Source organism: Paucisalibacillus globulus DSM 18846, from assembly GCF_000482485.1.
GTDB lineage: Bacteria > Bacillota > Bacilli > Bacillales > Amphibacillaceae > Ornithinibacillus > Ornithinibacillus globulus.
This window is the reverse complement of sequence record NZ_KI519435.1, coordinates 35,031-78,940: the sequence shown is the minus strand read 5'-3', so window position 1 is coordinate 78,940 and position 43,910 is coordinate 35,031. Positions and strand designations below refer to the sequence as shown.

The 43,910-nt window shown below is 38.4% G+C and carries 39 protein-coding genes; 34 read left to right on the top strand and 5 right to left on the bottom strand.

All coding sequences use genetic code 11. The features are described 5' to 3' along the window. Nucleotides 1-231: 231 nt before the first annotated feature. A complete protein-coding gene (hemQ, locus tag K332_RS0112530; protein ID WP_026907761.1) occupies nt 232-981 on the bottom strand; it encodes a hydrogen peroxide-dependent heme synthase in 750 nt (249 codons plus the stop codon). 277 nt (nt 982-1,258) lie between these two features. Between hemQ and pta the strand changes: the two genes are divergently transcribed. The 5 genes from pta (at nt 1,259) to K332_RS22495 (ending at nt 4,228) form a co-directional block, all read left to right on the top strand. Next, on the top strand, nt 1,259-2,233 hold the full coding sequence (gene pta, locus K332_RS0112525) for a phosphate acetyltransferase (protein ID WP_026907760.1): 975 nt from the start codon (nt 1,259-1,261) through the stop codon (nt 2,231-2,233). Nucleotides 2,234-2,403: 170 nt separating this feature from the next. Further along, nucleotides 2,404-2,730 (top strand): Rpn family recombination-promoting nuclease/putative transposase, encoded by a 327-nt coding sequence (locus K332_RS24795; RefSeq protein WP_342665459.1) that lies wholly within the window; start codon nt 2,404-2,406, stop codon nt 2,728-2,730. Between the two features lie 9 nt (nt 2,731-2,739). Next, on the top strand, nt 2,740-3,282 hold the full coding sequence (locus K332_RS22505; protein WP_342665458.1) for an RpnC/YadD family protein: 543 nt from the start codon (nt 2,740-2,742) through the stop codon (nt 3,280-3,282). Nucleotides 3,283-3,300: 18 nt separating this feature from the next. Then, a complete protein-coding gene (locus tag K332_RS22500) occupies nt 3,301-3,846 on the top strand; it encodes a redoxin domain-containing protein (protein WP_051359452.1) in 546 nt (181 codons plus the stop codon). 73 nt (nt 3,847-3,919) lie between these two features. Next, nucleotides 3,920-4,228, top strand: a complete 309-nt coding sequence (locus tag K332_RS22495) for a Type 1 glutamine amidotransferase-like domain-containing protein (protein WP_051359451.1) — start codon at nt 3,920-3,922, stop codon at nt 4,226-4,228. Here K332_RS22495 and K332_RS0112505 read toward each other — a convergent pair. Beyond that, nucleotides 4,225-5,082, bottom strand: a complete 858-nt coding sequence (locus K332_RS0112505) for a lipoate--protein ligase family protein (RefSeq protein WP_026907759.1) — start codon at nt 5,080-5,082, stop codon at nt 4,225-4,227. The genes K332_RS22495 and K332_RS0112505 overlap by 4 nt on opposite strands. A gap of 102 nt (nt 5,083-5,184) precedes the next feature. Here K332_RS0112505 and K332_RS0112500 point away from each other — a divergent pair, with 102 nt between their 5' ends. The 4 genes from K332_RS0112500 (at nt 5,185) to K332_RS22490 (ending at nt 8,115) form a co-directional block, all read left to right on the top strand. Next, nucleotides 5,185-6,492: an HD domain-containing protein gene (locus tag K332_RS0112500; RefSeq protein WP_026907758.1), complete on the top strand. Its 1,308-nt coding sequence runs from the start codon at nt 5,185-5,187 to the stop codon at nt 6,490-6,492. Then, a complete protein-coding gene (locus K332_RS0112495) occupies nt 6,493-6,996 on the top strand; it encodes a YwgA family protein (RefSeq protein ID WP_026907757.1) in 504 nt (167 codons plus the stop codon). A 76-nt stretch (nt 6,997-7,072) separates the two neighbouring features. After that, entirely contained in the window at nt 7,073-7,573 is a 501-nt protein-coding gene (locus tag K332_RS0112490; protein WP_026907756.1) for a YwhD family protein, read from the top strand. 224 nt (nt 7,574-7,797) lie between these two features. After that, nucleotides 7,798-8,115: a hypothetical protein gene (locus K332_RS22490; protein WP_036688878.1), complete on the top strand. Its 318-nt coding sequence runs from the start codon at nt 7,798-7,800 to the stop codon at nt 8,113-8,115. Nucleotides 8,116-8,813: 698 nt separating this feature from the next. Here K332_RS22490 and K332_RS0112480 read toward each other — a convergent pair. Beyond that, nucleotides 8,814-10,865: a transglycosylase domain-containing protein gene (locus K332_RS0112480; protein WP_026907755.1), complete on the bottom strand. Its 2,052-nt coding sequence runs from the start codon at nt 10,863-10,865 to the stop codon at nt 8,814-8,816. A 154-nt stretch (nt 10,866-11,019) separates the two neighbouring features. On the opposite strand from K332_RS0112480, the gene K332_RS0112475 reads away from it, so the two are divergent. The 22 genes from K332_RS0112475 (at nt 11,020) to prmC (ending at nt 39,937) form a co-directional block, all read left to right on the top strand. Further along, nucleotides 11,020-11,451, top strand: a complete 432-nt coding sequence (locus K332_RS0112475) for a YwiB family protein (RefSeq protein WP_026907754.1) — start codon at nt 11,020-11,022, stop codon at nt 11,449-11,451. Further along, entirely contained in the window at nt 11,448-13,118 is a 1,671-nt protein-coding gene (gene argS / locus K332_RS0112470) for an arginine--tRNA ligase (RefSeq protein ID WP_026907753.1), read from the top strand. The genes K332_RS0112475 and argS overlap by 4 nt, the downstream gene beginning before the upstream one ends. 820 nt (nt 13,119-13,938) lie before the next feature. Then, complete coding sequence (locus K332_RS0112465; RefSeq protein ID WP_026907752.1) at nt 13,939-16,035, top strand: (Fe-S)-binding protein; 2,097 nt, start codon at nt 13,939-13,941, stop codon at nt 16,033-16,035. 131 nt (nt 16,036-16,166) lie between these two features. Next, nucleotides 16,167-17,354 carry an acetyl-CoA C-acetyltransferase gene (locus K332_RS0112460; protein ID WP_026907751.1) on the top strand — a complete coding sequence of 396 codons (1,188 nt, stop codon included), beginning with the start codon at nt 16,167-16,169 and terminating at the stop codon, nt 17,352-17,354. Nucleotides 17,355-17,626: 272 nt separating this feature from the next. After that, nucleotides 17,627-18,472 (top strand): 3-hydroxybutyryl-CoA dehydrogenase, encoded by an 846-nt coding sequence (locus K332_RS0112455; RefSeq protein WP_026907750.1) that lies wholly within the window; start codon nt 17,627-17,629, stop codon nt 18,470-18,472. A 39-nt stretch (nt 18,473-18,511) separates the two neighbouring features. Further along, nucleotides 18,512-19,648 carry an acyl-CoA dehydrogenase gene (locus K332_RS0112450; protein ID WP_026907749.1) on the top strand — a complete coding sequence of 379 codons (1,137 nt, stop codon included), beginning with the start codon at nt 18,512-18,514 and terminating at the stop codon, nt 19,646-19,648. A 12-nt stretch (nt 19,649-19,660) separates the two neighbouring features. Then, the gene (locus tag K332_RS0112445) at nt 19,661-20,800 is read left to right on the top strand and encodes an acyl-CoA dehydrogenase (protein WP_026907748.1); all 1,140 of its coding nucleotides are present in this window, start codon (nt 19,661-19,663) and stop codon (nt 20,798-20,800) included. A gap of 421 nt (nt 20,801-21,221) precedes the next feature. Beyond that, nucleotides 21,222-22,172 (top strand): methylmalonyl Co-A mutase-associated GTPase MeaB, encoded by a 951-nt coding sequence (meaB, locus tag K332_RS0112440; protein WP_026907747.1) that lies wholly within the window; start codon nt 21,222-21,224, stop codon nt 22,170-22,172. Beyond that, complete coding sequence (locus K332_RS0112435) at nt 22,159-22,782, top strand: TetR/AcrR family transcriptional regulator (protein ID WP_026907746.1); 624 nt, start codon at nt 22,159-22,161, stop codon at nt 22,780-22,782. The genes meaB and K332_RS0112435 overlap by 14 nt, the downstream gene beginning before the upstream one ends. A gap of 299 nt (nt 22,783-23,081) precedes the next feature. Next, nucleotides 23,082-26,327 carry a fused isobutyryl-CoA mutase/GTPase IcmF gene (gene icmF, locus K332_RS0112430; RefSeq protein WP_026907745.1) on the top strand — a complete coding sequence of 1,082 codons (3,246 nt, stop codon included), beginning with the start codon at nt 23,082-23,084 and terminating at the stop codon, nt 26,325-26,327. A 350-nt stretch (nt 26,328-26,677) separates the two neighbouring features. Continuing rightward, nucleotides 26,678-27,229 carry a DNA-directed RNA polymerase subunit delta gene (rpoE, locus tag K332_RS0112425; RefSeq protein WP_026907744.1) on the top strand — a complete coding sequence of 184 codons (552 nt, stop codon included), beginning with the start codon at nt 26,678-26,680 and terminating at the stop codon, nt 27,227-27,229. 597 nt (nt 27,230-27,826) lie between these two features. Then, a complete protein-coding gene (locus tag K332_RS0112420) occupies nt 27,827-29,437 on the top strand; it encodes a CTP synthase (protein WP_026907743.1) in 1,611 nt (536 codons plus the stop codon). 257 nt (nt 29,438-29,694) lie between these two features. Next, complete coding sequence (locus K332_RS0112415) at nt 29,695-30,057, top strand: response regulator (protein WP_026907742.1); 363 nt, start codon at nt 29,695-29,697, stop codon at nt 30,055-30,057. Nucleotides 30,058-30,180: 123 nt separating this feature from the next. Further along, nucleotides 30,181-31,035 (top strand): class II fructose-bisphosphate aldolase, encoded by an 855-nt coding sequence (locus K332_RS0112410; RefSeq protein ID WP_026907741.1) that lies wholly within the window; start codon nt 30,181-30,183, stop codon nt 31,033-31,035. 106 nt (nt 31,036-31,141) lie between these two features. After that, complete coding sequence (gene fsa, locus K332_RS0112405; protein ID WP_026907740.1) at nt 31,142-31,789, top strand: fructose-6-phosphate aldolase; 648 nt, start codon at nt 31,142-31,144, stop codon at nt 31,787-31,789. A 179-nt stretch (nt 31,790-31,968) separates the two neighbouring features. Beyond that, nucleotides 31,969-33,255 carry a UDP-N-acetylglucosamine 1-carboxyvinyltransferase gene (locus K332_RS0112400; protein ID WP_026907739.1) on the top strand — a complete coding sequence of 429 codons (1,287 nt, stop codon included), beginning with the start codon at nt 31,969-31,971 and terminating at the stop codon, nt 33,253-33,255. A 161-nt stretch (nt 33,256-33,416) separates the two neighbouring features. Further along, nucleotides 33,417-34,388, top strand: coding sequence for a class II fructose-bisphosphatase (glpX, locus tag K332_RS0112395; protein ID WP_026907738.1), 972 nt, complete (start codon nt 33,417-33,419; stop codon nt 34,386-34,388). 514 nt (nt 34,389-34,902) lie between these two features. Next, nucleotides 34,903-36,183: a transcription termination factor Rho gene (gene rho / locus K332_RS0112390; protein WP_026907737.1), complete on the top strand. Its 1,281-nt coding sequence runs from the start codon at nt 34,903-34,905 to the stop codon at nt 36,181-36,183. Nucleotides 36,184-36,511: 328 nt separating this feature from the next. After that, nucleotides 36,512-36,757 carry a type B 50S ribosomal protein L31 gene (locus K332_RS0112385; RefSeq protein WP_026907736.1) on the top strand — a complete coding sequence of 82 codons (246 nt, stop codon included), beginning with the start codon at nt 36,512-36,514 and terminating at the stop codon, nt 36,755-36,757. A gap of 200 nt (nt 36,758-36,957) precedes the next feature. Further along, the gene (locus tag K332_RS0112380) at nt 36,958-37,578 is read left to right on the top strand and encodes a thymidine kinase (RefSeq protein WP_026907735.1); all 621 of its coding nucleotides are present in this window, start codon (nt 36,958-36,960) and stop codon (nt 37,576-37,578) included. 435 nt (nt 37,579-38,013) lie between these two features. Further along, nucleotides 38,014-39,084: a peptide chain release factor 1 gene (gene prfA / locus K332_RS0112375; RefSeq protein WP_026907734.1), complete on the top strand. Its 1,071-nt coding sequence runs from the start codon at nt 38,014-38,016 to the stop codon at nt 39,082-39,084. Nucleotide 39,085: 1 nt separating this feature from the next. Continuing rightward, on the top strand, nt 39,086-39,937 hold the full coding sequence (gene prmC / locus K332_RS0112370; RefSeq protein WP_026907733.1) for a peptide chain release factor N(5)-glutamine methyltransferase: 852 nt from the start codon (nt 39,086-39,088) through the stop codon (nt 39,935-39,937). A 69-nt stretch (nt 39,938-40,006) separates the two neighbouring features. Here the strand turns inward: prmC and K332_RS0112365 are convergent, their stop codons facing one another. Together K332_RS0112365 and K332_RS0112360 are read right to left on the bottom strand one after the other, a co-directional pair. Beyond that, nucleotides 40,007-40,813 (bottom strand): pentapeptide repeat-containing protein, encoded by an 807-nt coding sequence (locus K332_RS0112365; protein ID WP_026907732.1) that lies wholly within the window; start codon nt 40,811-40,813, stop codon nt 40,007-40,009. 104 nt (nt 40,814-40,917) lie between these two features. After that, nucleotides 40,918-41,310, bottom strand: a complete 393-nt coding sequence (locus tag K332_RS0112360; protein ID WP_026907731.1) for a hypothetical protein — start codon at nt 41,308-41,310, stop codon at nt 40,918-40,920. A 99-nt stretch (nt 41,311-41,409) separates the two neighbouring features. On the opposite strand from K332_RS0112360, the gene spoIIR reads away from it, so the two are divergent. From spoIIR to K332_RS0112345, 3 genes are all read left to right on the top strand, one after another. Next, complete coding sequence (gene spoIIR, locus K332_RS0112355; RefSeq protein ID WP_026907730.1) at nt 41,410-42,009, top strand: stage II sporulation protein R; 600 nt, start codon at nt 41,410-41,412, stop codon at nt 42,007-42,009. Between the two features lie 78 nt (nt 42,010-42,087). Further along, the gene (locus tag K332_RS0112350; protein ID WP_026907729.1) at nt 42,088-42,489 is read left to right on the top strand and encodes a GNAT family N-acetyltransferase; all 402 of its coding nucleotides are present in this window, start codon (nt 42,088-42,090) and stop codon (nt 42,487-42,489) included. 224 nt (nt 42,490-42,713) lie between these two features. Beyond that, complete coding sequence (locus tag K332_RS0112345; RefSeq protein ID WP_026907728.1) at nt 42,714-43,748, top strand: L-threonylcarbamoyladenylate synthase; 1,035 nt, start codon at nt 42,714-42,716, stop codon at nt 43,746-43,748. Nucleotides 43,749-43,910 lie beyond the last annotated feature (162 nt).

Below are 43,910 nucleotides of genomic sequence, written 5' to 3'. Positions count from 1 at the left end.
AAATTTAGAAAGTATCCGCCGAAATCCAGGAATATCCGCCGAAATCCAGGAACATCCGCCGAATTCCGAAAGGATCAGCCAAAATCCAGGAACATCCGCCAAATTCCAGAAGTATCCGCCGTAACCCAGGAACATCCGCCATACCCCAGTATGAAATACCATTGTATCGGATTCCTTTCTACCCAATAAAAAAAGACTTCCTGTCGAAACAGAAAGTCTTCTAATTATAAGTTATACGGACATCAATGTAGCAATTTCTTCTTTTTTCAAAAGGTTACCTACAAAGAATTCACCGAACTCGCCATAGCGTGAGCTTACTTCATCAAAACGCATTTCGTATACGATTTTTTTGAATTGTAATGGCTCGTGAGCGAATAATGTTACGCCCCATTCCCAGTCGTCAAGACCGATGGAACCAGTGATGATTTGTTTTACTTTTCCTGCATATTTACGGCCAGTTTTACTGTGCTCATAAAGCATTTTTCCACGTATACCTTTTTCTAATGTGTACCAGTTTTCATCTCCAACACGACGGCGGTCCATAGGATAGAAGCATGCATGCTCCCATTTCGGTAGGATTGGTTTTAAGCGAGCTTGTGTTTCTGGTAATGTTTCAGGATCGATACCATCCTTTGCAGGGCGATACTTAGAAAGTTCTACAACAGAAACATAAGAATGTGCAGGTGTTAAGTATTCTGCAAACTTGGATTTATTTAATTCCGTTTCTAATTCAGTTAATTCTTCCATAGTAGGGCGTAGGAACATGAACATTAAATCTGCTTTCTGTCCCACTATTTTATACATGGCATGAGAGCCATTTTTTGCTTCTTCAACGGCTTCCCATTTCTCAACAAGTGCTTCAAAACTTGCAACGGCTTCTTTTTGTTCTTCTGGAGTTGCGTTTTTAAAGAAACTCCAATCTATTGTACGGAAATCATGTAGGCTATACCAACCATCCATTGTTTCGACAGCTTCTACCATATGTATCTCTCCTTAACAAGTTAAATTTTATTAAATCATATGTTTACTATATCACAATTGGAAATCAGAATCATGGAAGAGGTACCTAGTTAATGCCTGGAAAGTATGTAATATATCAATGTTTAACTAGGTTTGTCACGATATTGTCATAACTACGGAAGACCTATTCTTTAACATCGTTCCAAAATTGTACTATTATAAACTCTGGACGAAGTTACATGCAACTTTTATCTTAATTGTTACATATTAAGAATATATGAACCGTGGAGGTAGGAAAATGAGCAATTTATTTGATGAAGTAAAAGCACAAGTTAGCGGAAAAGATATATCGATTGTATTTCCTGAAGGATTAGATGAGCGTGTTTTAACATCAGCTAGTAGACTTGGAAAAGAAGGTATCTTAAAACCAATCATAGTTGGAAATAAAGAAGAAGTTCAGAAAAAAGCAGATGAATTAAATATCGACCTGGGTGGAATTACGGTACTTGAGCCAAGTAGTTATGAGAAATTTGATGAGATGGTACAGCAATTTGTTGAACGTCGAAAAGGAAAAGCAACTGAAGAAGATGCACGAAAAATACTGTTAGATGAAAATTATTTCGGCACCATGCTTGTTTATATGAATGAAGCAGATGGTTTAGTTAGTGGGGCAGCACATTCTACTGCTGATACCGTTCGACCTGCACTACAGATTATTAAAACAAAAGCAGGTGTAAAGAAAACGTCTGGTGTATTTATCATGGTACGAGATTATGAGAAATATGTATTCGCGGACTGTGCAATCAATATTGCTCCAGATAGCGAGACACTTGCAGAAATCGCTGTGGAATCAGGGGTGACAGCAAAACTATTTGGTGTTGATCCAAAGGTTGCCATGCTAAGTTTTTCAACAAAAGGTTCGGCAAAGTCTCCAGAAACAGAAAAAGTTGTTGAAGCATTGCAATTAGCAAAAGAAAAAGATCCTTCTCTTGTAATTGATGGAGAATTCCAATTCGATGCAGCATTTGTCCCAAGTGTCGCAGAGAAAAAAGCTCCAGACGCTGTAATCAAAGGGGATGCGAATGTATTTGTTTTCCCAAGTCTTGAAGCAGGTAACATCGGCTATAAGATTGCACAACGTTTAGGAGGATTTGAAGCGGTTGGACCAATCTTACAAGGATTAAATAAACCAGTGAATGATTTATCACGTGGATGTAGTGCAGAGGATGTTTATAATCTTGCATTGATTACGGCTGCTCAGGCAGTAAAATAATAAAAAATGAAAAGCTTGTGATGGGTGAAAACCTGTTGCAGGCTTTTTGATATAAAAAATTCATTATAAAAATAGATGGAACGCTTGTTCTGTATTTAGGAATCTGCTATAGTTAAAATAGATAATCTACTTAGTTATTTCCTCTGTAAAACTACAAAGGATGTGTTAAAGTGTCAGTACTATCTTTAGTACGCGAAAAAACAAAGCATTACACACACCACGACCAACTCTTCAAAGAATTAATCCACAACTTTTCTGAAGATTTCCTAGAAGTATTTTTCCCCGAAGTATATGAACTTGTGGACTTTCAATCTGTTAAACCCCGGTCAGAAGAAGTATTTACAGATTTGCATAATGGTGAAGTTGGGAGATTGGATATTGTTTTAGAAATGAAGATAAAGAAACAGGACACTTTTGTCATCATTCATATTGAGCCTCAAAGTTCGAAACAGAATAACTTTCATGAAAGAATGTATTTGTATTATAGTCTTCTATAAAATAAATAAATGAAGCCTATAATTCCTATCGCAGTATACACATACGATGAAACTTTAGAACAAAGAGAATATAAAATGGGTTTTCCATTCCTAAATGTATTGACATTTAGTTTTTTAACGTTACATTTGAGAAAAATGAATTGGCGTGAATATATTAAGTCTGATAATCCTGTTGCCGCAGCCTTATTAAGTAAAATGGGCTATAGTGAAAATGAACGTATTGAAGTAAAAAAAGAATTTCTTAGATTGTTAGTCAAAATGGAAATATCACCAGCTAAACAAAGATTAATTTATGGATTTTTTGAGCGGTACTTAAAATTAGATGAAGAGGAGGAAAAACTTCTTATGGAAGAGATTAAACAACTGGAGGATGCCGATAAGATTTTAGAAATTCCAATATCATATGAAGAGAGAGGAATAGAAAAAGGAATAGAAAAGGGAATACGAAAAGTCGCTCTTGAAATGTTAAAAGACGGTATGACTAAAGAAAGAGTTGCTAAACTTACTGGACTGGAGAAACATGAGCTTGAAAAAATGCACAATGATAACTAGCATAGGGGAATTTTAAGAATGGGGAAAAAAACTTTAAAAAAAATACCTACGTTAATTGGAGCGTTGCTACTGATTGTTCTAGTGATTGTATTCATACAAAATATTGGCGAGAGTATCGCTGATACACCAAAACAGAATATAAGTAGCGACTTGGATGAGGCACCAAACTTCACTTCTACAACATTAGCTGGTGGGAAAGTTAATTTACAAGATTATAAGGGAAAAGCAGTCTTAGTAAACTTTTGGGCAAGTTGGTGTTTTCCATGTCGAAATGAAATGCCACTTATTCAAGATGCATACGATACTTATAAGGACCAAGGATTGGAGGTTTTAGCGATAAACTTTCGAGAAAAGGAGGAGGCAATTCAAAAGTATTTAGATGAAAACCCGTCATTTAATTTTCCTATTCTTTTAGACGATGGGGCAATCAATGACTTGTATAAGATACAGTATTTACCAACAACATTTTTCATAAATCCGGATGGAACGATAGAAAATTCCTATATGGGAGAAATGAATGAAGAAACCCTTCATGTATTTATACAGGAAATACTGGAAAAATAACATCTTCAATCTAAAATAATTAATATCATCAGAAGGGGATGGATGTAGGTGGATAAACACTTATTTCTTTTCGGTGGCTGGTTTTTCTGCTGGTGCGTTAATTAGTCCTGACATATGTGTTATTTCAGCACGTGATGCGGGGGCGGAGAGATACAATAAACGAAAAGGTTTAGGACTTCTTCCAGACACGTTACTTGCAGTTCATTTTACCCAATGGAACGAGCAGGAACATTTAGAACGAATAACTAACGATATTCCAACAGCCTATAATTATGGAATTGATGAAAACACGGGTCTCTACTTCATTCATGGTGATCTTGTGGAAATAGAAGGCGAGGGCGTCTACTCCATGAAAAAAGGAAGCTTAATGCAAATCCATTAAGCTTCCTTCTGCCATTCCGCTACTTTTTCATTCCTCTTTACCATCTGTTCATACCGCTTCTCAAATATATCAAGCTCCTTATCGGAAAAAGGTATTTCGACAACATCACTTAATTCCTGCAAAGCAGACAAAACACGTTGTTTCATGTCGTTTACTGTTATCTGCTTTCCGGTCAGATTCGACAGGGAACCCATTACATCGGGATTAACATTAGGATAGTCGAATTTTGTTTCTTCTCCTTTTTTGCTTGTATCGTAAAAGTTTCGAATGAGGGAAGCGCGCTGAAGGCTATCTCCTTCAATATCTAAATAGATTTGTATAGCCGCGCCATCCCGTACTCTGCGCTGGGAAATCCCAGCAAATTTTTTCCCATTAATACTCAGATCATAATCTCCAGGACAGTAGGATTCGACAATTTCATATGCCTCAATTTCCTGTGTCACATCTTGTAGCATGTATTGAACGAAACTTACCATAGCCTCGTAGCATTCATGAATCGACAAATGTTTTACCCCTGGTAGGACAAGGGAAAGATTAAGAACTCCTTCATCAAGAGCAACAGCTAGTCCGCCAGAATTTCGAACAACGACATGGTATCCTTGGTTTGCTAATAGTTTAACTCCCTCATCAATATAAGGAAGACGCGCATCAGGAATCCCAAGCACTATTGTTTTTGGATGCACCCATAATCTTAAAGCTGGTGGTGAATTTTCTGAGCTTACAGAAGTAGCCAAAGCATCATCAATAGCAAATGAAGCTAAAGCTGTATTCGACATATTATGAAAAGTTTTTTCTTCTGTATGATCAATGTACCTAAATGTCGTATGGTGTATGATTTCTTGCCAATTTTTCATGTTGATCTCCTTCATTAGTTCCGAAATATGTCTTTTTTCGTCTGACTTTCTATTATATAATTATAATAACAAAATAGCCTGGTAGAAACGAGTTGAAATAGGATGGCCTATAAAGATGAACAACTGAATGAGGAAAAGGTATTCAAGGACCCTGTTCACCGGTATGTCCATGTACGTGACCGTGTGATATGGGATTTGATCGCAACACCGGAATTCCAACGCCTCCGTAGAATTAAACAACTTGGAACGACAAATATTACATTCCATGGGGCTGAACATAGCAGGTTTAATCACTCCTTAGGGGTTTATGAAATCGTTCGTCGAATTATCAATAATTTTCAAGGTAGACCCCATTGGAATAACGAAGATCGCCTACTCTGCATGTGTGCTGCATTACTCCACGATTTAGGTCATGGTCCATTTTCTCATTCCTTTGAAAAAGTATTTAAGCTTGATCATGAATTTTATACGCAAGCCATTATTATGGGAGATACGGTAGTAAATAAGGTATTAGAACGCGTCAGCCCAGGATTTGCTCAAGAAGTAGCAGATGTTATTGCAAAAACACATTCCAATAAGCTTGTTATCAGTCTAATCTCCAGTCAAATTGATGCGGATCGTATGGATTACTTACAACGAGATGCTTATTTTACAGGGGTAAGCTATGGACATTTTGACATGGAACGGATTTTGCGTGTGATGCGTCCGATTGAGGACCAGGTAGTTATAAAATCCTCTGGTATGCATGCTGTTGAGGATTATATTATGAGCCGTTATCAAATGTACTGGCAAGTATATTTCCACCCTGTAACAAGAAGTGCGGAGGTTATTTTAACGAAAATACTTCACCGTGCAAAGCACTTATATGAATCAGACTATAATTTCAAATTACAACCGACACATTTTCTGTCCTTTTTCTTAGGAAAGGTGTCCTTAAAGGAATACTTAAAATTAGATGAATCCATTGTTCATTATTACTTCCAGCTATGGCAGGAGGAAGAGGATAAGATTTTACGTGACCTATGTGAGCGATTCATGAATCGACGGTTATTTAAGTATGTGGAGTTTAATCCTAATAAACAGATAAGTGACTTGTTAAGACTAATGGAGCTATTTAGAGAAGCTGGGATAGATCCAGAATACTATCTTGTAGTGGATTCCTCATCTGATTTGCCATATGACTTTTACCGTCCGGGTGAGGAAGAAGAGAGACTTCCAATTCACTTATTAATGCCGAATGGGTCATTAAAAGAACTCTCAAGACAATCGGATATTGTAGAATCCATTTCTGGTAAGAAACGAACAGATCATAAATTATATTTCCCTAAAGACTTTTTATATACAATCAAAGACGAAAAAATCATAGAAGAAATCGAGAGAATACTTTATGGCAAGGAGATGCAATCGTAAATGCTTGATAATCATGCAAAGTTAATGCAGTTTTTTTCTGAAGCCAAGCAGGTTACTGGAAGAAAGAAACTGCAAAAGATGGTATACATTTTACAATCATTTGGTATCCCGTTTGAGGAGAAATTTCAATTTCATTTTTATGGACCATACTCCGAGGAATTAACATTACGTATTGAAGAATTGTGTAACCTAGGTTTTATAGCTGAAGAAAAGGAAGTTAAAAGCAATTATTTTCAATATCATTATTCATTAACCAATGATGGAACACAATTTTTAAATCAGTTTTCGGTAAATATGCCAAGCTGCTCAGAATGTATAGAAATCCTACAAGGAAAAAGCTCGCGTTTCTTAGAGCTTGTTTCTACTATGTTATACTTCAAAGAATTACCAAAAGATGAGGTAAAAGCGAAAGTGCATACTGTAAAACCAAAGCAGAAGTATAGTGATGAAGAAATGGTTGAAGCATGGAACTTAATTGATGAATTAGCAGGGATGATACATTAAGGGTTCAAAACGTGAAATTGGAAGGTCTGCTATGCTACAATGATTAGTAATCTGAGTTTGTATAGGAGGTTTACCAATGAGCGAAGGAAAAAAGAATCAATTTACGATTATAAAGGATGACTCCAATGATGGACATGGTGGGTACGGTGTAGGAGCAATCAGCTTAGAAAATATGTCCTCAGTCATTGTCGATCCTAATGAAAATAAAGCCTATGTCGATATGGGTGCCATGCATGCCCGAAGTGATGTAGAACGACGAGTGAAATGGCAAGGCGATAAATCAAAGGTTCCAAATGGCTTACTATATTGGATCGTTTGGGTTAACGTGGCTCGTAATGAAAATGGCCCATACTATTCAGGTGTCACTGGATGTGAAATTCGAGTTGACCGTCCAAATAAAATTGCCTACAAGTCCATGGCCGAGCATGTGAAGCATATGGAAAAATCTCTAAAAGGACATGTTATCGTAGAACAAATGGATGAAAAATCAAGACATTTATTACGTGACTTCTTGAAGGAATTTAAACCAGAATTCTGGGAAAACTCTACTGATGAATTGAAGAGTGGATTAGAATAACTACTAAGGCTAGCAACTAGAAATGGTTTGCTGGTCTTTTTTTCTGGCTAGGAGCATGAACACTAGATTGTAGTCTTTTCTTAAATATAGTAATTTAAAAGGGTTTAATTGTTGCATATGGAAATATATAGTATATTTCACTGGAAGATTAAAATGAAAAACTAATTGAAGTGGGCTCAATTTTAATCCTTTTTAAAGCATTGGAGTGTGAAGGGGGTATATGGTTGAAGAATTTATCAATTGAAATTGAGATAACCGAGGATGTCGTTTATTTTAATGAGAAAACTGTCTGGGGTTGGGTATTATCCAACAACTTTAAAAATCCATTTGAGTTCAGAAAACAAGATGGAATAGTGAGATATAAAGAGAAGGAAGGTATCATCAAAAAAGGAATCAGGGGGAAGATTATCAAAAGATTCGGGTTGAAATGGTTTGCTCCATATCCAGAACAAGAAAACATCGAATTATTTACACCATCGGAAAACCCTTTAATACTTGTTCCTTACAAAGTCATTAAAGACAATTATAATATTGTTTCTTAAACTAAAACCTCACAAGTTGAGGTCTTTTTATGATATTCTTATCCTCTCAATAATATTAGACTACATATTCCTACAAAACACAGCAGATTAAAGGATGGAATGGAATTAAATTCATTCATGAGCAATAAAACAAGTGAAATGATATAAAAGTGAATGAAATGTGTCTGAAAAATGAAACTTTGGCTAAAATGTTGTACTTTACTCAAGAAATTTGTAAACTAATTAGTACATGGGCTTACTCATGTATTACTAGGACAAAAAAGAAGCCGACGACTGCAAGCTGGACACTTGCAGTACGTCGGCTTCTTTTTTTTGTTCAAAACCATCGGATGGAAATCTGGAACATCATCCGAAACGCGAAAACATCAGCCGTAAATCTGGAATATCGGCCGTAAATCTGGAATATCAGCCGTAAATTGGAAATATCGGCCGTAAATCTGGAATATCAGCCGTAAACTGGAAACATCGGCCGTAAATCTGGAACATCGGCCGTAAACTGGAAATATCGGCTGTAAATCTGGAATATCAGCCGAAAATCCGGAATATCGGCCGTAAATCCGAAACATCGCCCCGAAACGCGAAAACATCGCCCCGAAACACGAAAACATCGCCCGGAAACTCGAAACATCAGCCGGAAATCGAAAACATCGCCCCGAGACGCGAAAACATCGCCCACCCCACCAGACCCAGCACAATTATCACTCAAAAAACACCTCAAACCACCGCTGAAATAACCCTTTCTTCTCCTTGTTACCTTCATCTTTGCTATCCAATTCGCCATAAAAGTGCTCCGAACAATGATAATCTGGCTCTGTGCCTTTTTTAAAAAACATGACGGTACTTACAGGACAGTGTGGAGTTGCTCGTAATCCGGTTTCTGGGTCAATTGGAACAGCTACGAGGTCATCTGGTGCATCAAAGTGTTTATTAGGTTGGCCCTTATGTGCACTTTCCATAAAATCTGCCCAAATGTCCTTGGAATAAGAACGTTCTGGCATTTTTGTAATGGTTCGATTGTCGTCATATCCGGTCCAAACCCCTGCGACAAGGGAAGGGCTATAGCCAATCATCCAATTATCGGAATCAGTTGAACCGGTTTTTCCGGCATAGGTTCGGGATAATTGATCAGTTAATGAGATTCCTGTAACCGACATATAGCCATTCAATGATTCATCAAACGTCCCAGTCATGAGCTGGGTTAAGATAAATGTGTTTTGTGCATTTAAATATTGCTTCCTATTATTATCATCCAACTCATAGACAGTTCTACCTTCCCGATCTACAATCTTTTCAATCGTGTGTCCATCAATTTTATAACCACCATTAGCAAGCATCCCGTAACCTGAGACCATCTCCTCCACGGTTACAGTAGCAGTTCCAAGGGCAAGCGAAGGGACTGCAGGTAAGTCGCTTGAAATCCCGAATCGTTTGGCAGAATCAATCAAAGCATCCACACCTAAATACAAATTTGTTTTAACTGCATAAATATTATCCGATAAAGCTAAAGCTTGTGCTAAGGTAATTGGCTCATTAGCATAATACCCATTGTAATTACTTGGTTGATAGACATTTCCATCTTCTATTTCGAATATTGTAGGTTTGCTCATTAACATAGTTGTCGCAGTAAAGCCGTTTTGTAGGGCAGCATAGTATAAAAATGGTTTAAAGGTTGAACCTGGCATTCGTTTTGCTTGGATGGCTCTATTAAATGGACTGGACTGGTAATCACGTCCACCGACTAGTGCACGAATGGCACCATTTTTTGGGTCAATTGCAATAGCTCCAACTTCCATCTCACTTGTGTCTGCAATTGTATTTGCGACACTTGCCTCTAACTCCTTCTGCATTTCAATATCCAATGTCGTATAAATCTGATAGCCACCTGACCGAACTAGTTCTTGATCAATTTCTAATTTTTTTGCAGCCTCCCGTAAAACAGTATCTTGGAAATGTGGACCGATAGTAAGCTGTTTTCTTTCTTTTGGATCTGTAAATACCAGGTTTTCTCGACTAGCTAAAAAATAATCGTCATCAGTAATAAATTTCTCTTCTACCATTAGTGCAAGGATTTGTTTTTGGCGATTTGTTGCTCGTTCCATATCATTTAAAGGTGAATAGTAGGTCGGCCCTTTCGGAACTCCAGCGAGCATCGCAGCTTCTGCGATAGTAAGTTCATTAGATGATTTATTGAAAAAGTGATTGCTCGCAGCTTCGATTCCATAAGCACCGTGGCCATAATACACGGTATTTAAGTAGCCTTCTAAAATTTCTTCTTTTGAGTAATACATCTCAAGTCGAATGGCATAAAAAGCTTCCTTTAATTTTCTAGTCCAAGTTTTTTCGTGAGAAAGATAGAGGTTTCTGGCATACTGCTGTGTAAGCGTACTGGCTCCTTCTTTTAAGGACATCGTTTTTATATCCTTCAGAATAGCACCCATGATTCTTTTCATATCAAAGCCATTATGTTGGAAAAAACGTTGGTCCTCAATCATCAATGTTGCATTAATAATATTGGGGGACATTTGCTCTAAATCAACCCAATATCGATTCTCTACTCCTTGTTCTTCACCAATTACCTTATTGTCTATGCTATAATAAATCGTATTTTGATCATTCATTAAGCTAGGTGGTCCAAGTAATAGGGCAACAAGATATATAAGTAGAATGGCAGAAACCGCTGTTAATGCTACACCGAATAGAGTTTTTAGCATAACGCGGTTTATCTTTTTTCTTAGGAAAGTTTTCTTCATATGTCAGGACTCCATTTGATTTTGTCGTAAACTGTCACTTATTATCATTATGGGTGAATATTTGCGGAAATAAACTTCGAATTATATATATTGAAAAGGGTATTCAGTTGTCGCTATAATAGGTAAATACGAGTAAGTAGTAGGGGCGAGTTATTTGGATAAACAAGTAAGAATACATTTACATACGGTTATAGAGGATAATGGCTTAACAGAAACAAATACAAGTAAGCAGCTAGGAAAATATTATCGAAAAGATAAGATGGATGTTATTACCTTTGAGGAAAAGACAGAGGAAGGGTATACGATAAAAAGCTTGATTACCATCCAGCCTGAAAAGGTAAATATAAAGCGGTTAGGCGTTGTCTCCATGAACCAGCAATTTCTAAAAGCGAAGATAACGGAAAATGTGTACACACATCCACATGGCAACATACATATGGAAACTTTTACTAAATCAATAGATTATCAAGCATTTGAGGATCAAAATGAAGGGTTTCTTAAAATTGACTATACCGTGAAATTGAACGGGCAAGATAAACGTAACCATATGATTATGCTTAAAATAATGAAGGAGGATAAAAAATGAACGTCTTAGCACAAACAGAAACTAATTTAAAAGAACAAATCGGTGCTGCAGTTTTAAAAGCTGGACTAGCTACAGATGCAGAATTACCAGATATAATTTTAGAAAAACCAAAGGATAAGTCACATGGTGATTTCGCAACAAATATCGCAATGCAATTAGCACGTATTGCAAAGAAAGCACCAAGACAAATTGCCGAGGATATCGTAGCTAACCTAGACACATCAAAAGCATCCGTGGAAAAAGTCGATATTGCAGGTCCAGGGTTCATTAACTTTTTCATGAAAAATGACTTTTTAACAGATTTAATCCCGACTATTTTAGAAGCAGGGGATGCATACGGTAGAACAGAATATGGTAAGGGCAGTAAAGTCCAAGTGGAGTTTGTTTCCGTAAATCCAACTGGAAATCTACATCTTGGACATGCACGTGGTGCAGCATTTGGTGATGTATTATGCAGTGTGTTAGATGCAGCTGGATATAAAGTAGAGCGTGAATACTACATTAATGATGCTGGGAATCAAATAGATAATCTTGCATTGTCAGTGAATGCTCGCTATTTACAAGCATTAGGGATTGTTGCAGAAATGCCGGAAGATGGTTACCGTGGCCAAGATATTATGGAAATTGGGAAAGAGTTGGCAGCTGAACATGGTGATGAATGGGCAAATAAGTCTGAAGAAGAACGTTTGGCTTTCTTTAAAGAATATGGCTTAAAACACACACTAGGAAAAATTCAGAAAGACCTAGATGACTTTGGCGTTCATTTTGATAATTGGTTCTCGGAAAGAAGTCTTTATAAGAATGATGAAATAAAAGATGTTCTTAACAAATTAGAAGCAGCAGGCTATGTCTATGAAAAAGATGGGGCAACTTGGTTCCGTTCAACGGACTTCGGTGATGATAAAGATCGTGTGCTAGTTAAAAATGACGGTGCATTTACTTATTTAACACCTGATATTGCATACCATCAAAACAAGCTGAACCGTGGCTTTGATAAATTGATTAATGTTTGGGGTGCTGACCACCATGGTTACATTCCTAGAATGAAAGCTGCCATTCAGGCGCTAGGCTATGAAGCGAAAAAACTAGATGTGGAAATCATTCAGATGGTAAACCTATTTGATGGTGGAGAAAAGCTTCGTATGAGTAAGCGTACTGGTAATGCAGTTTCACTTCGAGAGTTAATGGATGAGGTTGGAATTGATGCAGTTCGATATTTCTTTGTAGCACGTTCGAACGACTCCCAGCTTGATTTTGATGTAGAACTTGCTCGTTCACAGTCAAATGACAACCCAGTTTATTATGTGCAATATGCTCATGCACGTATTTGCACCATGCTAAACCAAGCAGAGGCAAAGGGTATAGAGTTTAAACAAACGTTTGATTCATCTTTATTAACCTCTGAAAAAGAGCTTGATTTACTGAAGAAAATGGGTGAGTTCCCACAAGTAATTGTGGATGCAGCTGACAAACATGCTCCACAAAAGATTACACAGTATGTTTTTGATTTAGCATCGTTATTACACAGTTTCTATAATGCGGAGAAAGTATTGGATACAGATAATCTGGAATTAACAAATGCAAGAATGGCGTTGATGAAGGCTGTACGTACTACGATTGCAAATTCGTTGAAGTTGATTGGTGTGAATGCTCCGGAGAAGATGTAAGCATCTTTTTATAAAATTGTACTAAAGTAGAAAACCTGGGGATTTTCCTGGGTTTTTTTGTGGGAATAACTGGATAATTATGGTGGTCTAAAAAAGAATGGTAATGTTGTGAGGGTGGGGACCCAAGATCCCTTTGGACACTTATTTTGCTTTTTGAAATTGGTGAAAGGAGAGGATTTGTCATGAGCGATGCTGCAGTAATATTCTTGGTACTATTCGCAGGTGGCACTTTTCTCGCAGGTTAACTGGCTGTAAGACCCTCAACAAGAAGAATTTGATAGAAAACAAGACTAGTTAGTGAGGGATCAAACAGCAAGTCAAACCCCCACTGAATGAAGTTTCACTTTATAGTAACTCTTCTAGAGTACATTAGGAAGCTCATCAAAGAAAATGACAAAAGGTAAACCCCACCCTTTGATCGGCTACAATCAACTAGGGTGAGGTTCCTTTTGTCCACATAAGTTTTGTTTGTGTTCAGAGGGATAGCCCGCCTGAACATCAATGCCATGCATGGCCGGGAATACGAAGCAGGTATTCACGGCTATCTTATGCTGTTTCTACCATAATTATACAATGTATTCCCCATTATGTTCAATCCACTTTTAACTTAAAATAAAACAACATTCATATAATAAAATAAAAAAGCATATTCATAAAAAACAGGTTGACTGAATAGTCATTCATAATTTATAGTAGTAGAAGATACATTGTTTTTTATTTTCGGAAAAATGGAATCGCTATCATTTTATTCCATAGAGTAATTCTTTGCAAGAAAAATAATACACTAGGAAAAAGGACTTCGAGGTAGGAGGGGCAGCCAATGGATGTGTTCTTATTAATAAATACAATTTTGTTTTTCACTGTCACACTCTATGCGCTTTACTTGTTTGGTAGAGTAATAGCAACAAGAGTAGCGTATATTAGACTTGGTAAAAAATCTGAGTTTGATGGGGAAATCAAAGAGCGAGTTAACCGGATTATCAAAATTGTCTTTGGGCAATCGAAGTTATTAAAGGATAAAAAATCCGGTATAATCCATGTCATGATGTTCTATGGATTTATTCTGGTTCAATTTGGTGCAATTGATTTTGTCGTCAAAGGGATTTCACCTGGTAATCATTTGCCATTTGGGTTCCTATATCCTGGATTTACATTCTTCCAGGAAATTGTTACGTTAACTATTTTAGTAGCCGTTATTTGGGCGTTCTACCGCCGTTATATTGAAAAGCTAGTCCGCTTAAAGCGTGGCTTAAAAGCAGGATTAGTGTTGATATTTATTGGGACGTTAATGCTTTCTGTTTTACTTGGAAACGGTATGGCACAAATCTGGCATGGGCATTCTGCCACATGGACTGAACCGGTTGCAAGTCTTGTCGCTACGGTCTTTGGATTCTTGTCTCCAACTACAGCAATGGTTATTTTCTTTGTGAGCTGGTGGATCCATAACCTAACGTTATTTACATTTTTAGTATATGTTCCACAGTCAAAACACGCACACTTAATCGCAGCACCAATTAATGTGTTTTTAAGTAAACGTGTTCCTGGTAAATTAGAAAAACTAGATTTCGATATCGATGAAGAAAGTGAAGAAGAAGTATCCTTTGGTGTAGGAAAAGTAGAGGACTTTGAACAAGTACAAATGATAGACTTCTATGCTTGTGTGGAATGTGGTCGTTGTACAGATGTTTGTCCAGCTGCAGGTACAGGAAAGATGCTTTCACCAATGGACTTAATGGTAAAGATTCGAGATCACTTAACTGAAAAGGGTGCAGCAGTCACTGGGAAATCACCTTGGGTTCCTTCTTATGCATTTTCAAATACGCAAGGAAACCAACTAGCAAAAGGTGAAGCAGCAGCAACAATGGAAACAATTAGTTTAATTGGAGATGTTATTACAGAAGAAGAAATCAATGCATGCACAACTTGCCGTAACTGTGAAGATGCATGTCCGGTTATGAACGAACATGTGGATAAAATTATTGATTTAAGACGTTACTTAGTGATGACAGAAGGAAAGATGGATGGGGATGTTCAACGTGCGGTAATGAATATCGAGCGTCAAGGTAACCCTTGGGGATTATCAAAGAAAGACCGTATTAAATGGCGTGAGACAGATGAAACAGCATACATTCCAACTGTGAAAGAATTGAAAAAAGAAGGTAAGGACTTCGAGTACTTATTCTGGGTAAGCTCCATGGGTTCATTTGATGCACGTAGTCAAAAGATTGCCATTGCCTTTGCTAAATTAATGAACCAGGCAGGAATTAGCTTTGCCATCTTAGGAAACAAAGAAATGAACTCTGGTGATACAGCGAGACGTATTGGAAATGAATTTCTATTCCAGGAAATTGCTGAGAAAAACATAAAAGAATTTGAGAAAAATGAAGTGAAGAAGATTGTAACCATTGACCCACACGCATACAATATCTTTAAGAATGAATATCCTGACTTTGGTTACGAGGCTGAGGTTTACCATCATACCCAAATGCTTTATGATTTAGTTATGGGGGGTAAATTAAAACCAGCAAAAGCAATTAATGAACGATTAACCTACCATGATTCCTGTTACTTAGGAAGATATAATGGCGTATATGATCCACCACGTGAAATTTTACGTTCCATTCCTGGACTTGAACTTGTGGAAATGGATCGTAGTCGTGAAAATGCGATGTGCTGTGGTGCTGGCGGTGGCTTAATGTGGACTGAAGAAACAACAGGAAGCCGCATTAACGTAGCGAGAACAGAACAAGCACTAGCAGTTCAGCCGACCATGATTTCAAGTGCATGTCCATACTGCCTAACGATGTTAAGCGATGGTACGAAAGCAAAAGAGGTTGAAGAAGACATTAGCACAATGGATGTTGCAGAAATTCTAGCATTATCTGTTTTAGTGGAAGAAGAAGTGAAAACAGCGTAAAGTATTAAAAGAGGGGTAATTTATATTTGATTACCTCTCTTATTTTCAGAATAGAAACTGAGCGAGCGTTCAATCGTTGAGACATAATGAATGACAACATAGAAAAAATAAGATTAGGAGGAATTTTTAAGATGAAAAAATCTGTCATTGTAGCTGGAGCTAGAACTCCATTTGGAAAATTTGGCGGTGCCTTAATGTCATTGACTGCGTCCCAATTAGGTGGGAAAGCAATTAAAGCTGCTTTAGAAAGAGCAGGGGTAGATGGTGCAGAGGTTGGCGAAGTAATTATGGGAAATGTTTTACAAGGTGGTCAAGGACAGCTCCCTTCTCGTCAAGCATCACGTGAAGCAGGCCTTCCATGGGAAGTGAAAACAGAAACAATCAATAAAGTTTGTGCTTCTGGATTACGAAGCGTCACATTAGCAGATATGTTAATTCGCCTTGGTGAAGAAGAGGTTGTTGTTGCTGGTGGAATGGAAAGTATGAGTAACGCACCATATATCCTACCTGATGCACGCTGGGGTAACCGTATGGGCGATAAGCGTGTTGTTGATATGATGGTACACGATGGATTGACCTGTTCGTTTACCAATGTACACATGGGAACATATGGTAATTCAACAGCAGAGGAGTTCAATTTAACACGTGAAGCTCAAGACGAGTGGGCATACCGTAGTCATATGCGTGCCGTGAAAGCAATAGATGATGGTTTATTTGATGACGAAATTGTTGCTGTAGAGATTCCTCAGCGTAAAGGGGATCCTATTTTAGTAGAAAAAGATGAAGCACCAAGAAAAGATACTAGTTTAGATGTATTAGGAAAACTACGACCAGCATTTGATAAAGATGGAACAATTACAGCTGGTAACGCACCTGGGATTAATGATGGTGCAGCTGCATTTGTGTTAATGTCTGAAGAAAAAGCAGAAAGCCTTGGCAAAAAGCCATTAGCAACTATTTTAGGTCATGCAGAAGTTGCAGTCGAAGCGAAAAACTTCCCTCAAACACCAGGAATCGTTATTAATGCATTACTTGAAAAAACAGGTTATACCAAAGATGATATAGATTTATACGAAATCAACGAAGCATTTGCAGCAGTATCACTAGCAAGTGGAGTCATTGCTAGTCTAGATCCTGAAAAGGTCAATGTAAATGGTGGAGCAGTAGCACTTGGACATCCAATCGGAGCAAGTGGATCTCGTATTATCTTAACACTAATCCACGAATTAAAACGTCGAGGCGGAGGATTAGGTATCGCTGCAATCTGTAGTGGCGGTGGGCAAGGTGATGCAATTTTGATCGAGGTTGCTGGAGAGTAATAGAACGAATTGAATATAGGATGAGGTACAGTTTGAGAGTTTGCTAGATGTAGGGGAATGGAGAGCTGCTTTGTGTGATTGGGCGCATAATTAGTGGTGGTGGCCGCAAGTTTCGCGGGTAAGGTCGCAAGTTCGGCAGGTAAGGCCGCAAGTTTCAAGTTAACTGTCGCAGGCCCCGCACGAGAGATCTCATGCCAGCACTCGGTCCATTTGCAATCCTACCCACTCTCAATACACACCTCATCCCACTAATCCTAATGGAGGTGCACCATATGAAAACAATAATGGTAATTGGCGCAGGACAAATGGGAGCGGGTATTGCTCAAGTCTTTGCGCAATCCGGATTCCATGTTTATTTAAATGATATGAACGAAGCAGCTTTAGAAAAAGGTATGAAAAATATTGAAAAATTATTAACCCGTGCAGTGGACAAAGGACGTATCACGGATACAGAAAAAACAGATACATTAAATAGATTAACTCCTTCAACTAGCCTACAAGATGCAAAGAACTGTGATTTAGTTGTTGAGGCAGTAATTGAAAATATGGATGTTAAAACTAGTGTATTTAAGCAGTTGGATGAAATTGCACCGGCACATACGATTCTTGCATCCAATACATCGTCACTTCCTATTACGGAAATTGCAAGCGCTACCAATAGGCCGGATCAAGTAATCGGAATGCATTTTATGAATCCAGTGCCAGTTATGAAATTAGTAGAAATCATCCGCGGGTTACAAACAAGTGATGAGACATATCAAGCTATTGAGGATATGACACATAAACTAAGTAAAACTCCAGTTGAAGTGAATGATTTTCCAGGCTTTGTATCGAATCGTATACTAATGCCGATGATCAATGAAGCTATCTACACGTTATATGAGGGAGTGGCATCGGTAGAAGATATTGATACGGTTATGAAGCTTGGGATGAATCACCCAATGGGGCCGTTACAATTAGCCGATTTTATTGGTCTAGATACATGTCTTTATATTATGGAAGTGTTACATGAAGGATTTGGAGACAGTAAATACCGTCCATGCCCACTTTTAAGAAAATATGTGAAGGCTGGCTGGTTAGGTAAGAAATCAGGTCGCGGATTTTATCAGTACGATTAGTACTACATATTTTTCACCTTTAGAAAGGGGGGCGAAACCATGCATTTTCATTTCACAGATGAACAACAAATGATGCGAAAAATGGTTCAAGACTTTGCACAAAAAGAAGTTTTCCCAGAGATAGACAGGATGGAAAGGGAAGAAAGATTTCCAATCGAACTTATTCGTAAAATGGGCGAACTTGGGGTAATGGGAATTCCTATCCCTGAAGAATACCAAGGTGCAGGGATGGACTATACATCTTATATTATCGCTATTCATGAGCTGTCTAAAGTCAGCGCAACACTTGGGGTTATTTTATCTGTTCATACATCTGTAGGTACGAACCCGATACTCTTTTTTGGAACAGAAGCGCAAAAACAAAAATACGTATCGAAGCTTGCTACAGGGGAATATCTTGGTGCATTTGCATTAACCGAACCACAGGCAGGCTCTGATGCAAAAAACCTTAAAACAACTGCCAAGCAAGATGGTGACTACTATGTATTGAATGGTTCAAAAGTGTTTATTACCAATGGAGGGGCATCCGATTTATACATCGTATTTGCCAAAACCTCTCCAGAACCGAATGGAATCTCTGCCTTTATCATAGAAAAGGGTACAGAAGGATTTAGTATTGGAAAGCAAGAAAAGAAAATGGGCTTACATGGCTCAAGTACAGTCCAATTAACGTTTGAAGGATGTCGTATTTCGAAAGAACAACTTCTAGGGAATGAAGGGGATGGCTTTAGGATTGCGATGGCAAACTTAAACAAAGGCAGGGTTGGAATTGCAGCTCAAGCACTTGGCATTGCAGAAGCGGCGCTGGAGCATGCGACCAATTATGCGCGTGAGCGGGAGCAGTTTGGTAAGCCAATTACTCACAACCAGGGGATATCTTTCAAACTAGCAGATATGGCAACAGAGGTCGAAGCTGCCAAACTATTAGTCTATCAAGCTGCATCGCTAATTGAGCAGAATATTCCTTGTGCTAAAGAAGCATCCATGGCAAAAATGTATGCTTCGAACACGGCAATGAAAGTGGCGATTGAAGCGGTACAAATTTATGGTGGATATGGCTATACCGAGGAATATCCAGTGGAACGACTATTCCGTGATGCGAAAATAACGCAAATTTACGAAGGAACAAATGAAATACAACACATGGTAATTGCTAATCATTTACTGAGGAATTAGGAGGCTAATGGGATGAACTTTCAACTAACTGAAGAACAAGAAATGCTACGGAAAATGGTACAGGATTTTGCTAGAAAAGAAGTAGAGCCAACAGCTGCGGAACGTGATGAGGAAGAACGTTTTGACCGCGAAATTTTCGATAAAATGGCTGAATTAGGATTAACAGGGATCCCTTGGCCAGAAGAGTATGGTGGTATCGGTGCTGATTACGTAAGCTATGTGATTGCTGTAGAAGAGTTGTCTCGTGTTTGTGCTTCTACAGGGGTAACACTTTCAGCTCACCTATCATTAGCAAGCTGGCCGATTTATAAATACGGTAATGAAGAACAAAAGAAAAACTTCCTAACACGTCTAGCGACTGGAGAAGCTTTAGGTGCTTATGCGTTGTCTGAGCCGGGCGCTGGAAGTGACGTTGCTTCGATGAGAACAACGGCAAAATTAGATGGTGACCATTATGTGCTTAATGGAAGTAAAGTATGGATAACCAATGGTGGCGTAGGAGATATTTACGTCGTATTTGCTAAAACCGATGTAGATGCACGTCATAAAGGAATCAGTGCATTTATTGTAGAAAAAGGAACGGAAGGATTTACATTTGGTAAAAAAGAGAAGAAGTTAGGAATTCGTTCCTCACCTACAACTGAGCTAATCTTTGAAAATTGCCGTGTACCAAAAGAAAATCTACTAGGTGCGGAAGGGCAAGGCTTTACGATTGCTATGACGACTTTAGATGGCGGACGTAATGGGATTGCTGCTCAAGCAGTTGGTATTGCACAAGGAGCATTAGATGCAGCAACTGGCTACGCAAAAGAGCGCGAGCAGTTTGGAAAGCCAATCGCCCATAATCAAGGGATTTCTTTCAAACTAGCAGATATAGCGACAGAAGTAGAAGCAGCTCGTCTATTAACCTATCAAGCAGCTTGGTTAGAATCAGAAGGGCTACCATATGGAAAAGCATCTGCCATGTCGAAACTATTCGCAGGCGATGTTGCCATGAGGTCTACTGTTGAAGCGGTTCAAGTTTTCGGTGGATATGGTTATACAAAAGATTACCCAGTAGAGCGCTATATGCGTGATGCAAAAATTACACAAATTTATGAGGGCACACAAGAAGTTCAACGTCTTGTGATCGGTAGAATGGTTACGAAATGAATACTCCCGCCACTTAATTTGCTAACGAAAATTTGAAGTGGGGGTTTCTAACGTATCAAACATTGCTGAATGCTTAACGTTAGTGGAGTTGACACAGTGGAGTGCTAAAAACACCCAACCCCGCTATCCCATTGGTCTTGCCTTTGGGAATACTTTTTTCAGCTTATTGGGTTTCACATGATTGTGTGCCTCTGCTGACGGGTGGCTTGAACATTTTACGTGACATAGCAACGATTCTTGCCACAACCTCTGATGTTCAGTTGTCAAGGGACACCTTGTAAGTATATTTCACAACACAAACAAATGTTCGTAAATACAAAAGGGCGATTCACCTCCGACCTACTCATTGGGCAAAAGCCCTTCGTATTCCTTGAGGATGGGAGTCCTCTTGCCTAAAACTGATAGAAGGGGAGTCATTAGGATGCACCAGTTAGTGGAGCGGATTGCTAATAAGGATATTCGTGCCTTAGCAAGAGCAATTACGCTTGTAGAAAATGACCATGAAGATAAATTACAAATCATGCAAGATGCTTATTCTATCAAAAAGAATGGCATGATTATCGGGCTAACTGGTTCTCCTGGTGCCGGGAAAAGCTCGCTTGTAAACCGGCTGATTTCTCATATTCGGGCAGAGGGGAAGACGGTTGCAGTCATTGCTGTTGACCCTACCAGTCCATTTAGTGGAGGGGCACTCCTTGGTGACCGTGTTCGAATGAATGAGCATTTTACCGATGACGGTGTTTATATACGCAGTATGGCAACTAGAGGCAGTCTTGGCGGTCTTGCACGAGCAACTAAAGATGCCGTTCGAATTTGTGATGCATTTGGTTTTGACGTCATTATTGTGGAAACGGTCGGGGTTGGTCAATCGGAACTCGATATTATGAAAATCGTTGACACAACAGCGGTTGTACTAACACCTAACAGTGGAGATGTGCTCCAAATTTTTAAAGCTGGAATCATGGAAATTGCTGATTTGTATGTCATTAATAAAGCGGACCTACATGGTGTAGGGAAGCTTAGAGCTATGCTTAGGGAACTTGTTCACATTACCAAAACCGATCAACATGAAACAGCAATCGTTCGGACCATCACAACGGAAAACAAAGGAATCGATGAGCTGTGGGAAAAAATCAAAGTGCATCACCATTACTTATATAGCACATCCGAAGGGAAAAAGCGTCGAGACCAGCAAAGTGAGTTAGAAGTACTTGAATTAATCCGTGAAGAAATCTGGCGTGATGTCCATCAGTTTATTCAAGCGCATCCGAATTCTAATGATGAACAAAGAAACGGTGACCCGTATAAACAAGCCAGTGACTGGTATGAGAAATGGAAAAAAGAAGGGAGATGGACGAGTGTCGGGGAATAAGGTTCTATCTTCTGTTAAAGATGAGGAGTTAATTAAAAAAAGGCGCGACCAAATGATTAAAGGTGCCTTAACGTTATTTAAAGAAAAAGGATTTCATCGCACCACCACAAGAGAAATTGCTAAGGAATCTGGATTTAGTATTGGGACCCTTTATGAATATATCCGTACGAAGGAAGATGTGTTATATCTTGTCTGTGATTCCATCCATGGAGAAGTGAAAAAACGTCTAGAGGCCGTAGTTGAACTAAACCAACCCTCTACAGAGAACTTAGGAAATGTCATTACGTCCTTTTTCCGCTTAATGGATGAAATGCAGGAAGAGATTTTAATTTTATACCAAGAAGTCAAATCACTAAGTAAAGAAACAAGAAGCGCCATTCTCCAAAAAGAAAAGGAAATGGCAACCATGCTCGAAAAAGCAATCACAGCATCCCTACCAAATGCATTACCAAAACAAGACATCACCCTAATCGCCAACAACATCATGATCCAAGGTCACATGTGGGGCTTCCGCAGATGGATGCTACAAAAAGACATCACCCTAGAACAATACATCGAAAAACAACTACAATTCGCCTTCTCAGCAATGGGAATTAACGATTTAAATTAAATGGCAGTTTTTAAAAGTTGTTGATTTGTAAAAGGAAAGTAGATTTAGTTTTATCCTCGGAGCAGCCCGTATACACGGAGACTCCTTGAAAAAGAAGACCGCTTTTTCTGAGTGCGAGGTATCGCTTTCGAAGCCTTCCTTGTCCTATGGGAGGATAGGCATAGGTGAGACCCCGCAGCTCGGAACGAGCGAGGAGGCTCAACAGCCGCCTTAGGATGCGCGGAGTGTATACGAGCTGCGGACTACAGTATGACAACAAAGATTAAGAAACAGCTTAATTAAATTGGAGGTTTTGACAAATGGTACAACAAACAACACCATATAAAACAAAGCATCCAGTACGCTTTGTTACTGCATCAAGCCTTTTCGACGGCCATGATGCATCTATTAACATCATGCGCCGAATTCTACAAGCAAGTGGAGCTGAGGTCATTCATTTGGGCCATAACCGTTCCGTTGAAGAGGTGGTCCATGCAGCAATTCAGGAAGACGCACAAGGAATCGCCATATCTTCGTATCAAGGTGGGCATGTGGAATATTTTAAATACATGATTGATTTATTAAAAGAATTAGATGCAGAACATATCAAAGTATTTGGTGGGGGTGGTGGTGTAATTATCCCACGTGAAATAAAGGAACTGCACCAGTATGGTGTTTCCCGCATTTTCTCTCCTGACGATGGCCGGGAACTTGGCTTGCAAGGGATGATTAACTTCAAATTAGAGCAATGCGACTTTCTACCACCATTTGATTTGGAAAAACAACTGGAGAAATTGCAAACTGGTGACCGCCAAGCGATGGCGAGAATGATTACGTATGTGGAAAATGAAAAAGTTGCGGATTCAGAGAAACAGAAAGTATTAGAAGCTATTGGGAAAATAGTGAATCCAAGGATACCTGTTCTAGGTATTACTGGTACAGGTGGGGCAGGAAAGAGCTCATTAACCGATGAGTTAATTCGCCGTTTCTTGAATGAAATAGAGGATAAAAAAGTGGCCATAATTTCGATTGATCCAACGAAGCGGAAAACGGGTGGGGCACTTCTTGGAGATAGAATCCGTATGAATGCTATTTTTACAAATCGTGTTTATATGCGTTCACTCGCTACAAGGGATTCAAGAAGCGAATTATCTAAGGCAATCGAGGATGTTATCCAAGTTGTTCGTGCATCTGGCTATGATTTTATAGTGGTTGAAACAAGTGGGATTGGGCAAGGAGATGCCGCAATTACGGACATCACAGACCTTTCTATGTATGTGATGACATCAGAATTCGGTGCGCCAACACAGCTCGAAAAAATTGACATGATTGATTATGCTGATTTTATCGTGATAAATAAATTTGAACAAAAGGGCTCAGAGGATGCCTTGAATCAAGTACGAAAGCAATATGAGAGAAGTCATATGCTTTTCCATCACGATAAGAAAACATTCCCTGTATTTGGAACAATTGCAAGTCAATTCAATGACACAGGTACAAATGCTTTATTTGCAGCAATTATTGATAAGTTAAATGATAAATATGGTTGGGAAGAGCAAATAGACTTTGACCGTTTCACTATTTCTGAAAAGCAAAACCTAATCATCACAAATGAACGACGCCACTATTTACGTGAGATAGCTAGCCATGTTCGCAACTATCACAAGACAGCTTTAGAACAAAGTGGAGTTGCTAGAAAGATGTATCAGCTAAATGGTGCACTGGAACTAGTAGAAGATGAATCGGTAAAAAATACATTAAAATCGTCTTACACAACCTATGAAGCAACCCTTCATCCGAATGCGAAAAAATTATTAGAGTCATGGGATACATTGAAAGAGAGCTATACCGGAGACACCATGACGTTTAAGGTCCGTGACAGGGAAATTAAAATGGATTTAACAACAGAATCCTTAGCAGGCTTGAAGATTCCTAAGGTGGCTTTTCCGAAGTATATGGACTGGGGAGAAAGACTTCTTTGGCAACTAAAAGAAAATGTTCCAGGAGCATTTCCTTTTACCGCTGGAGTATTCCCGTTCAAGCGTAAAGGAGAAGATCCAACTCGTCAATTCGCGGGAGAAGGAACGCCAGAAAGAACGAATCGTCGTTTCCATTACCTTTCGAAAAATGATGATGCGAAACGTTTATCAACTGCCTTTGACTCCGTTACATTATATGGCGAGGATCCAGCATACCGTCCGGATATCTATGGAAAAGTTGGGGAGAGTGGGGTTAACGTCTGTACGCTAGACGATATGAAAAAGCTATATAATGGCTTTGATTTAATCAATCCATTAACCTCCGTATCCATGACAATTAACGGTCCAGCACCGATAATTTTAGCCATGTACTTTAACACGGCAATTGATCAGCAAGTTGAAAAGTTTGAACAAGAAAATAGTCGTAAGCCTTCTAATGAGGAGTACGAAAAAATTAAAGCGGATACACTAGCGGTTGTTCGTGGAACCGTTCAGGCTGATATTTTGAAAGAAGACCAAGGACAAAACACATGTATCTTCTCCACGGAGTTTGCACTACGAATGATGGGAGATATTCAAGAATACTTTATTAATAAAAGTGTAAGAAACTATTACTCTGTTTCCATTTCTGGCTATCATATTGCAGAGGCAGGGGCAAACCCAATTACACAGCTTGCATTTACCCTTGCAAACGGCTTTACGTATGTAGAGTATTATTTGAGTCGTGGAATGGATATTAATAAATTTGCACCGAATTTATCATTCTTCTTCTCGAACGGACTGGACCCAGAATACACCGTAATTGGTCGGGTCGCACGTCGTATTTGGGCAATTACGATGCGTGATAAATATGGAGCAAATGAACGTAGCCAAAAATTGAAGTATCATATCCAAACATCTGGCCGTTCATTACATGCGCAGGAAATTGACTTTAATGATATTCGCACAACATTACAAGCATTAATTGCGATTCAGGATAACACGAACTCGCTTCATACCAATGCATATGATGAGGCAATTACAACGCCAACAGAAGAATCTGTACGCCGTGCCATGGCAATTCAAATGATTATCAATCGGGAATTTGGATTAACAAAAAATGAGAATTCCTTACAAGGGTCCTTTATTGTGGATGAACTTACAGATCTTGTAGAGGAAGCAGTTTTACAGGAATTTGAACGTATGAATGATCGTGGTGGCGTGTTAGGTGCAATGGAAAGACAATATCAACGCGGCAAAATCCAAGAAGAATCGCTATATTATGAAGGGAAGAAACACTCTGGTGAGCTACCAATAATCGGGGTAAACACATACTTAAATCCTAATCCACCTTCAGAAGAAGAAATTGATTCTATGGAGTTAGCTCGAGCAACAATTGAAGAAAAAGAACATCAAATTCAAGAACTTAAAGCGTTCCAAGAAAAACACCAAGACCAAGTAGAACCAGCTCTAAAACGCCTAAAACAAGTAGCGGCATCCGGTGGAAATATCTTTGAAGAACTAATGGAAACCGTTAAAGTAGCCAGCCTAGGCCAAATCACAACAGCCCTATACGAAGTCGGTGGACAGTATAGAAGGAATATGTGATTCATGTCAATGTTATGTTAGGCTATTTAATAACAATGGGTTATTTTAGCATTGAAAATAATAGTAGCCGCCCGCGGAAAGCGAAGTATATCGGTCCGCGGGCATTATGTTTTTACCAAATAAAATGTCGAAAACGATATCTTTTTAAGATATCCGATAAACAAAGGAAATAAATTTGATAATTACTACATATTTTGTTTATAATGTATCATAGCTTTGAAAAACATACTTAAGGTTACCATCAAGAGTTATCTTACTTTAGTGGGATTCACTTTTTAAGTAGTTAGGAAAGTATAAAAACTTTTCGATGTTTAATAAACTCTAGATTAATCAAAAGGGAGTGCGGTATTGTGAGCTTGGATAATCTTAGCCGCGAGGAAATCGAAAGAATGTCAATGCTAGAATTGGCAAAAGAAGTATTATATGCAGAAACTAAAGCAATGGACTTTAGAGATATTTTCAATAAAGTTGCAGAACTAAAAGGTTTTACTGAACAACAAAAGGCAGACATGCTAGCACAATTCTACACAGACTTAAACGTAGATGGAAGATTCATTACCCTTGGTGCAAACATGTGGGGCTTAAAACGTTGGTATCCATTTGAACAAATGGATGAAGATATCCACAACGAACCGAAGAAGAAAAAGAAAAAATCTAAGAAGAAAAATGAAGATGATGATCTAGATCTTGACGATGATGATTTAGAACTTGACCTTGATGATGAAGATGATGATTTAGACGACGATGACTTCGACGACATTGACGAAGAAGACGATGAAGATTTTGAACTGGAAGATGACGACTTCGATGACTTCGACGAAGATGACGACGACGATGTTGAAGATGAACTAGAAGACCTTAACGAGATTGACGAAGAAGATCTAGACGACGACGAAAAATAAAACACAACTTGACTTTTTCATAACAGGTTTGTACAATATGTATTGGGCTCTTTAAAAATATTTAACCAAAGCGTTTCCCTTAAAAAGGGAGGCGCTTTTTGTGTTTTATACAAGCACATAACGGGAATCAATACCGTAGAAACAGAAAAGAAGAAAAAACACATCTTTTCTATTTAGGAAAATGATTTGATTTAGATATCAAATCATTTGTTAATTTTATTTAAGTTTTTTTGTTGAGTAAGGTATTATTATTTCCCTTTTGCACTGAGCGGCCCGAATACACGGAGACTCCTTGAAAAAGAAGTTCACTTTTTCTGCGTGCGATGTGTCGCTCCGAAGCATTCCTTGTCCTATGGGAGGATAGGCATAGGTGAGACCCCGCAGCTCTGAAAGAGCGAGGAGGCTCACCAGCCGCCCATGGAAAGCGGAGTGTATTCGGGCCGCGGATATGGCCGAAGAGTAATAATAAACTTAATAAACCACTGCGAAGTTTTAAAATTCTACGATTCCAAAACAAAATTAAGCACAAACTAAAACCAAACAGTGGTCGTACTTATTCTAAATTTTTTAATCATACACACAGAAAGAGGGATAATTGTGGCAAAATACATTTTCGTCACAGGTGGTGTCGTGTCATCACTAGGAAAAGGCATAACAGCAGCATCAATAGGAAGATTACTAAAAAACCGAGGATTAAAAGTTACCATTCAAAAATTTGATCCATATATAAACGTAGACCCAGGAACCATGAGTCCGTACCAACACGGAGAAGTGTTTGTAACAGATGATGGTGCGGAAACAGACCTAGACTTAGGCCATTACGAAAGATTTATTGATGAAAACTTAAATAAATACAGCAACATTACAACGGGAAAAGTTTACTCCAACGTAATACGTAAAGAACGTCGCGGTGACTACTTAGGTGGAACAGTGCAAGTTATCCCACATATAACCAATGAAATTAAGGATCAAGTTTTCCGAGCAAGTGAAGCAACACATGCAGATGTGGTAATCACAGAAATTGGTGGAACAGTAGGGGACATCGAATCCCTTCCATTCCTTGAAGCAATTCGCCAAGTGAAAAGTGATGTTGGTAAGAAAAATGTTATGTACGTTCATTGTACGTTAGTTCCATTTATTAAAGCAGCCGGAGAACTAAAAACAAAACCAACACAACATAGTGTAAAAGAATTACGCTCTTTAGGTATTCAACCAGATGCAGTAGTATTACGAACTGAGCATGAAATCAGCCAAGACATGAAAGATAAGATTGCTTTATTCTGTGATATTCGTGAAGAAGCAGTCATTGAAATGAGAGATGCTGCAAACTTATATGAAATTCCACTATTATTACAAGACCAGCATTTAGATCAAATCATTTGTGATCATTTTGAACTAGAAGTACCACAAGCAGAAATGACGGAATGGAAAGAACTAGTAGATCGTGTTACTCATTTATCGAAGACAGTTACTATTGGCTTAGTTGGGAAATATGTTGAACTACAAGATGCTTATATTTCTGTAGTAGAATCCTTAAAACATGCGGGATTCGCTTTCGATGCGGATATTAATGTTCGCTGGATTAATTCAGAAAAAATGGATGCTGCAACTATCCGTGAAAAGTTGTCTCAAGTTGATGGGGTAATCGTACCTGGTGGCTTCGGAGACCGTGGAATCGAAGGGAAAATTGAAGCTATTCGTTATGCCCGTGAAAATAACATTCCTTTCTTCGGAATCTGTTTAGGAATGCAGTTAGCAACGGTTGAATTTGCTCGTAATGTACTTGGATATAAAGATGCACACTCAGCAGAAATTAATCCAACTACAACACATCCAATTATTGATTTACTACCAGAACAAAAAGATGTAGAAGACCTAGGAGGAACACTTAGACTTGGTCTGTACCCATGTAAATTAAAAGAAGGTACAAAGACAAAAGCTGCATATGATGGTGCGGATATGGTAGAAGAACGTCACCGTCATCGTTATGAGTTTAATAACGAATACCGCGCAGAAATGGAAGCAAAAGGATTTATTTTCTCGGGAACTAGCCCAGATGGTCGCTTAGTAGAAACGATTGAAATCGAGAATCATCCATGGTTTGTAGCATGCCAATTCCATCCAGAATTTAAATCACGTCCAACAAGACCACAAAGCCTATTTAAAGGTTTTATTGGGGCAGCAGTAGAACAAAATAACCAGAAGTAAACATGAGATGTTAATAATAGTAGTACAATAGTCGCGAATTGTATCCGTAAGTGATACAATTCGCATTTTTTTTGATATATTCAATTTAGTGTTTATCCATAAGGACAATGGGGTATTAGTTAATGTCTTTAAAAATTGCATAATACCATGATTAGTTATTTCGTTATGCCGAAAATTTCCAATATAATCGTTCGCTAAAAAGAAGGGAATTTCGTGCTTTATATCGAATAATTAATTAAAAAGGGGGATGTTGTCGAATGAAGAGAGAAATATTAGTAGTTGATGACGAAATTGGAATCCGGCTTTTACTAGAAGAATTAATGGGGAGTGAAGGATTTAAAGTCCATACAGCTCAAAATGGAAAAGAAGCATTAGAAATAATAAACAAGCATACTATTGATTTAATGATGATAGATTATAAGCTTCCAGTAATGGATGGCATAGAAGTAATAAAACAATTAGAAAAAGAAAATAAAGCAATACCTACGATAATCATGAGTGGTTTAACAGAAAACTTTAAAGATAGTACATATGAATTAACAAGTGTAAAAAAAGTATTGTCCAAGCCATTTGATGTACTTGAGGTAAGAGAGTTTGTAAAACAATTACTGGCAGATTAGTTGGAATTTTTTTAAAAGACGACTTTGACTCGATTACCTTGCACGCATGGGTTTGACTTTGGTATTCTTATACTGAAGTTAACAAAATGATGGATTTCATCTATCATGAAGGAGGAAAATCGAATGCCATTAGTATCCATGAAAGACATGTTAAACAACGCAAAAGACAATGGCTATGCAGTAGGACAGTTCAATATAAATAATTTGGAGTACATACAAGCGATTTTGCAAGCAGCTGAAGAAGAAAAATCTCCTGTTATTTTAGGGGTTTCTGAAGGTGCTGGAAAATATATGGGTGGCTTCAAAGTAGTTGTAGCTATGGTAAAATCCTTAATGGAAGAGTACGGTACTACAGTTCCAGTAGCAATCCACTTAGACCATGGTTCAAGCTTTGAAAAATGTGCCCAAGCAATTCATGCAGGATTTACTTCTGTTATGATTGATGCTTCCCACTCACCAATTGATGAGAACATTGCCACAACACAGAAGGTTGTCGAATTAGCTCATTTCCACGGTGTATCTGTTGAGGCAGAAGTTGGTACTGTTGGTGGAGAAGAAGACGGCGTAATCGGTGGAATTAACTACGCAGACCCGAATGAATGTCTACGTATCGTTAAAGAAGCAGGAATTGACTGTCTTGCACCTGCGCTTGGTTCTGTTCATGGTCCATACCAAGGTGAACCAAACTTAGGATTTAAAGAGATGGAAGAAATTCTGAACCTTACACATGTTCCATTAGTACTTCACGGTGGTACTGGAATTCCAACAAAAGATATTCAAAAAGCTATTTCATTAGGTACAGCTAAAATTAATGTAAATACTGAAAACCAAATGGCGCAAGCAAAAGCTGTTCGCCAAGTATTAAATGAGAAAACAGAAGTTTATGATCCTCGTAAATACTTAGGACCAGGTACAGAAGCAATTAAACAAACTGTAATTGGTAAAATGCGTGAATTTGGTTCATCAAATAAAGCTTAATAATTTGTAAAAATAAGCCCTATCCATTTGGTCAAACTACGTATATGATAGTATGTAGAAATCTAAATAGACAGGGCTATTCCTGTAAAATAGGGAGGAAAACAAATTGAAATTCTTTATCGATACAGCAAACATTGATGAAATCCGTTCTGCTAACCAACTTGGTGTACTAGCAGGAGTGACAACCAATCCAAGCCTTGTAGCAAAAGAAGGCGTATCCTTTGTTGATCGTCTTAAAGAGATAACTGCAGAAGTTACAGAGGGATCTGTAAGTGCAGAAGTTATCGCAGAAGATGCTGAAGGAATGATTAAAGAAGGACTAGAGCTAGCGCAAATTGCACCCAATATCACCATAAAAGTACCAATGACACTGGAAGGATTGAAAGCGGTTAAAGCTTTTAGTGACAAAGGTATCAAAACAAATGTTACACTTATTTTTAATCCAAACCAAGCACTATTAGCTGCAAGAGCTGGAGCTACATATGTTTCACCATTCCTTGGTCGATTAGATGATATTGGCCATGATGGTATGCAGTTAGTTGCAACCATCGCTGAAATCTTTAATCGTCATGGGATTGAAACAGAAATTATTGCTGCAAGTATTAGACATCCAATGCATGTAACAGATGCAGCCCTAAATGGTGCACATATTGCGACAGTACCATTTAATGTACTAAGTCAGCTTGTGAAGCATCCATTAACAGACCAAGGAATCGAAAAGTTTCTTGCAGATTGGGCCAAAGTTAACCAATAAATTTTACCTAGTTCGACCAAACTAAGATTAGAATAACTAACATTCGTCCTTTAACGAATATGTTAGTTTTTCTATACATGCGGAAAGTTCTTATACTTTCCTATCTACTTAAAAAATGTGGAGGGTGTAAAAGGGACAAAACCTTTATATATCTCACCTCATAAAGCGGGGTTTTTGACGTGCAGAAAATGATAGTTGAGGGCGGTCATGTCTTAAATGGCAAAGTACGCATCAGTGGAGCGAAGAATTCAGCAGTAGCTCTCCTTCCAGCGGCCATTTTAGCGGATTCGGAAGTTACAATTGAAGGACTGCCAGAAATTTCGGATGTGTATACGCTAAGTGATTTGTTAGAAGAAATTGGTGGGAGTGTATCATGGGATGGACAAACGGTTCATATCAATCCAGAAAACATGATTTCCATGCCACTACCAAATGGGAAAGTTAAAAAACTAAGAGCATCCTATTACTTCATGGGTGCAATGCTTGGCAAATTTAACAAAGCAGTAATTGGTTTGCCGGGTGGTTGCTTCTTAGGGCCCCGACCGATTGATCAGCATATCAAGGGATTTGAAGCGTTAGGTGCTGAAGTAACCAATGAACAAGGTGCTATTTATCTTCGAGCAAAAGAACTAAGGGGTGCCCGTATTTATTTAGATGTGGTTAGTGTAGGTGCAACCATCAATATCATGCTTGCTGCAGTAAAGGCAAAAGGAAAAACCATCATAGAAAATGCAGCGAAAGAGCCTGAAATCATTGATGTCGCTACCTTATTAACGAATATGGGTGCAAAGATTAAGGGTGTTGGAACAGATGTCATTCGTATCGAAGGAGTACCTACTTTACATGGTTGCAGACACACCATTATACCAGATCGAATTGAAGCTGGTACCTACGCCATTGCAGCAGCTGCTGCGGGAAATGAAGTAATTATTGATAATGTGATCCCACAGCATTTAGAATCACTACTAGCTAAACTACGCGAAATGGGTGTCACCGTAGAAGACTCAGACGACCAACTATATATAGCATCAAGAAACCCTCTGAAAAGCGTGGACATAAAAACATTAGTCTATCCTGGTTTTCCAACCGATTTACAACAACCATTCACTAGTCTACTAACAAAAGCACATAATACTGGAGTGGTGACAGACACCATTTACTCAGCAAGACTTAAGCATATTGATGAGCTAAGAAGAATGAATGCCATCATTAAAGTAGAAGGTGGTTCCGTTATCGTATCAGGACCAGTACAATTACAAGGTGCACGAGTAAAAGCAAGTGATCTAAGGGCCGGTGCAGCACTTGTTATCGCAGGATTAATGGCCAATGGAATCACAGAAATAACCGGACTCGATCACATCGACCGAGGATACGAAAACCTAACAGAAAAGCTAACCACCCTCGGCGCTAACATATGGCGAGAAGACATGACTGAAACAGAAATCGTACAGTATCAGAATTCATAGGGTTCTTTATTTTTTATAAAGTGGTTTCTTTAATAATAAGAGATGATTTTTTAAATTAACCACGGACTCGGCAAGGAAGCTAGCAAATGAGCCATAACCTCACTTTTAGTAAATAAACCTTCTTGGGATGAGGCGCTATTTACTAAAAGGAGATGGAAAACATGGAAAGAAGTCTAACAATGGAAATCGTACGCGTAACAGAAGCAGCAGCATTAGCATCAGCCCGCTGGATGGGCAGAGGAATAAAAGAAGAAGCAGATGATGCCGCAACCACTGCCATGCGCGATGTTTTCGATACCATCCCGATGAGAGGAACAGTAGTAATCGGTGAAGGTGAAATGGACGAAGCACCAATGCTATACATCGGAGAAAAACTTGGAACAGGATCTGGCCCACTAGTTGACATAGCAGTAGACCCATTAGAGGGAACGAATATCGTTGCTAGTGGAACAACTAACGCACTAACCGTAATCGCAATTGGTGATCATGATAAAGTGCTACATGCACCAGATATGTACATGAAAAAAATAGCTGTTGGACGAGAAGCTGTAGGTAAAATTGATATAAATGCATCAACCATTGATAATTTAAAGGCTGTAGCAACAGCAAAAAACAAAGATATTGAAGATCTAGTCGTCATTTTGTTGGATCGTCCTCGTCACCAGAAATTAATTGAAGAGATTAGAGAAGCAGGAGCTAGAATTCGATTAATTCAAGATGGGGATGTAGCAGCAGCAATTAATACGGCTTTTGATGATACGGGTATTGATTTGTTTATGGGAATCGGTGGTGCCCCTGAAGGTGTTATAGCCGCTATTGCGTTAAAATGCTTAGGTGGTGAAATGCAAGGCCAACTTGTTCCATCAAATGATGAGGAAATTGCACGTTGTCAAAAAATGGGGATTACAGATATTCATAAGGTCTTTTATATGGATGATTTCTGCAGTGGCGATGATGCCATCTTTGCTGCAACTGGTGTAACAGATGGTGAATTATTACGAGGTGTCCAATTTAAAGGTACAAAAGCAAAGACGCAAACCGTTGTTATGCGTGCTAAAAGCGGAACAGTTCGCTTTATCGATGGAGAACATAGCTTAAAGAAAAAACCAAATTTAGTGATGCAACCTGAATAAACATAATTGGAAAGCATTGGATAAATCAGACCAATGTTTTCCAATTACCTCGAACTTATACTATGTTTGGGAAGTATAGTAAAATTCGTAGAAACCGGAAGATGTAAGAATACCTGACCCATAGTACTATCCTACTTAAATCTCCCTACAATATAGTGACATTTTCCTTAACGCAAAAAAACTATTGAATAATCTAGTTAAAACGTTTAATATTGTAAATGTTTAAGATAGGTGTTGTTTGGTTACTATACAAGATAAAAAGAAAAATATCGAATGACAGTCTCAAAAGTTCAGAGGAGAGACACAAAACTTCTATTCTAGCTTCTATTTATTTTCTTCCCTTCTTCACAGTTTCACATCTAAGAAGCAAACATTCATTTAATAATCAGATATACCTTATCAAGGATTAATTCAGAGCTCTAAAGAATCATCATAATGCACATGTATAAATTACATAAACATTAGTGTTTCTATCAAAATAGTAAATATGTATACGAATAGGCGTGATAATTTTATGGCAGAACTAACATTAAGTAAACTACAGGAACTAACGTTAAAAGAGATTTATGCATTAGCAAGAGAATATAAAGTGTCTTACTATGCAAAATTAACGAAGAAAGAACTTATTTTTTCAATTTTAAAAGCACAAGCAGAAAAAGATGGCTTTTTATTCATGGATGGCGTATTAGAAATTATTCCATCTGAAGGATTTGGTTTCTTAAGACCAATTAACTACTCACCGAGTGCAGAGGATATATATATTTCAGCGTCTCAAATACGTAGATTTGACCTACGTAATGGGGATAAAGTTTCCGGTAAAGTTCGTCCTCCTAAGGAAAACGAACGTTACTACGGATTATTACATGTTGATGCAGTTAACGGTGAAGATCCAGACTCATCAAAAGAAAGAGTACACTTCCCAGCATTAACGGCATTATATCCAGATCGTCTAATGAAGCTTGAAACAACACCAAACAAGCTATCCACAAGAATAATGGATTTAATGGCACCGGTAGGCTTTGGTCAACGTGGGTTAATCGTTGCACCTCCAAAAGCAGGTAAAACAATGCTACTTAAGGAAATTGCAAATAGCATTACAGTAAACCATCCAGAAGCAAAACTAATCATTCTTTTAGTGGATGAGAGACCAGAGGAAGTAACAGATATTGAGCGCTCAGTTAGCCCAGATGTAGATGTAGTTAGCTCTACATTTGATGAAGTACCAGAAAACCATATCAAGGTTTCTGAGCTTGTATTAGAACGCGCAATGCGCTTAGTAGAGCATAAACGCGATGTTATTGTATTAATGGACAGTATCACGAGACTTGCTCGTGCATACAACTTAGTAATCCCACCAAGTGGACGTACACTTTCAGGTGGTATTGACCCAGCGGCATTCCACCGTCCAAAACGATTCTTCGGTGCAGCACGAAATATTGAAGAGGGTGGAAGCTTCACCATCTTAGCGACGGCACTTGTTGATACTGGATCACGTATGGATGATGTTATTTATGAGGAATTCAAAGGTACAGGTAATATGGAATTGCATCTAGACAGAAACCTAGCTAACCGTAGAATTTTCCCTGCGATTGATATTTTACGCTCTGGAACACGTAAAGAAGAGCTATTGGTTAATAAAGGCCAACTAGATAAAATGTGGGCAATTCGTAAAACCATGCAGGATTCTCCGGACTTCTTAGAGCGTTTCCTAAGAAAACTAAAAGCATCAGAAAGTAATGACGGATTTTTACAAAAAGTGGAAGAAGAAATGCAGCGTAAACGTACAGGAAAATAGACAAACTAGAATTAATCGTAGTTTACACTCGCGAAATTTTTATTAACCTATTGCAAACAGATGCGCATATTGTTATAATTTTTTAGTGAGTTTAGAAAAGGTTTATACCTAACTCGGCTCTTAATGAGAGTTCAAATAGGAGGATAAAAAGGACCGAGTAATTCGAGGCGGCGTAGATTTGAGGACCGGAATGTACATAAATAAGGTACATGAGGACCGGAAAATCAAGCCAACAAAGAAGTGCGAAGTGTCATTTTTACCGGACGTTTTGAACATCCTCTAAAATAACTCTGTTTCCAAAGGATTCAGGGCAGAAGGAGTGAATGTCATGAAAGAAGGAATCCATCCAGAATACAAAAAAGTTGTATTTCTAGATACTAGTTCTGACTTCAAATTCTTAAGCGGATCAACTAAATCTTCAAACGAAACAATTGAGTGGGAAGATGGTAACACATACCCATTAATTCGTGTTGAAATTAGTTCAGAATCACACCCATTCTACACTGGTAAGCAAAAAGCTGACACTGTTGGTGGACGTGTAGATCGCTTCAAGAAGAAATATAATTTGAAATAAGACTGGCAAATTCACTATTCTTAGTGAATCACCGAATAATACAATTTTTGGGTGAGTTTACTCATGCCGAGAGAAACAGGCAAATCAACTATGCTTTGCCTGTTTTTTATTTAATTTATTCACATACTAACTAATAATATTGAACGTATACATGTATTCACATATAAAAACCTAGTAGAAACGAAGGGAGATCCCAGAACATGTATGTTATGAAGCAAAGCGGCTGGCTAGAAGTAATCTGTGGCAGCATGTTTTCAGGTAAATCCGAAGAACTTATCCGAAGAGTACGCAGAGCAACCTACGCAAACCAAAAAATTCAAGTATTCAAACCAGCAATAGACAATCGGTACGATGATGTGGCAGTTGTTTCACACAATGGGACATCCGTAATGGCAACACCAGTTAGTTCATCGGCAGAAATCTTGGACAACCTGGAAAGTAATGTGGAAATTGTCGGTATCGATGAAGCACAATTCTTCGATGAAGACATTACCCATGTAGCAGAGGAACTAGCAGACCGCGGCATTCGTGTTATCGCTGCTGGACTAGATCGAGACTTCCGTGGTGAACCATTCGGACCAATGCCAGAATTAATGGCCCTTGCTGAATCTGTAACGAAATTAAATGCTATTTGTCCAATCTGCGGATCTCCCGCAAGTCGCACACAACGTCTTATTAATGGACAACCAGCATCATACAATGACCCAATCATCATGGTCGGCGCATCTGAATCCTACGAACCAAGATGCCGTCACCACCACGAAGTCCCAAACCGCCCGATTGGTGCGGGAATGCGGAAATTGATGAATGTTAGTAAATGATAGTATAGAGTAGCCTTTTAGGAGGGTGCTCTTTTTATTTGGGTTTTATCCAAAACTGGAGGCCCAGAGCAACCTTTTAGCTTTTCCTTTAAAATGAACGTTTCTAAAGGACAGAGTTATTGTTTTTTCATAAACATAGTCTATTAAACCGGTTCTAAAGGACAGGGATTCCAGTTTTTCATAAACTTAGTCTTTTAAAGCCATTAAAAAGACAGAGTTACTGCTCTCCCGGTGGTTATTAACTGCGTATTATCCCTTTTAGACAAAAGTTACTTATTTTTTGTCAAAAAACCATCAAAACGTCAAAGCGAAGTTAATAAATTTCTGAAAAGGTTCCCATACCCCAGTGGCAAAATCGTATTCGCTAAAAAGAATTTTGACCTCATCCCTTCTGTATACTATAATTAGAATGTTAATCTGAGTGAGGTGACCGTGATGTTAGATCGATTGCAAACGTTAGAAGATCGTTATAATAAATTGAATGAATTATTAAGTGATCCGGAAGTTATTAGTAATACGAATAAATTACGTGAGTATTCTAAGGAACAGTCTGGACTTGAGGATGTTGTGCAGGCATACCGTGAGTATAAAGATGTGAATGAGCAGTTAAAAGATGCGAAGGAAATGCTCGAAGATGATTTGGATAAAGAAATGCAAGATATGGTGAAAGCCGAAATTTCCGAGCTTGCTAAATCAAAAGAAGAGTTAGAAGAGAAAATGAAAATTCTTCTTTTACCAAAAGACCCGAATGATGATAAGGACGTGTTCGTGGAAATTCGTGGAGCGGCAGGTGGAGACGAAGCGGCGTTATTTGCTGGGGATCTTTATCGGATGTACACACGTTTCGTAGAGAGCCAGGGATGGAAGACAGAAGTAATGGACGCACATTCAACAGGTGTTGGTGGATATAAAGAAATCATTTTCATGGTAAAAGGAAATGGTGCGTATTCCAAGTTGAAATATGAAAATGGTGCCCATCGTGTACAACGTGTTCCTGAAACGGAATCAGGTGGCCGTATCCATACTTCGACTGCAACTGTTGCAGTATTGCCAGAGGCGGAAGAAGTTGAAGTTGAACTTCATGATAAAGATATTCGTGTGGATTTATTTGCATCAAGTGGACCAGGTGGGCAAAGTGTAAACACGACTATGTCAGCTGTACGCTTGACACACTTACCAACTGGAATCGTTGTTTCGATGCAGGATGAAAAATCACAAATTAAAAACAAAGAAAAAGCGATGAAAATTCTTCGTGCTCGTGTGTATGATAAATTCCAACAAGAAGCACAAGCAGAATACGATGAACATCGTAAATCAGCGGTTGGAACAGGGGATCGTTCGGAACGTATTCGAACATACAACTTCCCGCAAAACCGTGTAACCGATCACCGTATTGGTCTTACTATTCAAAAACTAGACCAGATTCTAGAAGGTAAGATTAGTGAAGTAATTGATGCATTAATAATGGAAGAACAAGCTAAAAAATTAGAGCAAATTGGTGAATAAGATGGTTCAAAAACAATACGAAGTCCTTCAATGGGCTTCTCTTTTTTTAGAAGAAAATAATAGAGAAACAAGAGTCGCTGACCTATTATTACAGCATCATCTAGGAGTATCGAGGACACAGTTCTTTGCCCAAATGCGTGATGAAATTCCAGAGCATATAGTGGATAATTTTCGTAAAGATATTGAAAAACATGTGGACACTGGAGTGCCAATTCAACATCTAATGGGATATGAAGCGTTTTATGGAAGAAATTTTTCCGTTAACCCACATGTTTTAATCCCGCGTCCAGAGACAGAGGAACTTGTTCAACATGTGATAGACCATGCGTCTAAACATAATCCAATAACTATTGTGGATATTGGTACAGGTAGTGGAATCATCGCCATCACCCTTGCTTTGGAATTACCGAATGCAAAAGTATATGCCATTGATATTTCAGGCGAAGCACTGGAAACTGCGAAGAAAAATGCGGAAAACTTGCAAGCGGAAATTACGTTTTTACAAGGGGATTTTCTTTCTCCTTTACTTGAGCAAAATATAAAAGCGGATATTGTGGTTTCCAATCCCCCATACATTTCGGAAGAGGAAAGACCGGAACTTTCTGATACAGTAGTAAATCATGACCCAGAGCTGGCCTTATTTGCTGATGATAATGGGCTAGCAGCTTACAAAAAAATTACCAAACAGCTTCCGGGTGTAATTAAATCTGGTGGGACTGTGGCATTTGAAATTGGATATTTGCAAGGAGATGCTGTTAAAGCATTATTACAGGAAAAGTTTCCTGAAAGTAATGTAACTATTTTGCAGGACATTAGTGGGAAAGATAGGATTGTTTTTGCGACCGAACTATAAGGGATTGGACAAAAAGCCAATCCTTTATAGTTTTTCATTTATGTTCAGTATCGGCGACATAAACTAATTTTAGTTTAACCAATGTTTGGGTTTAATTAGGTAACTAGGTAACCTAGTGTGAACATTTCCTTTGGTAGAATTAACCTGGGACTGCGTTAAAAAGAGACAATCAGTTAAGTCTGCACCACTAATGTCCGCATCTCTTAAGTCTGCGCCGATAAAATCAACTTTTCTTAAATCGGCATTCCTCAAGTCTGCAGCAATCAACAGTAGACCTCTAAAATTTCTACCTTGTAAGTGAGTCCCTTTTAAACGAGCGCCGATACAATCCTTTCCCTTTTTCGAATTAGTACCGTTATGAATAAAGTCTTTGCGAAACAGTTCACTTGTTTTCAGTAGTAAATCATTAACAATACTTCGATGAGATGCTATATCAAGATTTATTATTTCATCAGGCGTTTTTTTCGTAAATGCTAATGTATTTTCATAGACTAACTGCAAGTCAGGGTGTAATGAAATTGTTTCCTTTAAACTCAGCGCCTGACTTATATACCAGAGCATTTCATAAAGCTGTTGTACCAAAGGAAACACTGTAAACATAATCTTTGATTGTTCTGGGTTGTCTCGCCAATCTTGGCCTTCGAAGATTACTTGCGAGACATGTTGTCCTGCGCCAAAACATTCATAAGAGACACATCCTCGAAATCCTTCTGACCTTAACTTATTGTGGATACTACATTGATTGTTTGAGCATAAATTTCGACATGGCTCACCATCATCTTTATCAAATGGAAAGTCGGCTGATTTTGCATATGGCAATGCCACACAGCATAAGGCGAAGCAATTTTTACAATCAGATTTTAAGTAATCTTCCATTTAATTATCCACTCCCTATGATTTTGATTTCCGAAACGTAACCTAGATTCTTGCACTTTCTCCAGCTTCTACCTATAAAGTCACGACACAGGAAAATGTTCTAATTAAAGATCTAAATAAATATCCGTTAATCGATGTCTAATGACCAACTGTGCCTTTCTAGCCTCATCTTCTAATCCTTTTAAGTCTTCGGATTGTTCTTTCCAAGATAACAAAACTTCCTCTTCAAGCATTTTAATCTCATTTTCAATCCACTTCGAATGGTGTTGATAAAATTCCTTAGCAACAGATTCATCTTGGTATTCCTCTGGTAGAGAAAAATTTAAATTTCGAAACCATTGTTGAAACAGTTCATCACCATCGCGTTTTAGTCGATTCTCTAACATCGAAAGTAATTCATCGATAACCTTTGGGTCAAAGCTTTCCGTTACCATCCTATACTTGATAGCATGAATAGTAACTGGAGGCTGTTGACGACGGAAAAGTCTCTTAAGCATAATAATTCCTCCTTTATTTTTAAATTACTAGATTGCTAGTTTAAAAACTTTAAGGCGTGTCCATACTATGACTAATTCAGTAACTGGGGGATGGGGACGATGAAGAAACTAGCATTTATTCTAATTATTCTTATTATGATAGCACTTTCCTTACCAATCAAGGGGCAAGGTGATGAAAATAATTTTGATGATTATCAAGTAATTCCAGATGATGCAATTCGCTTAAGGATTTTGGCGAACAGCGACAACGAGGCGGACCAGCAAATTAAACATGTAGTTCGTGATAAAGTAAATGAGCAAATTACTGAATGGGTAGCAGAAATTACTGATATTGAGGAAGCAAGGAAGTTGTTAGAAAGCAGAATACCAGAGATTAACGAGATTGTGAAGCAGACGCTTGCAGAGGAAGGGGAAAATCGCGACTTTGATGTGGAATACAATGATAGTGTAAGTTTTCCAACAAAAATATACGGCTCTTATTTATATCCAGCAGGCGAGTATGAGGCAATTTTAATTACGATTGGCGAAGGAGATGGCTCCAATTGGTGGTGTGTACTTTTTCCGCCGTTATGTTTCTTGGACTTTGCCAAGGGAATTAGTGTAGCATCGGCAAGTCCAGGAGGATTTGAAGAAGAAGCACAACAAGATGAAGGCTTGAAGATAAAGTTTTTTCTATTTGAATGGCTTGGTTTGTCATAGAATATAGTACCCTTGCATAAAATGCTAGAAAAGCGAGATTCTAAATTAGGTATTCTACTAAAAACAGGGGTGTGAAAGATGAGATTATTGATTGCAAGAGAAGTGGCAGAGGATAAAATTACGGAGTTTTTAAACACGACAGATCAAGTCGATCGAAAAAGCCTATTACAGGATGGATATGTTGTTGAAATTGGTGACGCGATAAAAGGATGCTTTGTGCTTTCAACTGTAGAAGATGATGTATTTTGGTTAAAGCAGCTCTATATCTCAAAGGAAGCTGCACAAAGCTTACCAGTATTACTTGAATTGATTATCGTATTAGCGAAGTCAAAGGAAGCAAAGAAGGTTTATGTGCATAGTCACCAGCCAGTTGTGGACATTCTGCTTGGAGCATTACAATTCCATCCACAAAAAGAAGCGCTGAATGTGAATAATTTACGTCAGAAACAAGGAAATTGGTGGGCATACGAGGTTTCATAAAGGATTATACACATAATCCACAAGTGCTTGTGAATAAGTTGTGAGAAAACTGTCGATAAATCAAAAAACAGTGGATAAACTGTTTGAAAGCGTAATGAAATAAACGTTTGTTTGGAAAATCTGTGGATAAGTTGCAGATTTTCCTTTTGATTCTGTTGATAACTATATATTTTGCGAAACATTCTCCATTCCGATAAAATGAGGAAAGAAAAGAGGTAGTAGGAATGGTAGAAACGAAAAGATGGAATGTGACAAAGACCGGTACAACAAATGAAATGATAATAATAGAAGCTGCACAATTATTGAAAGCAGGAGAAACAGTGGCTTTTCCGACTGAAACAGTTTATGGACTTGGGGCGGATGCAACCAATATGGATGCTGTGGTAAAAATTTTCCAAGCAAAAGGTCGTCCACAAGATAATCCACTAATTGCACATGTTGCTACTAAAGAGCAGCTATACCAACTAGTGGAAAATGTTCCTAGTTATGTGGAAAAACTAATAGACGCGTTTTCCCCAGGCCCGATTACATATGTCTTACCTTCAAATGGGACTTGTGCGGATAATGTAACAGCTGGCTTATCAACAGTGGGAGTGCGTATCCCAAGTCATCCTGTAGCACTCAAACTATTAAAGACTTGTAATATACCAATTGCAGCGCCAAGTGCAAATCTTTCAGGAAAACCAAGTCCCACAACAGCTGATCATGTGTGGGAAGATTTGAACGGAAGAATTGCAGGAATTGTGGATGGCGGCCCTACAGGTGTAGGATTGGAATCAACGGTGTTAGACTGTACACAGGATATCCCCATTATCCTAAGACCGGGTGGAATTTCCATAGAGGAACTGGAAGACGTTGTTGGAAAAGTTATGGTCGATCCAGCGCTCCAAGATGCAGATGCAACTGAAAAGCCCAAGGCGCCAGGAATGAAATATACCCACTATGCCCCAGAAGTTCCTATGTGGTTAATCGAAGGGGAAAGTGAGAAAATACAGGCAATGTATGACAAACTAGCAGCAGAAGGAAAACGTGTTGGTGTTCTAGCAAATCGAAATACATTAGAAAAATTGAATGTTGCTGAAAAGATTTCCCTTGGTGAATCACTAGAAGATGTAGCAGCCAATTTATATCTCGGCCTACGAAAATTTAAACAAGCGGATGTGGATATTATTCTTTGTGAGACCTATCCAGAAATCGGAATTGGACTTGCGGTAATGAATCGCTTGCGGAAAGCAGCTACTCGATATATTGAGAATTAACTTGAGAGGTGACTACGGTTGCCTCTTTATTTTATTGTAGAACTTGCGGTAAAGCATTGGCTGTAGCGTGGGGATATCAGCCGAATTTGAGAAACATCGGCCAAGATGCGGAGATATCAGCCGAATTTGAGAAACATCGGCCGATATGCGGAGATATCAGCC

Excerpts from the sequence above, each read along its gene's own strand:
- prfA (WP_026907734.1), top strand. The coding sequence starts at position 38,014 with ATGTTAGATCGATTGCAAACGTTAGAAGATCGTTATAATAAATTGAAT.
- K332_RS0112505 (WP_026907759.1), bottom strand. The coding sequence starts at position 5,082 with ATGAAAAATTGGCAAGAAATCATACACCATACGACATTTAGGTACATT.
- K332_RS0112490 (WP_026907756.1), top strand. The coding sequence starts at position 7,073 with ATGAGCGAAGGAAAAAAGAATCAATTTACGATTATAAAGGATGACTCC.
- K332_RS0112460 (WP_026907751.1), top strand. The coding sequence starts at position 16,167 with ATGAAAAAATCTGTCATTGTAGCTGGAGCTAGAACTCCATTTGGAAAA.
- prmC (WP_026907733.1), top strand. The coding sequence starts at position 39,086 with ATGGTTCAAAAACAATACGAAGTCCTTCAATGGGCTTCTCTTTTTTTA.
- K332_RS0112360 (WP_026907731.1), bottom strand. The coding sequence starts at position 41,310 with ATGCTTAAGAGACTTTTCCGTCGTCAACAGCCTCCAGTTACTATTCAT.
- K332_RS0112450 (WP_026907749.1), top strand. The coding sequence starts at position 18,512 with ATGCATTTTCATTTCACAGATGAACAACAAATGATGCGAAAAATGGTT.
- pta (WP_026907760.1), top strand. The coding sequence starts at position 1,259 with ATGAGCAATTTATTTGATGAAGTAAAAGCACAAGTTAGCGGAAAAGAT.
- K332_RS0112495 (WP_026907757.1), top strand. The coding sequence starts at position 6,493 with ATGCTTGATAATCATGCAAAGTTAATGCAGTTTTTTTCTGAAGCCAAG.
- K332_RS0112455 (WP_026907750.1), top strand. The coding sequence starts at position 17,627 with ATGAAAACAATAATGGTAATTGGCGCAGGACAAATGGGAGCGGGTATT.
- hemQ (WP_026907761.1), bottom strand. The coding sequence starts at position 981 with ATGGTAGAAGCTGTCGAAACAATGGATGGTTGGTATAGCCTACATGAT.
- K332_RS0112385 (WP_026907736.1), top strand. The coding sequence starts at position 36,512 with ATGAAAGAAGGAATCCATCCAGAATACAAAAAAGTTGTATTTCTAGAT.
- K332_RS0112380 (WP_026907735.1), top strand. The coding sequence starts at position 36,958 with ATGTATGTTATGAAGCAAAGCGGCTGGCTAGAAGTAATCTGTGGCAGC.
- glpX (WP_026907738.1), top strand. The coding sequence starts at position 33,417 with ATGGAAAGAAGTCTAACAATGGAAATCGTACGCGTAACAGAAGCAGCA.
- K332_RS0112415 (WP_026907742.1), top strand. The coding sequence starts at position 29,695 with ATGAAGAGAGAAATATTAGTAGTTGATGACGAAATTGGAATCCGGCTT.
- K332_RS22505 (WP_342665458.1), top strand. The coding sequence starts at position 2,740 with ATGAAGCCTATAATTCCTATCGCAGTATACACATACGATGAAACTTTA.
- K332_RS22500 (WP_051359452.1), top strand. The coding sequence starts at position 3,301 with ATGGGGAAAAAAACTTTAAAAAAAATACCTACGTTAATTGGAGCGTTG.
- K332_RS0112350 (WP_026907729.1), top strand. The coding sequence starts at position 42,088 with ATGAGATTATTGATTGCAAGAGAAGTGGCAGAGGATAAAATTACGGAG.
- K332_RS0112465 (WP_026907752.1), top strand. The coding sequence starts at position 13,939 with ATGGATGTGTTCTTATTAATAAATACAATTTTGTTTTTCACTGTCACA.
- K332_RS0112500 (WP_026907758.1), top strand. The coding sequence starts at position 5,185 with ATGGCCTATAAAGATGAACAACTGAATGAGGAAAAGGTATTCAAGGAC.
- spoIIR (WP_026907730.1), top strand. The coding sequence starts at position 41,410 with ATGAAGAAACTAGCATTTATTCTAATTATTCTTATTATGATAGCACTT.
- rho (WP_026907737.1), top strand. The coding sequence starts at position 34,903 with ATGGCAGAACTAACATTAAGTAAACTACAGGAACTAACGTTAAAAGAG.
- K332_RS0112410 (WP_026907741.1), top strand. The coding sequence starts at position 30,181 with ATGCCATTAGTATCCATGAAAGACATGTTAAACAACGCAAAAGACAAT.
- icmF (WP_026907745.1), top strand. The coding sequence starts at position 23,082 with ATGGTACAACAAACAACACCATATAAAACAAAGCATCCAGTACGCTTT.
- K332_RS0112480 (WP_026907755.1), bottom strand. The coding sequence starts at position 10,865 with ATGAAGAAAACTTTCCTAAGAAAAAAGATAAACCGCGTTATGCTAAAA.
- K332_RS0112345 (WP_026907728.1), top strand. The coding sequence starts at position 42,714 with ATGGTAGAAACGAAAAGATGGAATGTGACAAAGACCGGTACAACAAAT.
- K332_RS0112445 (WP_026907748.1), top strand. The coding sequence starts at position 19,661 with ATGAACTTTCAACTAACTGAAGAACAAGAAATGCTACGGAAAATGGTA.
- K332_RS0112365 (WP_026907732.1), bottom strand. The coding sequence starts at position 40,813 with ATGGAAGATTACTTAAAATCTGATTGTAAAAATTGCTTCGCCTTATGC.
- argS (WP_026907753.1), top strand. The coding sequence starts at position 11,448 with ATGAACGTCTTAGCACAAACAGAAACTAATTTAAAAGAACAAATCGGT.
- meaB (WP_026907747.1), top strand. The coding sequence starts at position 21,222 with ATGCACCAGTTAGTGGAGCGGATTGCTAATAAGGATATTCGTGCCTTA.